This window comes from Chloroflexota bacterium, assembly GCA_026708035.1.
GTDB lineage: Bacteria > Chloroflexota > UBA11872 > UBA11872 > UBA11872 > JAJECS01.
This window is the reverse complement of record JAPOVQ010000013.1, coordinates 57,672-115,342: the sequence shown is the minus strand read 5'-3', so window position 1 is coordinate 115,342 and position 57,671 is coordinate 57,672. Positions and strand designations below refer to the sequence as shown.

General features: G+C 68.1%; 51 protein-coding genes and 1 tRNA gene (2 of these 52 cut by a window edge). 31 read left to right on the top strand and 21 right to left on the bottom strand.

Annotation, left to right across the window (positions count from 1 at the left end; all coding sequences use genetic code 11):
• A protein-coding gene (locus OXG33_05675) for a TIM barrel protein (protein ID MCY4113418.1) crosses the window boundary here: on the top strand, positions 1 to 597 show its 3' portion. 402 nt of this gene lie to the left of the window's left edge; only the last 597 of its 999 coding nucleotides appear in the window; its start codon lies off the left edge, out of view; the stop codon is at positions 595 to 597.
• Positions 598 to 618: 21 nt separating this feature from the next.
• On the opposite strand, the gene OXG33_05670 is transcribed toward OXG33_05675, so the two are convergent.
• The 5 genes from OXG33_05670 to OXG33_05650 form a co-directional block, all read right to left on the bottom strand.
• Positions 619 to 1,830, bottom strand: a complete 1,212-nt coding sequence (locus OXG33_05670; GenBank protein MCY4113417.1) for a sialidase family protein — start codon at positions 1,828 to 1,830, stop codon at positions 619 to 621.
• A gap of 34 nt (positions 1,831 to 1,864) precedes the next feature.
• A complete protein-coding gene (locus OXG33_05665; protein MCY4113416.1) occupies positions 1,865 to 3,067 on the bottom strand; it encodes a sialidase family protein in 1,203 nt (400 codons plus the stop codon).
• 34 nt (positions 3,068 to 3,101) lie between these two features.
• Positions 3,102 to 4,310: a sialidase family protein gene (locus tag OXG33_05660; GenBank protein ID MCY4113415.1), complete on the bottom strand. Its 1,209-nt coding sequence runs from the start codon at positions 4,308 to 4,310 to the stop codon at positions 3,102 to 3,104.
• Positions 4,307 to 5,512, bottom strand: a complete 1,206-nt coding sequence (locus OXG33_05655; GenBank protein MCY4113414.1) for a sialidase family protein — start codon at positions 5,510 to 5,512, stop codon at positions 4,307 to 4,309. Before OXG33_05655 ends, OXG33_05660 begins: the two co-directional genes overlap by 4 nt.
• Before the next feature lie 160 nt (positions 5,513 to 5,672).
• Complete coding sequence (locus OXG33_05650) at positions 5,673 to 7,355, bottom strand: formate--tetrahydrofolate ligase (GenBank protein ID MCY4113413.1); 1,683 nt, start codon at positions 7,353 to 7,355, stop codon at positions 5,673 to 5,675.
• Positions 7,356 to 7,594: 239 nt separating this feature from the next.
• Between OXG33_05650 and OXG33_05645 the strand changes: the two genes are divergently transcribed.
• Genes OXG33_05645 through xylB form a run of 3 tightly spaced genes read left to right on the top strand, consistent with a single transcriptional unit; the run spans position 7,595 to position 10,929 of the window.
• The gene (locus OXG33_05645; GenBank protein ID MCY4113412.1) at positions 7,595 to 8,611 is read left to right on the top strand and encodes an NAD(P)-dependent alcohol dehydrogenase; all 1,017 of its coding nucleotides are present in this window, start codon (positions 7,595 to 7,597) and stop codon (positions 8,609 to 8,611) included.
• Positions 8,611 to 9,381 (top strand): SDR family oxidoreductase, encoded by a 771-nt coding sequence (locus OXG33_05640; protein ID MCY4113411.1) that lies wholly within the window; start codon positions 8,611 to 8,613, stop codon positions 9,379 to 9,381. The genes OXG33_05645 and OXG33_05640 overlap by 1 nt, the downstream gene beginning before the upstream one ends.
• 30 nt (positions 9,382 to 9,411) lie before the next feature.
• Positions 9,412 to 10,929 carry a xylulokinase gene (gene xylB, locus OXG33_05635; GenBank protein ID MCY4113410.1) on the top strand — a complete coding sequence of 506 codons (1,518 nt, stop codon included), beginning with the start codon at positions 9,412 to 9,414 and terminating at the stop codon, positions 10,927 to 10,929.
• A gap of 100 nt (positions 10,930 to 11,029) precedes the next feature.
• Here xylB and OXG33_05630 read toward each other — a convergent pair whose 3' ends face one another.
• Together OXG33_05630 and OXG33_05625 are read right to left on the bottom strand one after the other, a co-directional pair.
• The gene (locus OXG33_05630) at positions 11,030 to 11,431 is read right to left on the bottom strand and encodes a secondary thiamine-phosphate synthase enzyme YjbQ (protein MCY4113409.1); all 402 of its coding nucleotides are present in this window, start codon (positions 11,429 to 11,431) and stop codon (positions 11,030 to 11,032) included.
• A gap of 1 nt (position 11,432) precedes the next feature.
• Positions 11,433 to 12,191, bottom strand: coding sequence for an HAD-IA family hydrolase (locus OXG33_05625; GenBank protein ID MCY4113408.1), 759 nt, complete (start codon positions 12,189 to 12,191; stop codon positions 11,433 to 11,435).
• Positions 12,192 to 12,426: 235 nt separating this feature from the next.
• Between OXG33_05625 and OXG33_05620 the strand changes: the two genes are divergently transcribed.
• A complete protein-coding gene (locus OXG33_05620; GenBank protein MCY4113407.1) occupies positions 12,427 to 13,764 on the top strand; it encodes a sialidase family protein in 1,338 nt (445 codons plus the stop codon).
• A 410-nt stretch (positions 13,765 to 14,174) separates the two neighbouring features.
• Here the strand turns inward: OXG33_05620 and OXG33_05615 are convergent, their stop codons facing one another.
• Positions 14,175 to 14,927, bottom strand: coding sequence for an HAD family hydrolase (locus OXG33_05615; GenBank protein MCY4113406.1), 753 nt, complete (start codon positions 14,925 to 14,927; stop codon positions 14,175 to 14,177).
• Between the two features lie 523 nt (positions 14,928 to 15,450).
• Between OXG33_05615 and OXG33_05610 the strand changes: the two genes are divergently transcribed.
• Both OXG33_05610 and OXG33_05605 read left to right on the top strand, forming a co-directional pair.
• Positions 15,451 to 15,762 (top strand): helix-turn-helix transcriptional regulator, encoded by a 312-nt coding sequence (locus OXG33_05610; protein ID MCY4113405.1) that lies wholly within the window; start codon positions 15,451 to 15,453, stop codon positions 15,760 to 15,762.
• A 353-nt stretch (positions 15,763 to 16,115) separates the two neighbouring features.
• The gene (locus tag OXG33_05605; GenBank protein MCY4113404.1) at positions 16,116 to 16,631 is read left to right on the top strand and encodes a hypothetical protein; all 516 of its coding nucleotides are present in this window, start codon (positions 16,116 to 16,118) and stop codon (positions 16,629 to 16,631) included.
• A gap of 140 nt (positions 16,632 to 16,771) precedes the next feature.
• Here OXG33_05605 and OXG33_05600 read toward each other — a convergent pair whose 3' ends face one another.
• The 3 genes from OXG33_05600 to OXG33_05590 form a co-directional block, all read right to left on the bottom strand.
• On the bottom strand, positions 16,772 to 20,947 hold the full coding sequence (locus OXG33_05600) for an Eco57I restriction-modification methylase domain-containing protein (protein MCY4113403.1): 4,176 nt from the start codon (positions 20,945 to 20,947) through the stop codon (positions 16,772 to 16,774).
• A 110-nt stretch (positions 20,948 to 21,057) separates the two neighbouring features.
• On the bottom strand, positions 21,058 to 21,441 hold the full coding sequence (locus OXG33_05595) for a HEPN domain-containing protein (protein ID MCY4113402.1): 384 nt from the start codon (positions 21,439 to 21,441) through the stop codon (positions 21,058 to 21,060).
• Positions 21,422 to 21,766, bottom strand: coding sequence for a nucleotidyltransferase domain-containing protein (locus OXG33_05590; GenBank protein ID MCY4113401.1), 345 nt, complete (start codon positions 21,764 to 21,766; stop codon positions 21,422 to 21,424). Before OXG33_05590 ends, OXG33_05595 begins: the two co-directional genes overlap by 20 nt.
• Before the next feature lie 695 nt (positions 21,767 to 22,461).
• On the opposite strand from OXG33_05590, the gene hisC reads away from it, so the two are divergent.
• The 10 genes from hisC to OXG33_05540 all read left to right on the top strand — a co-directional run bounded on the left by hisC (position 22,462) and on the right by OXG33_05540 (position 34,465).
• The gene (gene hisC, locus OXG33_05585) at positions 22,462 to 23,547 is read left to right on the top strand and encodes a histidinol-phosphate transaminase (protein MCY4113400.1); all 1,086 of its coding nucleotides are present in this window, start codon (positions 22,462 to 22,464) and stop codon (positions 23,545 to 23,547) included.
• A gap of 40 nt (positions 23,548 to 23,587) precedes the next feature.
• Positions 23,588 to 25,795: a sodium-translocating pyrophosphatase gene (locus tag OXG33_05580; GenBank protein ID MCY4113399.1), complete on the top strand. Its 2,208-nt coding sequence runs from the start codon at positions 23,588 to 23,590 to the stop codon at positions 25,793 to 25,795.
• Between the two features lie 30 nt (positions 25,796 to 25,825).
• Positions 25,826 to 26,611 carry an undecaprenyl-diphosphate phosphatase gene (locus tag OXG33_05575; GenBank protein ID MCY4113398.1) on the top strand — a complete coding sequence of 262 codons (786 nt, stop codon included), beginning with the start codon at positions 25,826 to 25,828 and terminating at the stop codon, positions 26,609 to 26,611.
• Positions 26,612 to 26,783: 172 nt separating this feature from the next.
• Positions 26,784 to 27,812: an N-acetyl-gamma-glutamyl-phosphate reductase gene (gene argC, locus OXG33_05570; GenBank protein ID MCY4113397.1), complete on the top strand. Its 1,029-nt coding sequence runs from the start codon at positions 26,784 to 26,786 to the stop codon at positions 27,810 to 27,812.
• Positions 27,813 to 29,036 (top strand): bifunctional glutamate N-acetyltransferase/amino-acid acetyltransferase ArgJ, encoded by a 1,224-nt coding sequence (gene argJ / locus OXG33_05565; GenBank protein ID MCY4113396.1) that lies wholly within the window; start codon positions 27,813 to 27,815, stop codon positions 29,034 to 29,036.
• A 3-nt stretch (positions 29,037 to 29,039) separates the two neighbouring features.
• Positions 29,040 to 29,840 (top strand): acetylglutamate kinase, encoded by an 801-nt coding sequence (gene argB / locus OXG33_05560; protein MCY4113395.1) that lies wholly within the window; start codon positions 29,040 to 29,042, stop codon positions 29,838 to 29,840.
• A 58-nt stretch (positions 29,841 to 29,898) separates the two neighbouring features.
• Positions 29,899 to 31,092: an aspartate aminotransferase family protein gene (locus tag OXG33_05555; GenBank protein MCY4113394.1), complete on the top strand. Its 1,194-nt coding sequence runs from the start codon at positions 29,899 to 29,901 to the stop codon at positions 31,090 to 31,092.
• A 41-nt stretch (positions 31,093 to 31,133) separates the two neighbouring features.
• Positions 31,134 to 32,558, top strand: coding sequence for an argininosuccinate lyase (argH, locus tag OXG33_05550; GenBank protein ID MCY4113393.1), 1,425 nt, complete (start codon positions 31,134 to 31,136; stop codon positions 32,556 to 32,558).
• A 63-nt stretch (positions 32,559 to 32,621) separates the two neighbouring features.
• Entirely contained in the window at positions 32,622 to 33,854 is a 1,233-nt protein-coding gene (locus OXG33_05545; GenBank protein MCY4113392.1) for an aspartate kinase, read from the top strand.
• 101 nt (positions 33,855 to 33,955) lie between these two features.
• A complete protein-coding gene (locus tag OXG33_05540) occupies positions 33,956 to 34,465 on the top strand; it encodes a bifunctional nuclease family protein (GenBank protein MCY4113391.1) in 510 nt (169 codons plus the stop codon).
• A 94-nt stretch (positions 34,466 to 34,559) separates the two neighbouring features.
• On the opposite strand, the gene OXG33_05535 is transcribed toward OXG33_05540, so the two are convergent.
• The 4 genes from OXG33_05535 to OXG33_05520 form a co-directional block, all read right to left on the bottom strand.
• Entirely contained in the window at positions 34,560 to 34,862 is a 303-nt protein-coding gene (locus OXG33_05535; protein MCY4113390.1) for a hypothetical protein, read from the bottom strand.
• Positions 34,863 to 34,927: 65 nt separating this feature from the next.
• Positions 34,928 to 35,725 carry a class I SAM-dependent methyltransferase gene (locus OXG33_05530; protein ID MCY4113389.1) on the bottom strand — a complete coding sequence of 266 codons (798 nt, stop codon included), beginning with the start codon at positions 35,723 to 35,725 and terminating at the stop codon, positions 34,928 to 34,930.
• Positions 35,722 to 36,429, bottom strand: coding sequence for an endonuclease V (locus tag OXG33_05525; protein ID MCY4113388.1), 708 nt, complete (start codon positions 36,427 to 36,429; stop codon positions 35,722 to 35,724). The genes OXG33_05530 and OXG33_05525 overlap by 4 nt, the downstream gene beginning before the upstream one ends.
• Complete coding sequence (locus OXG33_05520; GenBank protein MCY4113387.1) at positions 36,392 to 37,144, bottom strand: nucleotidyltransferase family protein; 753 nt, start codon at positions 37,142 to 37,144, stop codon at positions 36,392 to 36,394. Before OXG33_05520 ends, OXG33_05525 begins: the two co-directional genes overlap by 38 nt.
• A gap of 322 nt (positions 37,145 to 37,466) precedes the next feature.
• Here OXG33_05520 and OXG33_05515 point away from each other — a divergent pair, with 322 nt between their 5' ends.
• From OXG33_05515 to OXG33_05505, 3 genes are all read left to right on the top strand, one after another.
• On the top strand, positions 37,467 to 38,072 hold the full coding sequence (locus OXG33_05515) for an ATP cone domain-containing protein (protein MCY4113386.1): 606 nt from the start codon (positions 37,467 to 37,469) through the stop codon (positions 38,070 to 38,072).
• Positions 38,073 to 38,092: 20 nt separating this feature from the next.
• Positions 38,093 to 39,247: a hypothetical protein gene (locus tag OXG33_05510; protein ID MCY4113385.1), complete on the top strand. Its 1,155-nt coding sequence runs from the start codon at positions 38,093 to 38,095 to the stop codon at positions 39,245 to 39,247.
• A gap of 107 nt (positions 39,248 to 39,354) precedes the next feature.
• A complete protein-coding gene (locus OXG33_05505) occupies positions 39,355 to 40,458 on the top strand; it encodes an FAD-dependent oxidoreductase (GenBank protein ID MCY4113384.1) in 1,104 nt (367 codons plus the stop codon).
• A 159-nt stretch (positions 40,459 to 40,617) separates the two neighbouring features.
• On the opposite strand, the gene polX is transcribed toward OXG33_05505, so the two are convergent.
• Positions 40,618 to 42,363, bottom strand: coding sequence for a DNA polymerase/3'-5' exonuclease PolX (polX, locus tag OXG33_05500; protein ID MCY4113383.1), 1,746 nt, complete (start codon positions 42,361 to 42,363; stop codon positions 40,618 to 40,620).
• Positions 42,364 to 42,557: 194 nt separating this feature from the next.
• On the opposite strand from polX, the gene OXG33_05495 reads away from it, so the two are divergent.
• The 4 genes from OXG33_05495 (at position 42,558) to OXG33_05480 (ending at position 47,316) form a co-directional block, all read left to right on the top strand.
• Positions 42,558 to 44,522 (top strand): trypsin-like peptidase domain-containing protein, encoded by a 1,965-nt coding sequence (locus tag OXG33_05495; protein ID MCY4113382.1) that lies wholly within the window; start codon positions 42,558 to 42,560, stop codon positions 44,520 to 44,522.
• Between the two features lie 69 nt (positions 44,523 to 44,591).
• On the top strand, positions 44,592 to 45,440 hold the full coding sequence (locus tag OXG33_05490) for a sugar phosphate isomerase/epimerase (protein ID MCY4113381.1): 849 nt from the start codon (positions 44,592 to 44,594) through the stop codon (positions 45,438 to 45,440).
• A gap of 82 nt (positions 45,441 to 45,522) precedes the next feature.
• Complete coding sequence (locus OXG33_05485) at positions 45,523 to 46,476, top strand: 3-hydroxyacyl-CoA dehydrogenase family protein (protein MCY4113380.1); 954 nt, start codon at positions 45,523 to 45,525, stop codon at positions 46,474 to 46,476.
• Between the two features lie 72 nt (positions 46,477 to 46,548).
• Positions 46,549 to 47,316, top strand: a complete 768-nt coding sequence (locus OXG33_05480; protein MCY4113379.1) for a fumarylacetoacetate hydrolase family protein — start codon at positions 46,549 to 46,551, stop codon at positions 47,314 to 47,316.
• Positions 47,317 to 47,334: 18 nt separating this feature from the next.
• On the opposite strand, the gene OXG33_05475 is transcribed toward OXG33_05480, so the two are convergent.
• From OXG33_05475 to rfbB, 5 genes are all read right to left on the bottom strand, one after another.
• Positions 47,335 to 48,306: an aldo/keto reductase gene (locus OXG33_05475; GenBank protein MCY4113378.1), complete on the bottom strand. Its 972-nt coding sequence runs from the start codon at positions 48,304 to 48,306 to the stop codon at positions 47,335 to 47,337.
• Positions 48,303 to 48,575, bottom strand: coding sequence for a type II toxin-antitoxin system prevent-host-death family antitoxin (locus tag OXG33_05470; protein ID MCY4113377.1), 273 nt, complete (start codon positions 48,573 to 48,575; stop codon positions 48,303 to 48,305). The genes OXG33_05475 and OXG33_05470 overlap by 4 nt, the downstream gene beginning before the upstream one ends.
• Positions 48,576 to 48,680: 105 nt before the next feature.
• Positions 48,681 to 48,754 (bottom strand) — tRNA-Arg (locus tag OXG33_05465).
• Complete coding sequence (locus OXG33_05460; protein MCY4113376.1) at positions 48,745 to 49,401, bottom strand: CPBP family intramembrane metalloprotease; 657 nt, start codon at positions 49,399 to 49,401, stop codon at positions 48,745 to 48,747. The genes OXG33_05465 and OXG33_05460 overlap by 10 nt, the downstream gene beginning before the upstream one ends.
• Before the next feature lie 90 nt (positions 49,402 to 49,491).
• Positions 49,492 to 50,517 (bottom strand): dTDP-glucose 4,6-dehydratase, encoded by a 1,026-nt coding sequence (gene rfbB, locus OXG33_05455; protein MCY4113375.1) that lies wholly within the window; start codon positions 50,515 to 50,517, stop codon positions 49,492 to 49,494.
• A gap of 100 nt (positions 50,518 to 50,617) precedes the next feature.
• On the opposite strand from rfbB, the gene OXG33_05450 reads away from it, so the two are divergent.
• From OXG33_05450 to OXG33_05420, 7 genes are all read left to right on the top strand, one after another.
• Positions 50,618 to 51,415, top strand: a complete 798-nt coding sequence (locus tag OXG33_05450) for a nucleoside phosphorylase (protein ID MCY4113374.1) — start codon at positions 50,618 to 50,620, stop codon at positions 51,413 to 51,415.
• A 40-nt stretch (positions 51,416 to 51,455) separates the two neighbouring features.
• Positions 51,456 to 52,346 carry an aldolase/citrate lyase family protein gene (locus OXG33_05445; protein MCY4113373.1) on the top strand — a complete coding sequence of 297 codons (891 nt, stop codon included), beginning with the start codon at positions 51,456 to 51,458 and terminating at the stop codon, positions 52,344 to 52,346.
• A 136-nt stretch (positions 52,347 to 52,482) separates the two neighbouring features.
• Positions 52,483 to 53,058 carry an NAD(P)H-dependent oxidoreductase gene (locus OXG33_05440; protein MCY4113372.1) on the top strand — a complete coding sequence of 192 codons (576 nt, stop codon included), beginning with the start codon at positions 52,483 to 52,485 and terminating at the stop codon, positions 53,056 to 53,058.
• Positions 53,059 to 53,135: 77 nt separating this feature from the next.
• Complete coding sequence (locus OXG33_05435; GenBank protein MCY4113371.1) at positions 53,136 to 54,587, top strand: NADP-dependent isocitrate dehydrogenase; 1,452 nt, start codon at positions 53,136 to 53,138, stop codon at positions 54,585 to 54,587.
• A gap of 7 nt (positions 54,588 to 54,594) precedes the next feature.
• The gene (gene purE / locus OXG33_05430) at positions 54,595 to 55,092 is read left to right on the top strand and encodes a 5-(carboxyamino)imidazole ribonucleotide mutase (GenBank protein ID MCY4113370.1); all 498 of its coding nucleotides are present in this window, start codon (positions 54,595 to 54,597) and stop codon (positions 55,090 to 55,092) included.
• Positions 55,093 to 55,123: 31 nt separating this feature from the next.
• A complete protein-coding gene (locus OXG33_05425; protein MCY4113369.1) occupies positions 55,124 to 55,864 on the top strand; it encodes a phytanoyl-CoA dioxygenase family protein in 741 nt (246 codons plus the stop codon).
• A gap of 419 nt (positions 55,865 to 56,283) precedes the next feature.
• On the top strand, positions 56,284 to 57,671 hold the 5' portion of the coding sequence (locus tag OXG33_05420; protein ID MCY4113368.1) for a CehA/McbA family metallohydrolase. It continues 1,123 nt past the right edge of the window; 1,388 of the gene's 2,511 nt are visible here — the first part of the coding sequence; it begins with the start codon at positions 56,284 to 56,286; the stop codon falls past the right edge of the window.

Sequence of the window (57,671 nt, the reverse complement as noted above, 5' to 3'; positions counted from 1 at the left end):
CCGGGGCCGCCCGGCCAGCCGGTGCCCAACGGCGGATTGCGCTTCGGCCACTTCAGCCGCGAGGTGCCGATCGCCGTCCAGATCGACTGCATGATCGAGAACTTGCGCGACCTCGTCCCCGTCGCCGCCGACCTGGGGATCGTGCTGGCCTTCGAGAACCACATGGACTACCGGATCAGCGAGATCGTGCCGGTCGTTCAAGGCGTCGCGTCGCCCTGGCTGCGGATCAACTACGACTTCGCCAACAGCCTGGCGGTCGTCGAAGACCAGGTCGAAGCGGCTCGGCTTGCGGCGCCCTATCTCGCCATGGCCCACCTTCGCGACATGCGCGTGCAGTCCATCACCACTACCGGCGAGCCCAAGTTCTTTCACGCGCCCGTGGGCCACGGCAGCGTCGAGATCGCCGAGATCTTCGCGATCCTGCAAGCGGGCGCGCCCGACCCCGACGCCATTCCAGTCTGCCTGGAGCCGCCTTGCCTCCCCGACTACGACCCGCAGCTCTGGATGCGGCTCAGCATCGATTGGCTGGGAGAGCACTGCGCGCGGTATTTCCCCACCTATTTCGACGCTGCCGCTCGGACACCAGCCGACTCGTAGAGCGAGCCGGCCGATTCCCGGCTACCCCTCGCTCAGCTGCACGTCCAGCACCGCTCGCCGGATCTTCTGATTTGGCAGGGCGTGGGTGCCCATTTCGCGGGTGAAGTCGGAGTGGGAGAACATCACGTGCAGCTTGCCGTCGCGCTGCATGGTGGTGGTGTAGGAGCAGCCGGGGCCGGTGTGGAAGTAGAACGGCGCCTCCCAGTGGTTGCCCGTGCCGTCGAGGCTCAGCATCACGTGCGTCACCTGGGGTTGTCCGTAGGCGCCGCGCCCCGCCGCGCAGGCCAGGACGCCGTTTGGCAGCACTTCCAGCCGCGGCTTGACGCCCTGCCAGCCGGTCGACTCCGGCTCGCTCCAGGTGTGGCCGCCGTCGGTTGAGCGCGCCTGGAACATCGGCGCGTACGAGTCGGTACGCATCACGCAGAGGATGTCGCCGTTCGGCAGCACCGCCAGATCGGCCTCATCCAGCCCCTCGTCCACCCCGCGGTCGAATATGCCGTAGACCGGGTTGACCACCGCCGGATCGAACGTCGCGACGGACTTCCACGTCCGCCCGCGGTCGCTGGAACGCACGATGAAGGTTCCGAAGCGGAACTTGCGCACCCGCCCGCTCCCATCGATGTGCTGTTCGGATTCGGAGAGCAGGTCCACCCACTCCAGCGCCACCAGGATGTCGCCGTCGTCCAGCTCCAGGATGCGGGAATAGCACTGATACGACGCCCGTTCGCGCGGCAACTCGGGGACCTTGAACGTCCAGTGCTCCAGCTTCGAGCCGTCGCGGGCGTAGCGATGCCAGCGGAATTCCGGGTCCTCCTGCTGGAAGCGCTCGTGCATGTGCCCCTGCGAGCGGTCGTGGCCCAGCGTGTGCTGCTTGTGCGTGTTGTGGTCGACGCGCGCGATCGAGCCGTCGCGCAGGAATCCCCACGCGCCCGAGTCCCAGTTCTCGGTCATCCAACCGGTGCGGGGGTCGCGGGTGACCATGGGGAAGTCTCGCGGGGCTTGGGACCACGTCTCGCCAGCGTCATCGGAAAGGTAAGCGCGGGTGGGATCGCCAAACTTGCCCTCGTCACCGTGGCGCGACCAGTGAATCGTCATGAACAGCCGGTCGCCGTCGAGCGGGACGACGCCGGGGAAGTTGATGACCGTTTGGTCCTCTTCGAGCCACGTGTCGATGCGCTCGAGGGTGATGGTGGCGGTGCGGGCGCCGTCGCTGTAGATGGCCTGGTTGATCATGGGTTCTCCCTGCTTGGGGCTGAGTGAGCGGTGCTCACGCGGCGTCGGTCGAGATGTCGATGATGGCGCGGCGAATGCGTTGCACGGGAATCCCGTGCGTCCCCATGTCGCGCGTGAAGTCGGAGTCCGAAAAGATCACGTGCAGCTTGCCGTCACGCTGCATGGTGGTGGTGTAGGAGCAGCCGGGGCCGGTGTGGAAGTAGAAGGGCGCTTCCCAGCGATGCCCGGTGCCGTCGATGCTGATCATCACGTGCGTCACCTGCGGATGGCCGTAGGCCCCGCGCCCGGAGGAGCACGCCAGCACGCCGTTCGGCAGCACCTGCAATTGCGGCTTCACCGCCTGCCACCCGGTCGACTCGGGCGCGTCCCAGGTCCGACCGCCGTCCCGCGACCGCGCTTGCCACAGGGGCGAATACGAGCCGGTCCGGAGCATGCAGAGAATGTCGCCGTTGGGCAGCCTGGCCAGGTGGGCTTCGTCGAAGCCCTCGTCGACGGTCCGATCGCTGATCCCGTAGACCGGCTTGACCTCGTCGGGATCGAACTGGGTCACGTACTCCCAGGTGTGCCCGCCGTCGCCGGAGCGCACGATGAAGACGCCGAAGAGGTATTTCCAGATGCGGCCGTGAGCCTCATGGCGCCACCGCTCCTCCGGCAGCATCTTGACCCACTCCATGGCCGCCAGCAGATCGCCGTCGTCCAGTTCAACGATGGGCGAGTAGACCTGGTAGGACCTGCGCCCCCACGACATGCCGGGCACTTTGAACTTGATCTCTTCGATCAGCCGGCCGTCGCCCGACGCCCGCTGAAAGCGGAAGGTGGGATCGTCCTGCTGGAACCGGTCGTGCATGCGGGACCCGTCGTAGCCCACGTCGTGCTGCAGCTGCGTGTTGTGGCCGATGTGCACGATGGTTCCGTCGCGGAGATAGCCGATGGACCCGCCGAATGCGTCGATCTGGCGGCCCGTCATCGGATCCTTAAACGAGAGCGGAAAGTCGTCCGGGGCGGGTTGCCAGGTCTCGCCGTCGTCATAGGACTCCAGGATGCGGTTCGGGTCCTCGGTTGCGGTGTGCTCGGCGCCGTGGCGCGAGCGCGCGTGGTACAGCACCAGCCGGTCGTTCAGCTCCAGGACTCCCGGAAAGTTCACGATGCTCTCGGTGTCTTGGACCCAGGTGTTGATGCGCTCCAGGGTGACGGTGGCGCTGCGGGTCCCGTCGTTGTAGCGAGCTTGGCGGATCATGCGTGCTCCCTGCGTGGGACTTGGCGAGCCGTGCTCATGCGTCGGTCGAGATATCGATGACGGCGCGGCGAATGCGTTGCACGGGCAGCCCGTGCGTTCCCATGTCGCGCGTGAAGTCGGAGTCCGAGTAGATCACGTACAGCTTGCCGTCGCGTTGCATGGTCGTGGTGTAGGAGCAGCCCGGACCGGTGTGGAAGTTGAAGGGCGGTTCCCACTGATGCCCGGTGCCGTCGATGCTGATCATCACGTGGGTCACCTGCGGGTGGCCGTAGGACCCGCGTCCCGAGGCGCACGCGAGCACGCCGTTCGGCAGGACCTCCAGCTGCGGCTTGACCCCGGGCCACCCCATGGACTCGGGAGCGTCCCAGGTACGACCGCCGTCGCGCGATCGCGCTTGCCACAGGGGCGAATAGGCGCCGGTGCGCATCACACAGAGGATGTCGCCGTTCGGCAGCTTGGCCAAGTGGGCTTCGTCGATGCCATCGTCGGGGGGCCTGTCGGTGATGCCGTAGACCGGCTTGACCTCGTCGGGATCGAACTGGGTCACGTAGTCCCAGGTGCGACCGCCGTCGCCGGAGCGCACGATGAACGTGCCGATGAGGTACTTCCAGATGCGCCCGTGGGCCTCGTGGCGCCACCGATCCTCCGGGAGCAGCTTGACCCACTCCATCGCCGCCAGCAGATCGCCGTCGTCCATTTCGAGGATCGGCGAGTAGACCTGATATGCCCTGCGCCCCCAGGGCATGCCGGAAACCTTGAACGGAAACCGCTCGAGCAGCTGGCCGTCGCTCGAAGCCCGCTGAAAGCGGAACGTGGGGTCGTCCTGCTGGAACTGCTCGTGCATATGCCCCCGGGAGCGGTCATAGCCGTTCTCGAAGTGCATCATCGTGTTGTGGCTCATGTGGACGATCGTGCCGTCGCGAAGACGTCCGGACCCGACGACGCCGAAGTCGTCATTCTTGTGGCCGCTGAAGGGGTCGTAAGTGACGAGCGGGTCGTCGTCCGGTCTGGGCTGCCAGGTCTCCCCGTCGTCATAGGACTCCAGGATGCGATTGGGATCCTCTTTGTGAGAGTCCTCGGCGCCGTGGCGCGAGCGCGCGTGGTAGAGCACCAGCCGGTCGTCCAGCTCCAGGATTCCCGGAAAGTTCACGATGCTCTCGGTGTCTTCGACCCAGGTGTCGATGCGCTCGAGCGTGACGGTGGCGCTGCGGGTCCCGTCGCTGTAGCGGGCCTGGCGGATCATGCGTCGGTCGAGATGTCGATGACGGCGCGGCGAATGCGCTGCACGGGCAGCCCGTGCGTCCCCATGTCGCGGGTGAAATCCGAGTCCGAGCAGATCACGTGCAGCTTGCCGTCGCGTTGCATGGTGGTCGTGTAGGAGCAGCCCGGACCGGTGTGGAAGTTGAAGGGCGCTTCCCACTGATGCCCAGTGCCGTCGATGCTGATCATCACGTGCGTCACCTGGGGATGGCCGTAGGACCCGCGTCCCGAGGCGCACGCAAGCACGCCGTTCGGCAGGACCTGCAGCTGCGGCTTGGCCCCGGGCCACCCCATCGACTCCGGCGTGTCCCAGGTCCGACCGCCGTCGCGCGACCGCGTTTGCCACAGGGGCGAATAGGAGCCGGTGCGCATCACGCAGAAGATGTCGCCGTTCGGCAGCGTGGCCATGTGGGCTTCGTCGAAGCCCTCGTCGACCGGCCGGTCGCTGATCCCATAGACCGGCTTGACTTCGCCGGGATCGAACTGGGTCACGTAGTCCCAGGTGCGGCCGCCGTCGCCGGAGCGCACGATGAACACGCCAAAGAGGTATTTCCACACGCGGCCGTGGGCCTCGCGACGCCACCGCTCCTCGGGCAGCAGCTCGACCCACTCCATCGCCGCCAGCAGATCGCCGTCGTCCATTTCGAGGATCGGCGAGTAGACCTGATACGACCGGCGACCCCACGGCATGCCGGCAACCTTGAACGGAAACCGCTCGAGCAGTTGACCGTCGCTCGTAGCTCGCTGAAAGCGGAATGTGGGATCGTCCTGCTGGAACTGCTCGTGCATGTGACCCTTCGCGCGGTCATAGCCGTTGTCGAGGTGGACCACCGTGCTGTGGCTCATGTGGACGATCGTGCCGTCGCGGAGTCGCCCGCACCCACCGCCGAAGCCATCATTCTTATGGCCGCTGAGAGGGTCGTAGGTGACGAGTGGTTCGTCGTTCGGTGCGGGTTGCCAGGTCTCGCCATCGTCGAACGACTCCAGGCTGCGCCCAGGGTCCTCTTTGTGGGAGTGCTCGGCGCCGTGGCGCGAGCGGGCGAAGCTCAGGATGAGCCGGCCGTCCAGCTCGAGGATTCCCGGAAAGTTCACGATGCTCGCGGTGTCTTCGACCCAGGTGTCGATGCGCTCGACGCGGATCGTCGCGGTGCGCCCGTCGCGGGTGTAGGTGGCCTCGGTGATCATCGGCGCGCTCCCCAGTCAGCCGCCGCGCGCTTGCGCGGGCCGATCCCATTTGCGCCCTACCATGCCTCAATTCGTCGCCGCGCGCCGAATTGGGCCACGGGATATGGATCCGCTATCCGATTGAAGGAATGGCGCGGCGGTCGGCGGCGGCTGGAAACGCCTACGCCAGCCCCGAAATCGTCCCGTCCGGCGTCACGTCCATGCCCACCGCAAACGGCCGCCGCGGCAGCCCCGGCATCGTCAAGATGTCGCCCGTCAGCGGCACCACGAACCCCGCGCCCGCCGACAGCCGCACGTCGCGCACCGTGATGCGGAAGCCCTCGGGCCGACCTCGGAGCGACGCGTTATCGGACAGGGAGTACTGCGTCTTCGCCATGCAGACCGGGAACCCGCGCGCCACGCCGCGATCCATGCGCCGCAGCCGCCGTTCCACGCCCGCCGCGTAGTCCACGCCGTCCGCCCCGTAGACCTCGCGGGCGACGGTCTCGATCTTCTCGGTCAGGGTGGCTTCAGGCTCGTACAGCGGCGCGAAGTTGTCGCCGCCGGCCTCAAGCGCGCGCAGCACCTGCCGCGCCAATTCCTCGCCGCCCGCGGCGCCGTCGGCGAACACGGTTGACTCCGCCGCCGGCACGCCCATCGCGGCGGCCGCCTTCATCACCACATCCACCTCGGCGTCCGTGTCGCTGGGGAAACGATTGACCGCCACGACCACCGGTAATCCGAACTTGGCCATGTTCTCCGCGTGCGCTTCCAGGTTTGGCAGGCCCGCGCGCAGCGCCGCCAGGTCCTCGGCGTCCAGCTCACGGCGGTCGGCGCCGCCGTGCAGCTTGAGCGCGCGCACCGTGGCCACCAGCACCGCCAGCCGGGGCCGCAGCCCGCCCGCCGGGCACTTGATGTTGAGAAACTTCTCCGCGCCGAGATCGGCCCCGAACCCGGCTTCGGTCACCGCCACGTCCGCCAGCTTCAGCGCCAGCTTGGTCGCGATCAGCGTGCTGCACCCGTGCGCGATGTTGCCGAACGGCCCGCCGTGAATCAGCGCCGGGCCGCCCTCCAGGTTCTGCACCAGGTTGGGCAGCACCGCGTCGCGCAGCAGCACGGCCATGGCGCCCTGCGCCTCCAGCTCAGCGGCCGTCACGAAGGCGCCGCGCCCGCGGTCGGCTACGGCGATGCGTGCGCAGCGGTCCTTCAGGTCCTCCAGGTCGCGCGCGAGGCACAGGATGGCCATCACTTCGGAGGCCGGCGTGATATCGAATCCGGTTTCACGCGGCACGCCGCGCGTGCGCCCGCCAAGCCCAACCACGATGTCATGCAGCGCGCGGTCATTCATGTCCATCACCCGCCGCCACAGCACGCGCCGCGCGTCGATGTCGAGCGCGTTGCCCTGGTGCAGGTGGTTGTCCAGCATGGCCGCCAGCAGGTTGTGCGCCGAGGTGACCGCCGCGAAGTCGCCGGTGAAATGCAGGTTGATGTCCTCCATCGGCACCACCTGCGCGTAGCCGCCCCCCGCCGCGCCGCCCTTGACGCCGAACACCGGCCCCAGCGAGGGCTCGCGCGTGGCGCTGATGGCGCGGTGTCCGAGGCGCTGCAGGGCCTGCGTCAGCCCGATCGTCGTAGTCGTCTTGCCCTCGCCGGCCGCCGTGGGCGTGACGGCCGTGACCAGGACCAGGTCGCCGTCCGGCGCGTCCTGCCGAGCAGCCATTGCCGCCTGCGTCACCTTGGCCTTGGTGCGGCCATATGTCTCGATCTCATCGCCGGTCAGACCGACCTGCGCCGCGATCTCCTCGATGGGACGCAGCCTGGCCGCCTGCGCGATTTCGATGTCCGGCGGTTGCGAAGGGCTCATACGCTCTCCCGCGCTGGCTCGCGGCACGACACGATCGGCGCCGATTCCCATTAAACCGCAGGCTGCAGCCGCCCCCCATGCCGGTCGCCCCTTCGGCTAACTCGGGGCGGGCTCGGAGCGTGTCGAAGGGCTCACCACAAACGGAGTCGAACCACCACGAGCCGGGCCAAGTCCGCGCTTGAGCCGCCGCGCGGTATCGTGCAGGAAGTCCGGCTGGCGCAGGTGAGTGGGAACCGAGCATGAAGGCCGCGTATCTCGAAGGGACCGCCGACATCCGGGTTCGCGAGAGCGCCGTCCCTGCACCGGCGGCCCATGAGGCATTGGTTCGCGTTCGATCCGTCGGCATCTGCGCGTCCGACATTCACTACTACGAGCACGGGCGCATCGGGCGCTTCGTGGTGGAGCAGCCGCTGATCCTGGGCCACGAGCCATCCGGCGAGATCGTCGCCGTCGGCGCGGCAGTCGCACACCTCGAGCCCGGCGACCGGGTGTCCATCGAGCCCGGAGTCCCTTGCCATGCGTGCGAGCACTGCCAGGCCGGTCGCTACAACCTGTGCCCCGACGTGGTGTTCATGGCCACGCCGCCGGTGCATGGGGCGTTCGCGGAATACGTGGCGCACCCGGCCTCGCGCTGCTTCAAGATTCCCGACGGTATGAGCTACGACGCCGCGGCGCTCATCGAGCCGCTCTCGGTCGGGCTCTACGCCGTCGAGCGCGGTCGCGCCGTCCTGGGCGATCGGGCGGTCGTCCTGGGAGCCGGGCCCATCGGGCTGGTGACCCTGCTGAGCCTGAAGAGCCAGGGCATCGACGCCGTGACCGTCGTCGACGTCGTCGACTTTCGTCTCGAGAAGGCCCGCGCGCTGGGCGCCGAGCGGACCGTGGATGCCCGCGAAGTCGATGTCGACGCGGAGCTTGCCGACAGCTTCGACGTGGTCTTCGAGACTGCCGGCGCGCCGGCCACGGTGGTGCAGACGATTCGACTGGCCGCGCGCGGCGGCCGCGTGGTCCTGGTCGGGCTCAGCCCCGACGACTCCGCGCCGATCGACACCAACCACATCATCGACAAGGGGCTGGACGTGGTGGGTGTGTTCCGCTACGCCCACACCTGGCCCAAGGCCATCGAGCTGGTGGCGTCGGGGCGCGTCGACCTCGAGCCGCTCGTCTCGGCGCGCTACCCGCTCGACGACGTGCAGGACGCCATGGACTTCGCGCGATCGCGCAAGGACGCGTGCATCAAGGTCATGGTCGAGCCATGATGAGCGTCCTCGACCGCTTCCGCCTCGACGGCCGCCGCGCGCTCGTGACCGGCGGCGGCACCGGCATCGGCAAGGGCCTGGCGCAAGCGCTGGCCGAGGCCGGCGCCGACGTGGCCGTCTGCGGGCGCACCCAGGACACCCTCGAGCGCACCGTTGCCGAGGTCGAGTCGCGCGGCGCCCGCGCCAAGGCCATCCACGCCGACGTGACCAGCGCCGACGACGTTCGCGCCGCGGTGCAGTCCGTGGTCGATGAGTGGGGCAGCCTCGACATCGCGGTCAACAACGCCGGGATCACCACCTGGGTCGACGCCGTAGACATGCCCGAGGACGACTGGGACCGCGTGCTCGACACCAACCTCAAGGGCGTATTCCTGTGCTCGCAGGAGGCCGCCCGCGTGATGATTCCGCAGGGGCGCGGGGCCATCGTCAACGTGGCATCGATCTCGGCGCAGATCATCAACCGCCCGCAGCAGCAGGCCCACTACAGCGCCTCGAAGGCCGGCGTCGTCCACCTCACGCGCGCGCTGGCCGCCGAGTGGGCGGAGCACGGCGTGCGCGTCAATGCGGTGAGCCCCGGCTACACCCGCACCGAGATGGTCAACGCGCCGCACATGATTCCCGCCCGGCCGATCTGGACGCGCGACACGCCCATGGGGCGCATGGCGGAGATCGAGGAGATCCAGGGGGCGGTGGTGTTCCTGGCCAGCGACGCCGCGGCCTACGTGACCGGCCACGACCTGGTCGTCGACGGCGGCGTCACGGCCTGGTGAGCGGGTGCGGCTAAAGTGTCCGCGCTCGCCATGACCGACGACCTGCTGCTGGGCCTCGACCTCGGCACCACCAGCGCTCGGGCGGTGCTGACGGCTCGCGACGGTCACATTCTGGCCACTCACGCGGCGGAATACCCAATGCACACGCCGCATCCGGGCTGGGCCGAGCAGGATCCCGATACGTGGGAACGGGCGGCGGTGGAGGCGCTCGGTGCGTGCGTCCGGGCCGCGCCGGACCCAGCGGCCATTCGTGGGATCGGGCTCACCGGGCAGATGCACGGCGCGACGCTTCTCGACGAGCGTGACCAATCGATCCGGCCCGCCATTCTCTGGTGCGACCAGCGAACCGGCGCGCAACGCCAAGCCGTCGAGCGCGACATCGGGCTGGCCGAGGTCATCGCGCGCACCGCCAACCCGCCGCTGGAAGGATTCACCGCGCCCAAGCTCTTGTGGGTGCGCGAGCACGAGCCCGACGCCTACGCCCGGATTCGACGCGTCCTGCTGCCCAAGGACTTCATTCGCCTGCGCCTCACGGGCGAGGCCGCCGCCGACGTCGCCGACGCCTCGGGTACGGCGCTCTTTGACGTGGCCAAGCGCAAGTGGTCCGAAGCCATGGCGCGCGACCTGGAGATTCCGCTGGAGTGGCTGCCGCGCGTGGTCGAGTCACCCGAAACGGCCGGCGCACTCACCCCGGCAGCGGCGGAAGCCTTGGGCCTGCCGGCCGGCCTGCCTGTCGCCGCGGGCGCGGGTGATCAGGCCGCCGGCGGAGTGGCGGCGGGAATTGTCGCCGCGGGCGACGCGCTCGTGACCATCGGGTCGTCGGGCGTGGTGTTCGTGGCCGGCGACCGGCCGCGGATCGATCCTGCCGGTCGCGTGCACACCTTCTGTCACGCGCTGCCGGAGACGTGGCACGTGATGGGCGTGACCCAGGGCGCGGGAATCTCGCTGCGCTGGGTGCGGGACACTCTGGGCGCGTCGGACGCGAGCGGCGGCGTAGCCTACGACGCGCTGACCCGCGAGGCGGCCACATCTCCCGCCGGGAGTCGAGGATTGATCTGGCTGCCCTATCTGCAGGGCGAGCGCACGCCGCACCTCGATCCCAACGCGCGCGGCGTGCTGTTCGGCCTGACGACCGCCCACGGGCGCGGCGACGTGGTGCGATCCGTGCTCGAAGGCGTGGCGTTCAGCCTGCGCGACGGACTGGAGATCATCCAGGACCTCGGCCTGCCCGCACGCCGGGTCAAGATCGCCGGGGGCGGCGCGCGCAGCCCGCTCTGGCGGCAGATCGTGGCCGACGTGCTCGGGCTTCCGATCAGCCTCGAGCCCGAGGACCGCGGCCCGGCTTTCGGCGCGGCTTTGCTAGCCGGAGTTGCCGTCGGGGTGTACGCGTCGGTGGAGGAGGCGTGCGCAGCGACCGGGAGCCGAACCCAAGAAATAGAACCTGGCCGAGACACGCACGCTGTCTACGAGGCGACCTACCGCCTCTACCACGAGCTATACCCGGCACTGGCCGATTCGTTTGCCAGGGTGGCGTCGCTCCAGGAGTGATCCGGCCGCGATCTCAAGGACCCCAATCCGTTCGATCCCCCTTCGACAAGCTCAGCGCGAAGGGATTGGGGTGAAGCCCACCGCCTTGTTCCGACCTTGCCTAGACCAGGCGCAGCTCGACCGTGCGCGTGCGGGGACCGTCGCACTCGACAAGCAGCACGTCCTGCCACACGCCGACCTGAAGCCGTCCATCGACGATGGGCACGAGCAGCTGATGACCCAGCAGGGCGGCGCGGACGTGGGCCGCCGCGTTGTCCTCCGATCCCCGGTTGTGGGCGTAGGAACCGCGCCAGGGCACCAATTGCTCCAGCGCTTGCGCCAGGTCGTCGAGCAGGCCTGATTCAGGCTCATTGAGGGTCACGGCGCAGGTGGTGTGCGGCACGCTGACCAGCAGCAGGCCATCGCCGACCTCCTGCCGGTCAAGGGCCGCCTGGATCGGCCGTCCGATAGGGTGCACGGACGTTCGCGCGGAGGTGGCGACGCGCAGCGTGACCGGACGCATGTCAGGCGTTCGCCGATGGCGGCGTGTGCCCGCTGAGGGACAATTCGCGCCACCCGGGCCCCAACGCGAGATGCACGGCGTCCACCAGGTTCCGGGCCACGGCCACGCCCGGCGGCGCGTCCGATCCATCCCGCGCCAGCCAGACCACGGGCATGCCGCAACGCTGCGCGCCGCCGACGTCGTTCTTGAAGTCGTCGCCGATGAGCACGCAGTCGCCAAGGTCGGCATCGACCGCGGCGGCTGCCGCGGCGAAGATGCGCGGGTCGGGCTTCTCGGCGCCGACGGCCGCCGAGAAGACGATTGGGTCCAGCCCATCGCCAAGTCCGACCTCGTCGAGGACCAGCGGTAGCAGGTAGCTGAAGTTGCTGAGAACGGCGGTGCGCACGCCCGACGTTCGCACAAGGTCGATGGCCGCATGCGCGTCGGGAAGCACGCGGCTCTCGAAGGCCGCCGCCAGCTCGTCCGCAACGAGATTCAAGTCCAGCGGCACGGCCCCGGTGTCGCCCAGCGCCTCCAGGTAGACACGGGCGTCCTCGATGCGGAGCCGTTCGAGGTCGTCGGCCGTGCGCACCGAGGCGTAGTGCGCCTTGTAGTAGCGCATCTCCGCGTGCAGGGCGTCGTCGAGGTGGGGGCGCGGCAGGTCAACCCTCTCCCGCTGCAGGACGTCGGCCATGTAGTCGAAGGGCGAGGGATCGTCCGGAAAGTGGATCAGCGTGCCGTAGGCGTCGAAAAACACGGCCGCCGGGTGCGAGGTGGTCACCGCGGAACCTACCACCAGCGACGAAGACCCATGCAAAGCCCCTCTAGTCGGGTGCGGGGAGCGAATCCGGCCCCCTCTCCCTTGACGGGAGAGGGCAAGGGTGAGGGTGATCCGGGACTTAGGCGTGGTCTCGGCCAGGGTGGGATGATGGGGGCGCTTTCGTCGGGATGGCGTTGGCCGTGACCGGTCCACCGGCGCTGCCGGCCGCGGCGTCCCGCCTTTGAGGGTGCTCTCCATGCCTCCGAAATCCACCGCCGCCGCCCGCTGGCGCGACGCCCTCCGCACGAATCCCGACTACGTCGTCTACGTGCCGGCCGACGACGACACGCCGGAACACGACACCGGGCCGCGGCCGGACGGGCCGTGGGACAACGGCAATACCCACTTCATCGTCACGGTCACGACCACGGGGGCCTTCCTGGCCACCTGGACGCAGGCCGGGGACCACTTCCACGGGGTGAATGTGCGGATAGTGACGGCCCGCAGCGAGGACCGTGGGCGCACCTGGAGCCGTCCGACCGTGATCGAGGCGCCGCCCGACGACTCCGGCAAGACGCCGGTGTGGTCGGTGCCGGTGGTCGTGCCGCACAGCGGCCGCGTCTGGCTCTTCTATCACCGCAACACCGGCCCGGTGGACTTCGACCGCGGGATGACGGGCGTGCTGTCCTGGCGCGTCTCGGACGACGACGGCGTCACCTGGGGCGAGCGGCACGACGCGGTGATCGGGCGTGGGGCCATCGACGATCCCGACCCCGCCATGCTCAGCAGCTGGGTGCCGACCGGCTGGCAGGCGCCCATCGTGAACCGCCGCGGCCAGGTGATCTGCCCGATGACGCGCTGGGCCTCCAACCACTATCAGCGCCAATTCGAGACGGTGACGTCCGAGATCGGATTCAACGCCCGCCATCACGAGGGCTGGTTCCTGCGCTTCGACAACGTGATGACGGTCGACGACCCGGCGGACCTCGTGGTGACGACGTGGCCGGACGCCGATCACGGCATCCAGGTGGAGCATCCGCGCGACCCGCGCATCAGCTGCGCCATGGAGCCGTCCATCCAGAACCTCTCGGACGGCCGCATCCTGGCCGTCATGCGCACTATGACCGGCTGGGTCTGGTATTCGGTTTCGGAGGACTACGGCGAGTCGTGGACGGAGGCGGCCCCGCTGCGGTTTCAGCCCGGCGGACCGCCCATCCCGCATCCCTCGTCGCCCTGCCCGCTACACAAGCTGCGCGACGGTCGGTTTCTGCTCTTCTTCCACAACAACGACGGCACCGCGCATGGGGCCGACGGACCCGGCGACGGCAAGGCGCGCCGGCCGGTGTGCGTCAGCGTCGGTCGCGAGATCGACAACCCCGGCGGCCAGCCGCTGGTGTTTGGGCGCCCGCACGTGCTGGCCGACAACAAATACGCCGTCCACTCCGTGACCGGACGCGGCGGCGGCATGCCCATCTACGGCAGCTTCACCGACTACGCGGGCGAGCAGGTGCTCTGGTATCCCGACAACACGACCTATCTGCTCGGCAAGCGGCTCACGGACGAAGTCCTCGACGACGCCTGGCTGCCGCGCTAGGACGCGGAGGTCGGAGCGGCCCGGTGCCGCAGGGAGCGTCCCACATTCGTCATTCCCGCGAAGACGGGAATCTAAGGTCTCGACCCGATGGCCCAGGCACCGGGCCGCCTGGGAGATTCATCCGCGGCCTATCCCACGCTGCGCGCAGCGCGGGCTACCGGACACGGGCGCCCACGAGGGACGCCCCTACGTGGGTCCACCGAAGGCGGAAACCCACGATCCCGCACGCGCTGAGAAGGAAGGGTTCTGCCCCCCTCCACCTGAAAGGGGGAGGGATGGGGAGGGGGTCTTCCGGCACTTGCCACCGTGAGCGCCGTTTTCCTGTCATTCCGAGCGCAGCGAGGAATCTAAGGGGCAGGCAGATTGGCACAACGCCTGTCGCCTCCTCGCGGAAGTCAGCTCTCAGCCCTTCAAGACGGCGCCTCGGCGGCGTCCAACTCCGCGATGGCCGGGATCAGGCCCCCCAGGTCGTTGATGATTGCGTCCGGCGTGACTGATGCGGGGCCGGATGGGGCGTCGCGGCGCAGCCAGATGGCCCGCAGACCGAGCGCCTGCGGCGCGCGCACGTCGACTTCCAGGTCGTCGCCCACCATGACCGCGTCTGCAGCCGGGACGTCGAGACGGCGCAGCGCCTCGCGGTAGGCCACGGGATGCGGCTTCATCCAGCCGGATTCGGTGCTCAGCACCAGCGCGTCCACCAGCCGCAGCAAATCGAACGCGCGCAGGCGCTCGACCAGCAGCTCTTCGCCATGGATCAGGTTGCCCACGATGGCCGTGCGCACGTCGGCCCGGCGCAGCAGCTCGAGCGTGCGGACCGCGAGCGGATCGACGGTCATCCGCGCGTAGTGCGGCCCGAAATACATCGGCAGCAGCAGGTCGATGAGCTCGGACGGCGGCTCCAGGTCGAAGCGATCGAGGACCTCCAGGAACGCCCGCCGCGCATCCGGGACGGCGCACTCGCCCTGATAGGACTCGATCAGCGCCTCTTGCAGGGTTTCTCCCAGCGGGTCGGTGAGCTGCTCCGCCGTCGGCGCGACCTCCGTCAGCTGTCCCAACGCCTCGGCAACCTGCGCCGCGCCCTGCCGGTTGCTGGGAGACCCGACCAAGGCCTCCTGCGTGACCAACGTATCGCCCAGATCGAACAGCACACCCCGAATCGCCATGCCGCGAGTCTAACGAGCGGCGCTGGCCTCAACCGCCGGGCGCGCCTCTGATCCCTTCTCCCTGGGGGAGAAGGTGAGGATGAGGGGATTCCGGTCCGACGCGTCGGGCCACGTTGGAACCCCCACGCGGCGTGCCGCCTGGGCCACCGGACACCCTCACCCCAGCCCTCTCCCCCAGGGAGAGGGGGCCGGACCGGCACCGCACGAAGGGGGCTGGATTCCGGCTCAAGGACGGTATGACGGGTGTCTCAGCAGCCTGCGGAGGGTGCGCGCGACGCGGTCCCGAACCTGGAGGCCTGGAGTTTTTTGGCGTGTTCGGGGTTTAACTTCGACGACGAAATAAAGAGCCACGCCGAATGACCACCAAGCAATCCACACCACACTCGGCGCAACCTCCAATCCGCTGTAGGGGCGTCCGTAGTGGGCGCCCGAGTCCGGTGGCCCGCGCTGCGTGCAGCGTTGGGCCGGCCAAGAGCGTGGGGCGCACTTGCAGATAGTCCAGTTATTGGTATATAGTGGAGGCATGAAGGACTTGTTGCCGACGATTCAGGCCTTGATTCTCGACTACTTGGTTAGTCGCGGACCTTCCCACGGCTACGCCATCCTGTGCGATCTGCGTGACGCAATTGGCAAGTCGAGCGTGTATGACGCGCTGTACCGACTGGAGTCCAAGGGCTTCGTGCGCAGCAGCCGCGACACGACCGTCAGTGGGCCTCGCGCCCGCCGAACCTTCGAGGTGACCGGCCTGGGCGCTACGGCGCTTGAGCGTCACCGGTCGGCGATGTTCGGCACGTCGGGCGCAACCCTAGGGCGGCCAGCCCAAGAGGGTGCGTAGTGGGTTTTCCCCAATTCCTTATTCCGGTCGCTGGAATAGTCGTCGCAGGCATAGCGCTGTGGATGCTCGCCGCGTCGTTACCGGAGAGCGTGACTTGGCTCATTGGCCGCTGGATTGGTCTTTGGTCGTGCATATGTGGTCGGGCAAATCGACAGAGAGTGCGTGACCGGACTTATGAAATTGAAGAGTGATTTCGGGATCGCTATAGATCTGAACGCGACGATGGATCGGATGCGACTCGGGCCACATTGCGAGCTATTTGGCTCGTACGTTGGGAAATACTAAAGGCTCCCAAGGCTGCGGCTTCAGCGGCCGCTGCGGTCGAAGCCGAGAATTGCCGAAGATTCCCACAGTTGCAAATCTTGCCGGGGCGCATGCAGCTAATAGCTAAAGTTGCCAAGAAACAGGTTACGGTTGGTCGAATTGCATTCCTCCTCGCGAACTGTCCCGGAATTGTTTACAGCGCTTTAATCTTCGCAGGAGTAGCGGATAGAAGTTCACTGCATCTTGTGTTTGCCATTTTGATCTTCACCATTCTTGCATTTCGCAGACGGGATTCGTTTACTAGCAAGTTGTCAAAGTCGCTTCCTAGACATAGCTTCTTGCTCCTACTTTACTACTTTGTTGTCTGGACCGGGTTGATTGCTCAAGGCATTAGCTCCAAGCCAGATTTTCCTGCCGGATTTGCGATTGGGGCAGCGATCGTTTCTCTCGGTGCTATGCTGCCGATCTTGTTCAAGATATTCCGAGCCTTGATGGACGCTGAAAAGATTAGAATTGTTACCGATCATCTATTATCAATTGCCATAGACGATGATGATCGAAAAGACATATTGAGCATAAGAGAAGAAGTCAAGCGATATCCTTAGAGTGGCGAATGCCGCGGTGATCCGTTGGTGCAACTGCCGAAGAGAGCAATTTGCTCCGGCGCGAATCGCTTCGTGGTGAGCCGCGTCTAGGCTTGAATGGCGTTCGCACTCAGAGCGTCTTCAATGGTGCGCGTGGACGTTTACACCGCCACCACAGTTTCGGTATCCCCCGCCGCCAGGGCGTTCATGTAGGCGAGGATGAGGTCTTTGGTGCGGTATTGGCCGTTGAACTGGGTTTGGTCTTCGCGGCGGACGATGGGGAAGGTGTCGAGGACGTAGGCGGCGTCGGCGCGGTCGAGCCCGTAGAGGTGGAAGTAGAGCGCGTCGAGGCGGGCGCGAAGGTGGCGGCGGTCTACCTGTTCCCAGATGAAGGGCGGGCCGCCGTAGCCGAGGTCGCGGGCGAAGGGCTCCATGTCGTGCGCGGTGTAGATGAGGCGCAGCACGTGGTCCCGCACCAGCTCGGCGGCGGTGACCTCGCCCAAGCGGCGTTCGTAGGCGTCGGGTGCGATGACGGGGAGCTGTTCGAGGAGGTACCAACTGAGGTTGGTTCCGTGCATCTTCTGCCGCGTCGCAAAGTCAAAAGCGTGGCTGTTTAGATTGGCTGTGAGAAGGCAGGCTTCGCGAGAGCCGAAGCCGGACTCCGGCATCAACAGAAAGACGCTGTGGCCGAATCCGGCTCGCGGCACGATCGTCGCAATCATGGTCCTGATGTCCGTTGGTCGAGCGATAGGTCGATATGCAATGGTCCAAGGCGATTTTCGAGGCATTTTCTGGCTTACTTCGAGGTCGGGTACGAAGTGCCTGACATTCGGATGGAAATGTGGATCTTCGTGCTGCGCTTCGCTCACTTCCTCGCTCAGATAGGGATTGTGCGTGCTCTCAAGGTTTACGCGGACTGAATTGGCCCGATGGTCGAAGTGCTGGATTACCCGTCCTTGGTAAAGCGGAAGGTATTGCTCTGGCCCCTTCTTCCAGATATTGCCCTGCAGCGGATAAAACCCCTCTTCCTCCAACTGAGCTGCCGTGCGGAAGAGGTGGGAGTCGGACGTCATGTTGAACAGACCTTGCAGGTACCGCACGGGCCAGGTTCGGCGCTCCTCGCGGCCGGATCGGTCCACCAGCACGGGATGGTTGGCGTAGATGCGGCGGGTGATCTCGGCGTCGCGGCGGGTGCGAAAGATGGGCGCGGTGCCGGTGTTTGGGTTCACCCGCGCGAAGTCGTCGGGGGAAAGCGCGAAGCAGCGGTCGGGGTCATTGATGGTCTCGGCGTCGTGGAGGAAGAAGCCGCACCGGGTCTCGGCGAACGTGCGCTTGGCCCCGCCGAAGACGAGGGCGCAGAACTTGAACGACGCGTGGATGTCCTTGAAGAAGATCTTCTTGTTCTCGAAGTCGAACAGGCCGCCGACGCGCCCGCTCGTGGAGACGGTCTTGAAGAACCGGGCGGCGGTCTTGTCGGCGTAGATGCCGGAAGGCGTGAGTAGGCCCACGAAACCGTCGGGCTTGACCAGGCCCATGGCGCGCTCGACGAATAGGGAGTAGAGATTGATTCGGCCGCTGCTCAGCAGCGGATATTGGCCACCTGCCCTGGCAAAGATGCGCATCGCAGTGGCCCTGTCGCGAGCTCGCGTGTACTCAAGAGCCAACTCATCATCTGCGTCCAATCGCTTCGCGATCAGGGCCTTGCGCGCAGCTCCAGTACTCGCGAGCGCCACCTCATTGTCGCGTAGGGCAAACCACTCAACTTCCTTCTGTTCGATCTGGTCCCAGGGCGGATTGCCGATTACGGCGTCGAAGCCGCCCACCGGCTCGCGGCTCTGCCAGTTGCGCCACACCCCGGGGAAGGCGACCTCCCAGTGCAGAAACCCCTCGCGGTCGGCGACGGACCGCGACTGAGTCCAGCGGTCCGCAAAGCTCTCCCAAGCGAGGTCCCGGCTGATGGTCTCATCGGCGGCCTCCGGGCCTCGGGCGAGCAGGTCGAAGGCGATGCTCGACTCGCGTCCCAGCGTCTCGGCGAGAAGACGGTTTACGTCAGCTTGCGCGCCCTTCTTGAGGCCGGCAGTTTGCCAACGCAGGCCGGAGAGGAAGTCCAGCACACCGCGCAGGTCCGCCGTGGCTTGCTCGACGTCCTGGAACAACCCGGCCGATTCCTTCACCTCGGCTACGTCGGCATCGGAGAGCCGCTCGATGCGCTGCATGCCCTCCGTGGCGTTTTCGGCCCCGGCGATGAGGGTGCTGGCGCTGAGACCGCCCAATCGCTGGAAGTCCTGGCGCGCGTCCAGCACCCGCAGGCCCAGCAGCGAGTCGCCGCAGCGCAGGTGGTGGTCCAGGAACGACAGCGGCGCGCCAACGGTGAAGCTGTGCAGCCACAGCGACACCTTGGCCAGCTCCACGGTCAGCGGGTTCTTGTCCACGCCGTAAATGCAGCGCTTGAGCACCATGCGGCGAATAATGTTCTGGTCGCTCAGCTGCGCCTCGTCCATGACCCACTTGGGGTTCCGCGCACGCTGCAACAAGTCGTCCCGAATTCGCGCCACGCGCTCCAGCAGCGGCGACTCGTAGGCGTCGTCGCCGTCCAACCAATCCGGCACCGCCGGGACGTACTCGATCAGGTCCGCGACGTAGTCGGCCAGGTAGTCGACGGCGGTGACGAGGAAGTGACCGCTGCCCATGGCCGGGTCCAGCACTTTCAGGTCGAGCACCGCCTCGGCGGGATCCAGACGTCGCAGCTCCGCTTTACGATCGGACTTGCGCCGACGGTCGCCCTTGAGTTGCATCGCCTTTTCCTCGAACGCCTTCAGGCGCTCTTCGACCTGCGGTTTCAGAGTCTGGTCCAGGATCAGGTCCACCAGCTCCTGCGGCGTATAGAAGCTGCCGCTGTCCTTGCGCGCGAAGGGATTGAGGCGAGTCTCGATTTCGCCGCGGCTGTTGCGAACCGGCTCCCGCTCCAGCAGGCGCTCGTAAATGGAGCCCAGCTGCTGCACCGTCATATCGCGGTAGTTGACGAACTGCCGCCGGCCCGCCGCTTCGGTGTGGCTCAGATCGTGGACGATGGGGGCGAAAGCCGCGTCGGATAGGCGCACCTTGCCCAGCAGCGGCGCGGCGCCGGCGGCGAACAGGCCGCCGTTGTATGGCGGCAGACCAATGGAGTCGTCGCCGGCGTCGATCTGGCGACTCAGCGTCATCACACGGTCGTAGTAGTTGCCGGCGTGGGAAGAGAATGTGTCTCCGGCGTGCATCCGCCGCGCGATGTCGTCGCGGACGCGCTTGCGCAGCCCATAGTCGTCGTAGCGGGTGTCGCTCACCGGCAACAGGCCGCGGTCCTCGGCGTAGAGCACGAAGAGCAGGCGATAGAGCAGCACCAGCGCCGCCTGCCGCGCGTCGGCCAGGCTCCCGCCGCCGGCATCCAGCAGCGCCTCGATGAGGTCGGGAAAGGCTCGCTCGAATACCACGCCGGACAGGTCCTCGGCGACGCGCTGCTCGTAGCGACGTCCCTCGGCCAGCGCGGATTCCACAAATGTGGTTGTCGCACCCGGCTGTTGCACGAAGGCGTCGCGTCGGAACAGAAGAAAGAAGGTGCGGAGGCCATCGGCGGCGGAGGGACCCCCCTTACCCCGACCCTCTCCCCCAGGAGAGGGAGTCCGAGCCGGATTGACGGAGGGGGCCGAGCCACTGCCAGCAATGAGCGCCGCCAGGTCGGCCTCGAAATAACCGGTGGCGCGGGGACGCGCCCGCTGGTCGTAGAGCCGCCAGACTCCGCCGTTGGTGAGAATCCCCCAGTGCAAGCGGCCATCCGTGACGGAGTCGGCCGTCCTGAGATAACGCAGCATCTGGCTGTGTGGCCCAGGATCCCGGTGTCGTGGTGGCCTCACCGCAGGGACATCGAGCATGGCGGTCTGTGTGGCGCGCACTTTGAGGATCTCCAGGCTGCCGGGAGCATCGAGCGGGCGGCCGAGTCGTTTGCTCTCGCCGACGACTAGGGCATCCAGGAAGCGGTCGTCCGAATTACTGTTCGATGCGGCCCGCATCTTGGCGTCTGCATCTGCGAACAGCAGCAAATCGGGAACATCCTCGCCGTGCCTGGTGCTCTGCTGCGGCAGGTAGTCGGCCCAGCCGAGTAGCTCAAGCAGGGGACCGATCAGATCCCGCTCGGTAGTCGCCTCGTTGGGGTCCTGGTAGTGGGCGAAGTCTTCGAGCAGGCGGCGCGCGCCGTCGCGGAACTGGTTGAAGGCGTCGGGATGGGCGCGCGTGGCACGCCAGTCCTCGGTGGACTTGATGGCGTCGGTGAGGAAGTACTGGGTGAATAGTTGGCCTTGCACGTCAGTTGGTCAGTGTGGCACGGGGTGGGCGGTGGAGGGGCGGCCTCGGTACCACCGTTCATGGTTCGACAGGCTCACCACGAACGGTGGCGGCCTGTGGCACACGAAGGCTAAAGACGGACTACCGCGGCGGCGATTCGTTCAGCGACTGCAATGGCCTTCTCGGCCGCTTCGATGTCCGGCTCTTGAGCGGCTTCCGATGGATATCGTGCCATCGCCACGTATGGGTTCAGGGTGATGGCAGCAGGTCTGAGGTTCGCGAAGGCTGGATTGATGCCAGCACATAGTCCGATGAGATAGCCAAGGTCGTGGACAAATCGGAACGGGACGTCGTGAGCGACCAGATAGCCCTTGAGGTATTTCTCCGCGCATTGCTGGGCGTGGAAGCAGGCCGCGGCCGGAATCGGCCGGTCGGGCCCGAGTGCACGGCGAGCAATCTCATAGTCCTCGTCGGCTTTGTCGAACCAAGCCTGCTCAGGCGGCGTGGCGGTCATAGAGGACTTCGGAGTCTTCCAGCATGCGGCTGATCATGGAGTTGGGGTCCTGGCGGTATTTGGCGACTACGTCGGCTGAACGGATCAGAACGTCGACCGGGAGTAGGAAGCGCTCGGCGATAGCGAGGCGGATGGCGTAGCCGTCGCGGCCCTTCTCGTCGTTGTGTCGCAGGACGACCAGGAGATCCAGATCGCTGTTTTCGTCGATATCGCCGCGGGCGCAGCTGCCGAACATGATGATTTGCTCCGGCTCGAAGCGCTCGACGATTAGCTGCGTGACGGCCTCGATAGTCTCGCGGTTGAGCGGGTCTTCAACGATGCGCATTGGCGTATGTGGGGCCGTTCGCTCGTCGGTGTTTCCGACGGCGCGGGCGTTCGTGTAGGCAAGGATAAGGTCTTTGGCGCGGTTGCGGCCCGCGATTGGGCTTAGTCGTCGCCGCGACCAGGTCGGCGGTCGCCGCTTCGGGCTTGGTACGGAAGCCTGCGGCCGTTCATGGTTCGACGGGCTTACCACGAACGGGAGGGCGGGGGCATCGCGAACGCGGCCGGGCCTGGGTATTTGAGACTCCTCGCTGCGCTCGGAGTGACAGAGGTGCCCGGGCTGGCGCCAGACGGCGAGGGGCGGGAAGGTGACGGAGGGGTAGATTCCCGCCTTCGCGGGAGTGACGGAGGGGCGACGGCCGGGAAGAGTTGACAGGCGCGGTGGTCAATGGCCTCCGCATTAGACTCCTTGCTGCGCTCGGAGTGACAGGGTGGGTGGTTCGGGTGCGAGCCGCGGGCCTGGATTCCGGCTCAAGGCCGGGGTGACGGGTTGGGCGGGTCGGGCGCCCACTAGGGGCGCCCCTACACCGAATACCTCCGGGCGTGCCGGACGTGGTCGCGGATGACCCCCTCCCCAGCCCTCCCCCTTCCAGGTGGAGGGAGCAAGAGGCGCTCCCGTGGTGGGGGGCGTGGCGAATGGGTAGCATGGGCGTTCGGGGCCCGTGTCTGCGGCCTGATTTCATTCTCGGTGAGCGACTGGTGCGGCTGCGACGCGATATGGCGGCGATACATGGATACGTGCCGGGCTTGCAGCCCGGCGACGGCGGGTGGATCAAGCTCAATACCAATGAGAGCCCCGAGGCCTCCCCGGCGGCCGTCGCCGCCCTGCGCGAGGCCGCCGGCGCGTCGATCCGGCTTTACCCCGATCCGATCAGCCGCGAGTTGCGGGAAGTGGCGGCCCGCCGCCATGGCCTTCAGCCCGAGCAGGTCGTCTTCGGCAACGGATCGGACGATCTGCTTAACCTGCTGATTCGCGTGGCGTGCGATCCGGGCGACCGGGTCGTTGCGGCAACGCCGAGCTACTCGCTCTATCCGGTGCTGGCCGCGATCGGCGGCTGCGACATCCGCGAAGTGCCGCTGGGTGACGACTTCGCGCTGCCGGTGCGCCAGCTGGCCGCGGCGCGCGGCAAGATCACCTTCGTCGCCAGTCCCAACAACCCGGCGGGCACGCACTACGGGGGCGACGACCTGCGCTGGCTGGCGTCGCGCGTGAATCTGCTGGTCATCGACGAGGCGTACGTCGAGTTCGCCGACCGCGACAACGTCGATCTGCTGCGGGAGTGCGACAACGTGTGCGTGACGCGCTCGTTCTCCAAGAGCTTCGGCCTGGCGGGATTGCGGCTTGGCTATGCGCTGGCAAGCCCCGAGCTTGCCGACGCGCTGCTGCGGGTGAAGGACTCCTACAACGTCAGCCGCCTGGCGCAGGCCGCCGGGCTGGCGGCCCTGGGCGACCTGGAGTGGGCCGATCGCCACTGGACGGCGATTCGTCGCCGTCGGGACGCGCTGGCCGCGACGTTACAGGAGCGATTCGGGCTCAAAGTCCATCCATCGGAGGCAAACTTCGTATTTGTCGAACTTGACGGGTACGATGCCGCGGATGTTCAGCGCCAGCTTGAAGATCGCCGCATTGTGGTCCGGCGTTTTGCCGGCGATCCGCGCATCGCGAATGCGCTCCGGATCTCGATTGGCTCGGCGGAAGACATGCAGTCGTTCATGGCCGCGTTCGGCGACGTGCTCGGGCACGAGGTCGGCGCGGCGCAATCTTGTGACACCGATCCAAGGTGACATGGCCCACCGCCGGTGGGCGTCGAGGGGGGATTAGGTCTTGGAAGGTCTAGTGTGGGTCGTCCCGGCGGCCATCGTGGTTTCCGTCGCCGTGGTCGGGTACCTGGTTCGTGATGTCCTGACGCGGCCGGTCGACCGGAGCGGCCGCAGCGCCGAATTGATTCCGGCGGTCCAGGGGTTGGACGACGCGGAGCGGAACAGGCTGTTCGCGTCCATGCAACTCAACGGTGACCGCATCTACGAAGGCGCCACGGCCTTCCTGCGGCGGCAGTACCGCACCATCGCGTTTCTCGCGTTGTTCGCGGCGGCCGGCTTGTCGGTGCTGCTGTTCTTCTTCGGCGCCAACGAGGCCAAGGGCATCGAGGCGGGCGACATTGCCTGGCGCACCGGGGTTTCGTTCCTGGTGGGCGCCGCCGCCTCCGCGCTCTCCGGCATCATCGGCATGATCGTGGCGGTCAAGTCCAACGTGCGCACCGCCAGCGCGGCCACCAAGTCACTGGGCGACGCGCTGACGGTGGCCCTGCGGGGCGGGGCGGTTTCGGGCATCTTGATCGTCGGGCTGAGCCTGCTGGGCGTGTTCGTGCTCTTCGCCCTGTTCGATGGCTTCGGCAATCCCACGCGCGCCCCTGAGTTGATCGTCGGCTTCGGGTTCGGCGCCAGCTTCGTGGCGCTGTTCGCGCAGCTGGGCGGCGGCATCTACACCAAGGCCGCCGACGTGGGCGCGGACCTGGTGGGCAAGGTCGAGGCCGGCCTGCCCGAGGACGACCCGCGAAATCCCGCGGTGGTGGCCGACCTGGTCGGCGACAACGTGGGCGACTGCGCCGGACGTGGCGCGGACCTTTTCGAATCGACCGCCGCCGAGAGCATCGGCGCGATGATCCTGGGTGTGGCCGTGTTCAAGGCCATCGAGGCCGCGGCTCCCGGCACAGCGGGCGTCGAGTGGATCCTGTTCCCGCTGGTGGTGCGGTCGTTCGGCACCATCGCGTCGGTCATTGGCCTGCTCGTGATCCGGCCCGAGAAGGTGCGCGACGCGCAGAAAGCGCTCGACATCGGCTATTGGACCACCGCGCTGTTTTCGGTTGTTGGAATGGCGATTGCGGTGTTCGTGATGCTGGAATCCGCCTGGTTCTTCCTCTCCGGAGTAATCGGCATTCTCACGAGCGTCGCCTTCGTCTACATCACGCAGTACTACACCGCGGGCTCGTGGCGTCCGGTGCGTGAGATCGCCGAGGCGTCTCGCACCGGTCCCGCCACCAACATCATCTCGGGAATGGCGCTCGGCCTGGAGAACACTGCCGCGCCGATCATCGTGATTTCGATTGCCCTGTGGACCTCGTTCCACACCGGCGTCGAGGGCTTCGCCGCGCTTGGCATCCCGATCGGCATGTTCGAGGCCGGCGTCTTCGGCACCGCCGTCGCCACGATGGGCATGCTCATGAGCGCCGCCTACATCCTGGCCATGGATACGTTTGGTCCGATCTCGGACAACGCGGGCGGCATCACCGAGATGGCCGAGGCGCCCGAGGACGTGCGCGAAATCACCGATGGGCTCGATGCAGTCGGCAACACGACCAAGGCGCTGACCAAGGGCTACGCCATCGCCTCGGCGGCGTTGGCCGCGTTCCTGCTGTTCAGCGCCTACTTGGAAACGGCCGACCTCCACAGCGTCGACCTGGCCAAGGTCGAGGTCTTCATCGGCGCCATGCTGGGCGCCATGCTGGTGTTCCTGTTCAGCTCGCTGGCCATCCGCGCCGTCGGTCGCGCCGCGAGCACGATGATCCAGGAGGTTCGGCGGCAGTGGCGCGAGAATCCGGGCATCCTCGAAGGCACCGTCGAGCCCAGCTACAGCCAGGCGGTTGACATCAGCACGCGCTCGGCGCTGCGAGAGATGATCCTGCCGGGCCTGCTGGCCGTTCTTATGCCGGTGGTCGTGGGCCTGGTGCTTCGCGCCGAGGCCGAAGCCGCCTTCCTGATGGTGGGCACCATCGCGGGCGTGCTGCTGGCCACGGTGATGAACAACGGCGGCGGCGCCTGGGACAACGCCAAGAAATTCATCGAGGCGGGGAACCTCAAGGACGAAGACGGCAACCCGATCGGCAAGGGCACGCCGGAGCATGCGGCGTCAGTGGTCGGCGACACCGTTGGCGACCCGTTCAAGGACACGGCGGGTCCTTCGCTGCACGTGCTGGTGAAGCTGCTCAGCACGATCACCTTGGTTCTGGCGCCGGTCTTTGTCGTGACCGCGTAAACCGGGGCAGTGCTGGTCGAGGCGGCTCTGTTGGGCGCCGTGCAGGCGCTCACGGAGTTTCTGCCTGTGAGCAGCTCGGCCCACCTGCTGCTGACGCCCGAGTTCGCGGGGTGGACCGACCCGTTTCTGTCGGGCCTGCTGCTCAGCGTGGCTTTGCATCTGGGCACCGCGCTGGCGCTGGCCGTGGCGCTGTGGCGCGACTGGTGGCGGCTGGCGCTCGGTGTCGTGGGACGAGGAGCGGATGTGGCCGTGTCGCGCCGCGTGGCGGCGGCCATCGTGGGGTCGACGGTGCTCGTGGGCGCCGTGGCGTTCCCGCTGCGTGACGTGCTGACGGAGACGCGGACGCTGATGGTCGCCTCGATCACGCTGATCGCGTTCGGTCTGCTGCTCGCCGCGGCCGATCGCTGGGCGCCCACCCGCACCACCTACGACAGCACGCGGCTGCCTGTGTGGCTCCTCGTGGGTCTGAGTCAGCTTGTGGCGCTGATCCCGGGCGTGTCGCGCTCCGGAATCACCATGACCGTGGCGCGCCTTCTTGGCGTCGAGCGCCACGCCGGGGCGCGATTCTCGCTGCTGCTGCTGACGCCGATCGTGTTGGCGATCGGCATCGTGGAACTCGCCTCCGTCACCGGCACGGACGCCTTCGAGTCGGTGGTGGGCGCGCTGGTCATCGGTGCGTTGACGGCGGGAGTGGTCGGAGTCGCCGTCATTCGCGTCTTGCTCTGGTTCGTAGCCGCCCACAGCCTGCTCGTCTTCGGCGCCTACCGGGTGGCGCTTGGCGCCGCGGCGCTCGTGGTGCTTGCCCTTCAGCCCTGATGGCGCCCCCCATGTCATTTCGTGCGGAGCGAGAATTCTAAGGGTTGCTCCACGGCACGGGGCCGCTGGCAGGCCCTACTCCGCCGGAGTCCGGCCGCTCTGATCGTCCACGACTGCGGCGGCGCCCCAATGCGCCCGTATAATCGCGTTTAGCCACCTGAGGCACCGCTTGATGCGCCTGGGCCTTCTCAACGCCACCGGCTACACCGGCGGCGAGATGATCCGCTATCTGGCCGGCCACCCCGACCTGGAATTGACGAGCCTTACGGCCCGCAGTCAGGCCGGCTGCACCGTCGGCGAGGTGCTGCCCTGGGTCCGGGCCACGGCGCGGCCCGATTACGCGGACCTGCGGCTGACGCCGGAACTTGACGGGTCGGTGGACGCCGTCGTGTCGTGCCTGCCGCACAACGCGTCCGCGGCGCAGTTGGCGCCGCTGCTCGACGACGGCGTGCCGGTGGTGGACGTGAGCGCCGACTTCCGGCTGCACGACCTGGAGGTCTATCGGCAGTGGTATGGCGAGCACCCGGCGTCGGAGTGGATCGCCGACGCGGTCTACGGCCTCACCGAGTTCCGGAGGGACGACCTGCGGCGCACCAACCTGGTTGCCAATCCCGGTTGTCATGCCATCGCCGCGGAGCTGGCCATCGGACCCGCCCTGGCGGCGGGGCTTGTCGAGCCGGCGGTGATCGTGGACTCGAAGACCGGCGTCTCGGGCGCCGGGCGGCGCGCCGAGTCGGCCTTCACCTACTCCGAAATCAACGAGAGCGCAGCGCCCTACAACGTCGCCGCCCACCGCCACGGCCCCGAGATCGCGCAGGAGCTGACCATGCTCGCGGGGTCCCCAGTGCAGGTCACGTTCGTTCCCCACCTGGTGCCCATGACGCGCGGCATCCTCTCGACGACCTACGCGCGGATTCGGGACGGCATTGCGAGCACGGATGTCGACGCGGCGTACGACGACCGCTACGGCGGCGAGCCGTTCGTGCACCTGGCCGACGAGCCGCCTCGCACCAAGTGGACTACCGGCACCAACCACTGCTTCGTGCAGGCGGTGGCCGACGAGGCCACCGGTACCCTGATCGCCATGAGCGCCATTGACAACCTCGGCAAGGGCGCGGCGGGCGCCGCGCTGCAGAACGCCAACTTGATGCTGGGCCTCGACGAGCAGGCGGGGCTCGGCATTCCGGCGGGCTATCCGTAGATGGGCGCCCTTCCCGAAACGCTTGACGGATTCGCGGTGATTCCCGGCGGCGTGGTGGCGTCGCGCGGGTTCAAGGCCGGGTCGATCGCCGCCGGCATCAAGGCCAGCGGCGCTCTTGACCTTGGGGGCATCTTCAGCACCGTCGCCGCATGCACGGTGGCTGCGACGTTCACCACCAACCGCGTGAAGGCCTCGAATGTGGAGATCAACCGCGCGCGGGTCGCGGATGGCCAGGCGCGCGGCGTGGTCTTCAACAGCGGCAACGCCAACACGTACACGGGACCCGAAGGGCGCGCCGATGCCCGGCGCATGGCGGAGCTGTTTGCCGAGGGACAAGGCGTCGCGCCCGAGGAAATCCTGATGGCGTCCACCGGCGTGATCGGGTTTCGGCTGCCCATGGATCGCGTGGCCGACGGCATCCGGCGGCTCGAGTTGAACTCGGTCGACGGGATCGATGTCGCCACCGCCATGATGACCACCGACGCCTATCCCAAGACGATTGCGGTCGAAGTGCCGCTGTCGACCGGGACGGTGCGGATCGGCGGCGCCGCCAAGGGCGCCGGCATGATCCACCCCAACATGGCCACCATGCACTCGTTCATTACGACCGACGCCGCCATGGACGCGTCGGTTGCCCGCGACGCCCTGCGCGCGGCGGTCAACGACTCATTCAACGTGATTTCCATCGACGGCGATCAGTCCACCAGCGACACGGTGCTGCTTTTTGCCAACGGCGCAAGCCGAACACCGCCATTGGAAGGCCGGGATGCGGAGCGGTTCGTTCACGCGCTCGGCGCCGTGTGCCGGCATCTCGCGCGGGAAATCGTGCGGAACGGCGAGGGCGTGACCAAGCTGGTCACGATCGAGGTTCGGGGCGCGGTGGACGCGGCCGATGCCCGGCGCGCCGGACGCGGCATCTCCACGTCGCTGCTGGTCAAGACGGCGGTATTCGGCGGCGACCCCAATTGGGGACGCGTGGTGTGCGCGCTCGGGAACAGCGGGGCCGAGTTCGATCCCGAGGCCCTGGACATCTGGATCGGGGACACCTGCACCGTCGAAGGCGGGCGCATCCAGGACTACCACGAGCCGGACGTTGCCGCGCACTTGCGCCAGTCGGAGTGCCGCATCGCGGTCGATCTGCATGCGGGGCCGGCCAGGGCCACAGCCTGGACCGGCGACCTCTCGCACGACTACGTCACCATCAACGCGGAGTACATGACCTAGCTCGTGGCCGCATCGCCGAGCTCAGGATTCGACCACTTCCGGGGACGCTATGTCGTGCTCAAGGTCGGCGGCACGGCGGATGTCGAGCGCGGGCGGATCGGCGCCGACGTGCGGGACCTGGTCGCGGCCGGCGCCCGGGTCGTCATTGCCCATGGCGGCGGCGACGCGCTCAGCGACTATCTGGCGCAGCGAGGAGAAACTCCGACCTGGATCGACGGGCTGCGGGTAACGTCCGCGGCCACTCGCGACGCCGCCGTAACGGTCTTTCGCGGCATGGTGGCTCCGGCGCTGATCGGCGAGCTTGTGGCCAACGGCGTCTCGGCGGTCGGCATCGCCGGAAATGACGGTGGTGTGATCCGGGTCGAGCAGCAGTCGCCGGCGTTGGGATACGTGGGTCGCGTGCGCGAGGTGCGGCGCGGGTTGTTGAACGACCTCACCGAACGCGGCCACGTGCCGACCATCGCCCCGCTGGGCCTGGGAGCCGACGGCGAGCTTTACAACGTCAACGGCGACGAGGTCGCCGGGGCCGTGGCGCGCGCGGTCCGCGCGGATGCCCTGCTCTTCCTCACCGACGTGCCGGCGGTTCTCGATGGCGACGGACAACCGATTCGCGACCTGCCGGCTGGACGCGCCGCCGATCTGATCGCCGAGGGCGTGATCCGCGACGGCATGGTGCCCAAGGTCCGTGCGGCGATGGACTTGCTGGACGCGGTCGCCGCCGTTTGGATCACCGACGGCCGGCAAGCTCACGCCATCCGGCAAACTCTGGTCGGGGGCGTCGTGGGCACGCGTATCGTTGCCTGACGCGCGCGGTTGGGATCGCCATATAATCCCTGCCAACCCGCACGGCTAGAGTTCATCCATGACCCAATCAGCGACGGACTGGCAGGCACGCGAAGCTCAGGTCTATCACCAGACGTTTGCCCGCGCTCCGGTCACCCTGGTTCGGGGCAGCGGCATGCGGGTGTGGGACGACGCCGGCAACGAATACCTGGACTTCGCCGCGGGCATCGCGGTGAACGCCGTCGGCCACGCAAATCCCGACATCGCCGATGCCGTGGCCGAGCAGGCGCGCACCCTGGTCCAGGTGTCCAACCTCTTCTACACCACGCCCCAGGTCGAGCTGGGCGAGCGGTTGACCGGTCACTCGGCGCTGGACCGGGTGTTTTTCGTCAACAGCGGCGGCGAGGCCACCGAGACCTGCGTCAAGATCGCGCGCAAGTGGGGCCGGCAAAACCGCGACCGCGCGACGGGTGTGATCACAACGCTGCGCGGCTTTCACGGGCGCTCGCTGGCCATGACGGCGGCCACCGGCACGCCGGCCTATCACGAGCCCTTCGAGCCGATGCCGGCCGGATTCACCCACGTGCCCTACAACGACCTGAACGCGGTGCGCGACGCCATCGACGACTCCACCGCCGCAGTGATGCTGGAGCTCATCCAGGCCGAGGGCGGCGTGTGGGTGGCCGACGCGGACTACGTAACCGGACTCCGTGAACTCTGCGACGAGCACGGCATCCTGCTGATTCTGGACGAGGTGCAGACCGGCATCGGGCGCACCGGCAAGCTGTTTGCCTACGAGCACTTTGGCGTCACGCCCGACCTGATGGCCCTGGCCAAGGGGCTTGGCGGCGGGCTGCCCATCGGGGCCGCGCTCAGCACCGAGCGGTGCAGTGTGCTGCGGCCAGGCGACCACGGATCGACATTTAGCGGCAACCCGCTCGTCTGCGCCGGCGCCCGCGTGGTCTTCGATCACGTCACGGCTCCGGGATTCTTGGCGGACGTGGCGCGCAAGGGCGACCACGCTGCCGCCGAGTTGCGGCGCCTGGGCCGCGAGACCGGTGAGATCACGGACGTGCGCGGGCTTGGGCTGCTGGTGGGTTTCGATCTCACGGGCCCCGAGCGCGCCGATCACGTGATTGCGTACGCGCGGGATCACGGCGTGCTGTTGATCAAGGCCGCCGCGGCGACGATTCGCCTGGTGCCGGCGCTGAACATCAGCGATGCCGAGTTGGACACGGGCCTTGAAGTCATTGGCGCGGCGCTGCGCGCCTAGCGCGGGGCGCCGGACCCCGCGCACGGGCTGAGATCGCCGGCATGTGGGGCGGGCGCTTCGAGTCGGAGCCCGCCGACGCGGCGCGGGCCTTCACCCGCTCGTTTCCCTGGGACCGGCGGCTCTATCGCGAAGATATCGTCGCCAGCCAGGCGCACGCCGCCATGCTCGGCGCGCAGGGCATCATCGACGCGTCCGACGCCGAGGCGCTGACTGAGGGGCTCGACCGGCTGCTGCAAGAGCTCGACGACTCCGGCGGTCCCGTTGACGCCGGCGACGAGGACATTCACAGCTACGTGGAGCGCGTCCTGATCGAGCGGCTCGGGGATCCCGGGCGCCGCTTGCACACCGCGCGCAGCCGCAACGACCAGGTTGCCACCGACATGCGGCTCTACGTGAAGGGCTTGACGCTTCGGATCGGGCGCGCGCTGGCGGACCTGATGGCCGCGCTCGTGGACCGCGCCGAGCCGGACACGGTCGCGCCGGGATTCACTCATCTTCAATCGGGTCAGCCGGTCACCCTGGGGCACTGCCTGCTGGCGATTCACGAAATGCTCAGCCGCGACCTCGACGGCTGCTACCAGGTGTTCGCCCTGGCCGACGTATGTCCGCTCGGGAGCGGCGCTCTGGCGGGCGTGCCCTATGACATCGATCGCGAGCACGCAGCGCATGCCCTGCACTTCAGCCAAATCACCCGCAACAGCATGGACGCCGTGGCCGACCGGGACTACCTGCTGGGGTTACTCAATCTCGGCGTGGGCATCCTGCTGCACCTGTCGCGGTGGGCCGAGGACCTGGTGGTGTGGGTCTCGCCGGGATACGCGCTGGTCGAGTTCGACGATGCCTACGCCACCGGCAGCAGCATCATGCCGCAGAAGAAGAATCCGGATATCGCCGAGCTGGTGCGCGGGCGCGCGGGCACGGCCATTGGCATCGCGTCGGGCATGGCCGCTACCGTCAAGGGAGTACCGCTCACGTATGGCCTGGACCTCCAGGAAGACAAGCAGGCCTTGTTTCGCATGGAGGACGTGGTGCTTCCCACGCTGGAGATCATGCGCGAGGCCATCGCCACGCTGCGGTTCAATCGCGAGCGCATGGCGCAGATGGCGACGGCGGGTTACGCCACGGCGACCGAAGTCGCCGACTATCTGGTCGAGCAGGGCGCGCCGTTTCGCGAGGCCCACGAGATTGCGGGCCGCGTCGTCTCCGCGGCGATCGCCGCCGGCGTCGAACTCGTGGCGCTCACCGACCACCAGCTGCAAGCCATCGATGGCCGTCTTTGTCCCGAGCTCCGGGAACGACTCACCGCGGAAAGCTCGGTGGCGCGACGGGACGTGCCGGGCGGCACCGCGCCGCGCCGGGTGAGCCTGGCCATCGCCGACGCGCAGGGGCGCATCGAACTGGAACGCGGCCGCCTGCGGGAACTCGCCACGAGCGGGCTTCCCGCCGCGCTGACCCCCTGGAGATAGGCCGGGCCGCGCGGTGACTCTCGCTGCTACTCTTGCCTGCCTATCGCGCGTGGGGGTCGGCTAGTGGCCACTGTGGTCTGTAAGTTCGGCGGCACGTCCGTGGCGACGCGTGAGCGCATCGCCGCGGTGGCGGAGCGCGTGGCCGACGCCGCGGCGGGCGGGGACCGCCTGGCTGTTGTCGTCTCGGCACGCGGCGACGCCACCGATCGACTCATCGAGGAGGCCGAGCACACCGTCCCGCGGCCTCGCGCGCGCGAGTTGGACATGCTGATGTCCACCGGTGAAACGGCCTCCGCCGCCCTGGTGGCGATGGCGCTCAGCGCGCACGGTCCGGAGGCCGTGGCGCTGAGCGGGATACAAGCCGGAGTCGTCACCGACGGGGTGTATGGACGCGGCCGCATCGAGCGAGTGGACCCGGCGCGCGTGCGGCGAGAGTTGGATGCGGGTCGGATTCCAATCGTCGCCGGGTTTCAGGGACTCGGGCCGGACGGCGACATGGTCACGCTGGGTCGCGGCGCGTCGGACACGACGGCGGTGTCGCTGGCCGCGGCGCTGCGCGCCGACCGCTGCGAGATCTACACCGACGTCGAGGGCGTCTACACCGCCGACCCTCGCTGCGTGCCACAGGCGCACAAGCTGGACGCCATCGGCTACGGGGAGATGCTGGAGATGGCGCAGCTTGGCGCCAAGGTCATGCAGCACCGCTCGGTCGGCATTGCCCAGCGCTTCCGGCTGCCGGTCGTGGTACGTTCCAGTTTCGTCGATTCACCGGGGACGTCAATGATGGCGGCTGAAGCAGTCGAGATCGAAAGCGTCGCGCTGGTCCGCGGCGTGGCCCATGACACCGACGTGGCGCGCATCACCGTGCGAGCGGTTCGCGACCGACCGGGCTTGGCGCACGGCATCTTTCAACCCTTGGCCGATCACGGCATCAACATCGACGTCATCGTCCAGAACGTGTCCGACGCCGGGGCGACGGACATTTCATTCACCGTCAGCAAGGCCGACATGGCCCCGGCGGTTGACCTGGTGCGGCCGATTGCCGCGGAGATCGGGGCGGGCGAAGTTTCAGCCGACGCCAGCCTGGGCAAGGTCGGGATCGTTGGAGTGGGGATTCAAAGCACGCCCGGCATCGCGGCCCGCGCGTTCGGCGCCCTCGCCGACGCCGGCATCAACATCCTGGGCATCACGACCAGCGAGATCCGCATCACCTGCCTCGTCGCCGAAGCCGAGGTCGAGCACGCGGCGCGGACCCTCCACACGGCGTTTGGGCTGGATTCGGACGCGGCGCAGTGAGGCGTGAGCTACACAGCCACCGCGGAGGTCATTGGTAAACTCGGGCCGACTCGCACGGGAGGCGGCGCGGTCGCTTACGGGACAGGCGCGACATGGTCGAAATGATGGTTGACAGCGTGCGCGTCAACCTGGTCAGTCCGAGCCGGGTAGTCGTCCTCAAGGAATGCGACGGCGCTCGCTACCTGGCCATCATGATCGGCACCGCCGAGGCGGACGCCATTGCCGTCAAGCTGCAGGATCGGCAAGTCCAGCGCCCGCTCACTCACGATCTGCTGCGCTCGCTGGTCGACACGGTTGGCGCCGGAGTACAGCACGTCTCGATCACCAAGATGGTCGACCAGATCTACTACGCCAACATCGCCATGACCTTCAACGGCCGGCAACTGGAGGTCGATTGCCGGCCCAGCGACGCAATCGCGCTCGCGGTGCGCGTGAGCGTGCCGATCCTCGTCGACGAGGAAGTTCTCGGGCAGGCCGGGTTCGAGCCAGACCAGGCGCAGGAGGACGCCGAGTCCACGGACGGGGACGCGGAACCGGTGTCGGAGGAGAAGCTCGAAGTCTTCCGCAAGTTCATCGACCAACTCGACCTGGACGACTTCGGCCGGTCCTAGCCGCGCGCTGATAAGAGTCAACCAGACGCCGTCGCCGCCTGGAGGTCTCGCGAAAGAACCGTAGACGGGCGGTTGGCTCGGGCCTAGATCGGGTCTACGCCTCGCGGTGCAGGGGGCCGCCGGGCGCGAACTGACCGCCTTCGGGCAACGGCAGGCGCTGCACGCGCTGGCGAAAGGTGCCTTCGCCCTTGGTCAGCTCGTGCGGATCCCAGCCTTGCTTTTCCAACTCGGCCAGCACATAGGCGCGATCAAACAGCTCCCCGGTGGCCGGGTCGCGCAGCTCATGTGACCAATGCAGCATGTGCTTGGGGAATTCGAAGTACCCGTCGCTCTCGCGCCGCGGCACGCGCAGTCGCAACTCGGAGACTCGGATGTGGTGACGGGCAGAGTCAGACATGGGCGGTAATTCTCGCAGGGACCCTCGCGGCCAGTGGCAATTCTGTTGACCCGAGCGGGCGTCTGTCAACGAGCGCGACGACGCGCGCAGACGATGAGATTCGGCGAGTCGGCGGACCACGACCCGCGCCGGTAGTCGCCGTAGGTCGCCAGGTCGGCGAATCCCGCGGCGCGCACCTCGCTTACCAGCTGGTCGCGGCTCATGAGGGCGAGGCTGTATCCCAGCCGCAGCTCCTCCGGCGGTTCGCCGGCGTCCGCATGGAGACGGTAGATGAGCAGGCTTTGGCCTCGATCCGTCTCCGGTTCGTAGGTGTAGAACCGCTCGCGCGTGACGAGCCGATTCGATTCCGGGTCCCGCTCCAGAAACTGCACCGTCTCGTGGTCCGGCGTGCGGTCGATCGCATTCGCCGCGAACACGTCGACCACCAAGCTCCCGCCCGGCCGCAGGTGCTCGAACGATGCGGCCAGGCACGACGCTCGCGCCTTGGCGTCGGGCAACAGCAGGAGGGCGTTGAACGCGGCGACGATCACGTCGAACGTCGTGTCGAGCTGAAATTGCGCCATGTCGCCGTGCGTCAATGTCACGCGGGCGGCAGTCTCCGGGTCCAACATCGCGCACTTGGCCTGCGCCCGGGCCAGCATGCCGTCCGAGATGTCGAGTCCCGTGACGTCGTGACCGAGCCGCGCCAGCGCCAGCGCGACCCGTCCCGTGCCTGTGGCCAGCTCGAGGATGCGCGCCGGCGCCGGACCGGCGCCGGCCGCCAGAAACTCCAACTCGTCGCCGGTGCAGTCGGGGTATTCAAAGTCGTAGACGCGCGCGGCCTGGTCGTAGCCGGTTTCGGCGAATGGCGGCTCGGCGGTCATGCGCGGGCAAGGGCGCGCGCGGCCAGGTGCGCCTGTCGCAGCGGCTCCGGCTGGCGAAAACGTCCCGTGCAGCGCAGCACCAGAGCCGTCGCCGCTTGCAGCGAGAGCCGGTGGCCCACCGACACGAACACCGGCGAGATGTCGGCCCGCGTGCGCAGCACGGCGCCCACCACCTCGCCTCGGTGCGTCAGCGCGGCAAGCGATCCGCGCGGCCCGTCGGGCATCGGGTAGTCGCCCACGAGGCGCGTCTTGGCGCAGCCGGCGGTGGGCAGATCGAGCGTCAGGCCAAGGTGGCAGGCCAGGCCGAAGCGCCGCGGGTGCGCCAGCCCGTGCCCGTCCACGAGCACCGCCTGGGGGGGCGTGCGCAGACGCTCCACGGCGGCAAGCGCCGCCGGCAACTCGCGAAACGCCAGCAGGCCGGTGAGGTAGGGAAACCGCACCGGCTCCTCCGCCGTGGCGGTTTCGCGCAAATCCAGGGTCGGCACATGGACCAGCGCCGCCACCGCAATGGCCGTCTCGTTGCGCACGTGCACGTCGACCCCCGCCACGAGGTTGGCGTGGCTCGCCGATCCCGCCGCAACGACGCGGGACGCTAGTTGGGCCTGCAACGCGCGGGCGCCGGCGGCGTCCGACGGCCAGCCGAGCTCCGAAAGCGTCAGCGTCTGCCTAGCCCGCGCCGGTGGACCCCGACGGGTGCTCGCCAAGCTCTTGCTCGAGTCGCGCGTGGTCTTTGACGCTTTCCATGGAGCGCCACCAGGCGCGGGACGTGAACGCGCCGAGCTTCCCCCGTGCCGCAAGGTCGGGAAACGTCGAGTCCTCGTGGTCGCCGACGACCGGCAAGAGTTGCTCGATGCCGCGGCTCATCACGTAGACGCCACCGTTGATCCAATGCGGCAGCACCGGGTTGGTGGCGAATTGCCGCACGCGCCGACCCTCGATTTCCACAATGCCGAACTGGCTCACATAGGGCGTGAGCAGAATGGTGGCGGTGTTTCCGTCCTCGCGGTGCTGCGCAATCATCGGCGCCAGATCCTGGGCCGAGAGGATGTCGGCGTTCGTGGCGATAAACAGTTCCTCGGTCGCGGGGATTTGGGCGCAGCCGAGCCGCAGGCCGCCACCGCGTCCCATGGGCGTGTCTTCCACCTCGTAGGTGATCTCGACCCCCAGGGAGCTTCCGTCGCCGAAGTAGTCCTCGATGATCTCGTGCATGGCGCCGCAGGACACGACGAAGCGATCGACGCCCTGGCCGATCAACCAGTCGATCTGGCGCGCCATGATGGGTCGTCCCGCGACCTCCACCATGGGCTTCGGGCGATTCGCCGTGAGCGGCCGCAGTCGCTCGCCCTTGCCGCCGGCAATCAGCACCGCATACATGGTCGGCCCTTGCTCCTCGGCCCTTTCAGGGAATTGCGCCGTCACGGGCTCCCCTGACGGGATGTTTACAGAAACCTGTAGGGGCGTCACTTGCGGGCGCCCATTCCGCCGGTGACGAGGGCAGCCACAAGGGCTGCCCCTACCCCCGGATTGGGTTTCCTGTAGGGGCGTCTCTTGTGGGCGCCCGTTCCGCCGGATGCCGAGGGCAGCCACAAGAGCTGCCCCAACGGCGAGTGACGGATAGGCACAGCCGCATTCTAGGCCGCCGGGGAGCCGCGTGATCGGCAACTTTGCTAGGTTCGGGCGCCGTTGGGGCGCTGGGAGACAGCCGCTGCGCTGCCCGGAATGTGGAACGGACCGCCTGCAGGTGGTCGACTCGCGCGAAGCGCCGGATGCCGTGCGCCGGCGTCGCGAGTGCAGCGAGGGCCATCGGTTCACGACCTACGAGCGGTGCGAGGTCTTCGGCTGCCCACGCTGCTCCTCCACCGAGACGCGCGTCGAGGGCACCGACGTCGGCGCGCGCGGCGTGGCGCGCACGCGCCGCTGCGGTCGCTGCGGTCTGATCTTCGGCACCATCGAAGGTTTGGTGCGCCCCGACATCTCCGTGATCAAGGCCGACGGACGGCGCGAACCGTTCAGCGGCGGCAAGCTCTTCGGCGCGGTGCGCGCGGCGTGCTCCAAGCGGCCGGTGGCGACCGAGGACGTGCTGACGCTGGCCGACGACATTGAGTCCGAGCTGCGGGACACGGGGCAGACGGAGGTGCGCTCGGCCCTGCTGGCTGAAATGGTCCTCGAGCGGCTCCAACCGCTCGACGAGGTTGCCTCGGTGCGCTACGCCTCCAGCTACGTCGAGCCCGGCGGGGTGGAAGAGATGCTGACGGTCATTCGCCAGACGCTTGATCGCCGCGAGCTGCAATCGATTCGCGAGACGAACCTGCCACTCGTCGCGGACGAGACGGAGTCGTCCGCCTGAATCCGGCGCCGGCGCGGACGGTGCTCCCCGTCGGCGGGTTCGTGGCGCTTGGCATCGCGCTTGCGCTGGTCGGCCTGGTGGTTGGCCTCCGCGACGAGCTGCGCCTGGCCGTGAACGTTGGCAACTCGTTGGCATCGCTGATTCCCAGCGAGGACCAGTCGGAGACTGCCGAACCCAACGCGCGGAGCGTCAGCTACACGAGCAGCGCGGGCGATGAAGTCCCCGCCGATCTCTACGTGCCGCCGTCCGACGGCCCCGGCCCGGCGCTGATCCTGGTGAACGGCGTCGAAGTCACCGGGCGACGGCATCCGGTCCTGGTCGCTTTTGCGGAGTCGCTGGCGCGTGCCGGATTCGTGGTGCTCGCACCCGAGCAGCTCGGAAATGCGGCCTACCGGCTGGTGGACCGCGACCCGGACGCCCTGGTGGCGGGCTTCGAGTTTCTGGCACGGCAACCAAGTGTCGATCCCCAGCGGATCGCGTTCGTGGGCGTGTCCACCGGCGGATCGCTGTCGCTCGTGGCCGCCGCCGACCCGCGCATCGCCGACGACGTCGCGTTCGTTGCCACCGTCGGCTCCTACTACAGCCTGGCGACGCTCCTTCAGGCCGCTACGACCGGGACCATTCTCGAAGACGGCAGTCTTCGACCATTCAGCCCGCACCGCTACGTGTGGGGCGTCGCGCGCAACACCCTGGTCAGCCATCTGCCGGACGCGAACGATCAGCGGATGCTCTACGACCTCTTTCCCGCCGCTTCGCCCGAGCCGGACCGCGACGCGCTGGCGCGCACGGACCTCGATGACTTCACGGCGGCGGGGCGGGCCGTGTTCGATCTCTTCGTCAACCGCGATCCGACGCAGGCCACGTATCGCATTCGGCGGATGGAGGCCCACCTGCCGCTCAATCTCGACGCGCTGTCGCCAATTGGAGCCGCGGACGGGATCCGGACACAGGTGCGCATGCTCCACGATCTCGGCGATACCTACATTCCGAGCAGTGAATCCGAGCGCTTGCTGCGTCGGCTGGGCCCCCAGCAGGCACAGCTTGTTCAAACCGACGTGCTGGAGCACGCGCTCCTGGATGAGGTGCAGCTGTCGCCCGACTTCCTCCTGGGGACCTTCGCGCCCGGCATGTTAAGCCTGTTTGGGTTCACCTTCGCCGCGCTGCACGGTCTGTGATTGAGGCGCCGCGCGGTTGTCCTTTATGAGACAAAGGCCCTACCTTCTGTGGCCATGACGAGGTCGATGGGATCGCGTCGGTCAATCCCGCCGGGAGGCTGCGCGGCATGAGCAACGACTTGCGGAATGTGGATGTCGCGATCGTGGGCGGCGGAATCGTGGGCTGCGCCGTGGCGCTGGCCGCGCGTCGCGCCGGGCTCACGGCGGCCATCCTGGAGCGCGGACGCATCTGCGGCGAGGCGTCGTCCGTGGCGGCGGGGCTTATCTGCGGGCAGTACGACGCCGACGGAGACGCGCCACTGGTCCGGCTGCGATTGGCGGGACGCGACGGATTTCCCGAATTCGCGGAGCTATTGGAAGCGCTCGGCGGCGCTCCGGTCGGCTATCTCCGGGGCCCCACCATGGGCGTCGCCCTGACGGACGACGAGCGCGAGCGACTCCTGGCGCGCGTGGCCGCGCAGCGGGAGGCTGGCTTCGACGTCGAGTTCCTCGAACCGGACGAAGCTCGCCGTCGCGAACCCGTGCTGGCGCCCAACGTCACCGGCGCCGCCATCTACCCGGACGGCCAGGTCGACACGCACCGGTGGGCGCCGATCGTGCATCGCGCCGTCCTGGCCGCGGGCGTGGACGTGCACCAGGGCGCGGAGGTCGTCGCGATTTCGGGCAGCGCCGGCGCGTCGGTTCGGACCGTACGCGGCACCGTCAGTTCCGACCACGTCGTGCTGGCCACGGGTCCCTGGGCGCGCGAGCTGCTGCCCTGGGTCCCGGTCGTCCCGTCCAAGGGCCACATCATCACCTTCGAGGCGCCCAATATCCGCACCCGCCACGTCATCCACCGGCCCGCCGGCACGCTGAGCCAGCGATCCGATGGGCGCCTCATCTTTGGAGCCACCAAGGAGCGCGTGGGATTTGACCGGCGATTGCAGGCAGGCGCCATCGAATCGCTGCTCGGCGCGGCATTCGCCGGGGTGCCGGGGCTGACGGGCGCGTCGATCACCGGGTTATTGACCGGTTTCCGCCCGGAACCCGATGACGGCCTGCCGTTGATCGGGCGCGACTCCCGCACCGGCGTGATGCTGGCCACCGGGCATCACACCCACGGCGTCACGATGAGCTGGCTGACGGGACAGATCGTGGCTCGCCTGCTTTGCGGCCAGGATCCTGAATACCCGATCGAGCCGTTCAGCCCCGATCGGTTGAGCGATCGTTAGATTCCTGGCTTCGGACACCTTTGAACAACTCGCCGAGGCCCCACAGCCGAGCCCTGAATCACCCTCACCCTAACCCTCTCCCATCAAGGGAGAGGGGACCGGACCTGTTCTTCAGTCGCCACCGGAGGGGTGGCGCAAGGGCTTCCCGTTAGGCCTTTCCTAGCGATGCGGCGACCAGCGCCGCGGCTTGGGTTGGCTCAGCCACTCCGTCAGCGCCTCCGGCGTCATGGTGTTGAGCACGTCGCCGGCGGTGAGCCAGGCGCGGCGCGCGGTGGCCACGCCGTAGCGGATATAGGCCAGGCTCTCGGGACGGTGGGCGTCGGAGTTGATGGCCATTGGCACTCCCAGCTCCTTGGCGCGCCGGGCCATCACGTCGTCCAAGTCCAGGCGCTCCGGCGAGGCGTTGATTTCCATGGCCGTGCCGGTTTCGGCGGCCGCCGTGAGCACCGCGTCGAGGTCGAACTCGTAGCCGTCGCGGTAGCCGAGCATGCGCCCCGTGGGATGGCCGATCACATCCACGTGCGGATTGCGAATCGCCGCGACCAGCCGCGCCGTCATGGTTTCGCGCGGTTGGTTGAAGTTGCTGTGAATCGACGCCACCACGACGTCGAGCTCGGCCAAGAGGGCGTCGTCGTAGTCCAAAGCGCCGTCGCTCAGAATCTCAACCTCGCTGCCGTGCAGCACCCGAATGTCGGAAACATCGGCCCTCGCCTGCTCGATTTCGTCCCGCTGCGCCCTGACCCGCTCCGGTGACAGGCCGTTGGCGACCTGCAAGCTGCCCGAGTGGTCCGTGATGCCAATGAAGCCGTATCCGGCCGCCTGCGCCGCCTGGACCATGTCGGCGACCGACGCCGCACCGTCGCTCCAGAGCGAATGTCCGTGAAATTCACCGCGGATGTCGGACAGCTCAATGAGTTCGGGCAGCGCGCCGTCCGCCGCCGCGGCAATTTCGCCCCGGCTCTCGCGAAGCTCGGGCGGAATCACCGGCAGTCCCAGGGCCGCGTAGACGTCGGCCTCGCCGGGCGCTGGTCGGCGCACCTGCGTCTCGACCTCATCCAGCCCCCACTCGTTGAGCGACAAGCCCATTGCGAGCGCCCGGTGCCGCAACTCGATGTTGTGCTCCTTCGAGCCGGTGAAATAGACCAGCGCCGCTCCGTAGCTGGCGGGCGGCACGACGAGCAGATCGACCTGGAGGTTGTTGGCCACCAGCACGCGTGATTTGGTCGAGCCCGATGCGAGCACCTCGTCAATGGCCTCGTGGTCGAGGAAGTGCCGCACCACCGGATCCGGGTCGTCGGCGGCGGCCAGGATGTCCAGGTCGCCGATGGTCTCCCGCATCCGGCGCAGGCTGCCGGCGTAGGTCGCCTCGGACACACCAGGCGCCGCGCGAACGTGGGCCGCGAGATGCTCCGCCAGCGGCAGCACGTCGCCCAGCAAATGGCGCGCCGTGCGTTCGCGGAAGCGCTGCAGCTCGCGCAGCAGACGTTCCTGCCGCTTGGCGCCAATGCTACGCACCTGCGCCAGCTCGTTCGCTCGCGCCGCCGCTTCCAACTCGTCGATGCTGGTGATCTCCAGCTTCGAATAGAGCGTCGCCGCGGTCTTCGGGCCGAGGCCGGGCACTCGCAGCATCTCGAAGACGCCGGGCGGAATCTCCGCTCGCAACTCCTCGTATTCCGCGACACGTCCCGTGGTGACGAGTTCGCGCAGGAATCCCGCGATTCCCTTACCGATGCCCGGCACGGACTCCAGCGAGTCGCTCGCGACCAGCTCGCCCAGGTCGACGGTCAGCCCGTCCACCCGGCGCGAGGCCGTGCGAAACGCTCGCACGCGAAACTGATTGGCGCCGCGGAGCTCCAGCACGTCCGCGAACGCTTCCAGCAGATCGGCCGCGTCCTTGTTCGTCATGGTCGTTCGCGCATCCCGTCCACCGATCTCGGCCGGTTTCGACGATTGCCGTGGCCACGCATTCTCACCGAATCGCGGCCAGCGCGCGCAACCGGACGCGGCAGCAAGCCGCTCGACATCGTTAGCGCACCACGCCATGCTAGGCGGCGACTTCGCGCGCCCTGGGGAACTGCGCCATTCCACGTCCGGTCGAGATGTCGCGGGCGGTCACTGGAAAGGCGCTGGCGCGGGAGCTTGCGATTGTCATCGCCGTCGCGATCCTCGTCGCACCGTCGCCGGTCTTCGCGGCTGAATCGGGATTTGCCACCGCGCAGGTTTCTGCCGCCAGGTACTTCCCGGAACTCGAGCACAACGTGGCTGACATCTCCGGCACCTTCGCGGACGGCCATGGCTACACGGCGAGCTTCCTACAGCACTTCGAGCGAACCGGCGGCCTGGATCGCTGGGGGTTCCCGACCTCGGCCATCGTCGAGGAGACGCCCGGAACACTGACGCAGTACTACCAGCGCGGCGTGGTGGACTGGCGGCCGCCGCCCGGCGGGGGCGCCCACACGTTCCTCCGCCGCCTCGCGTGGGACTACCTGGGCGGCGGGCTGGGCGGATCGGAGGATCAGGGCGTCGAGCCGGACCTCACCAATCCCAACCCCGGCGAGGCGCTCGGTCCCTGGGGGCACAAGGCCTCAAACGTCTCGGTCGAAGGTGAGAGCACCGGCTTCGCCGACTTCTTCTACCGGCTCGGCGGCGTCGAGTCATTCGGCTTCCCCAAGACCGACGCTCGGCGCGACGATCACTCGCAGGCTGTGCTGCACGACCCCACGCGGCCGGTCGATAACCGCATTCGCCAGTACTTCCAGGCGGCGGTGCTCGAATACCACCCGGAGTCGCCGGGATCGCCCGTTAAGCTGCGCTTGCTCGGGGACACCGTGCGCGACAGCCGATATCCCTTCGGCGCTTGGCGGCAATACCTGGCGTTTGCCCCCGAAGCGCCGCTGGCGGCCGGCGATCCGCTCGAACTCGGACTCGAAAGTCGCCGCGGGCCTCGCGGCCCAACCGTGGCCGACGCGGCGGAGTTCCTTCAGCTGTCCCTGCTGCGCGTGCAGACCGATAAGGGTTGCGGGTCGGCCTTCTTCGTCACCGCCGACGGCTATGCCGTCACGAACTGGCACGTCGTGCAAGACGCCGACGGCATCGTCGTGTCGAGTCCAGGGGGCTTCATCGCTGAGGCGGAGATCGTGGCGGGTGACGCCGATCGCGACATTGCCCTGCTGAAGGTCCCGGACAAGGGCCACGTCCCGGTGATCTGGGGCGACTCCGACGCCGTGCAGGTCGGCGACGAGCTGGTGGCGCTCGGCTACAGCGTGACGCTGGTCCAGCGCGGCTCCAACTGTCCACCGTTGCCGACGGTGACGACCGGTGTATTGTCCAATCGCGTCGTCAATGAAGGGGTCGGCTATCTCCAGACCGACGCCGCGTTGAACCCCGGGAGCAGCGGCGGTGCCGTCGCCACGACGTCGGGCGAAGTCATCGGCGTAACCGTGGCCGGGTTTGCCGACCTCCAGAACACGAACTTCGTCATTCCCGGTTCCGAAGTGCGCGCATTGATCGATGCCTGGCGCGAAGACATCCGCGTCGGCGAAGCGCCGCCGGAAATCCCGCCGCCGGGACAACCCGAGCTGTTGCAACGGAGCGAGCGGGTCCGCTGCGACGGCTTCGGGGGATCCAATCTCGAGTCTGCGAGCATCAACTTCGCCTTGGGAACGACGATCGAAACGTTTGGCGCCGCCGCGGCGGTGATCACCTTCAACGATGCGTTCGACACCGGGTTCCAGAACCGCGACACGCTGTATCTGGGGCCCCACATTTGGAACGGTGAGCGGTCGCTGTTCACGTGGGTTCGCATGACCGACGGCCACCTCGAGGTCGTGGCATCCGACGAGAATGTGGCGATCCCCGCGGATTCAACGTCGTACACGCTGATACTTGTATATGACGCCGGATCGGTTCAGCTGTTGATCGACGACGAGGAACGCTACGTCGAAGATGGCTTGGCATACGAATACCCGAAGCTTTCGGTGGGTTGCACGGGATTGGTCGATCCGGGTCGCGACTACGTCGTGTTTTCGGGCGTACGGATCGTCGGCGTACCACTTCCCGGATGAGCAAACCGCCGCAGTGCCCGCCGGACGGCCCGACGCGGGCAACGTTCCACCAAGAGAGGCGATGACCCGATGATGAAACTCTGTCTGCTCTCGCTCTCGTTCAAGCGCGCATTCGCGGCGGGCGCGATGGACGTCTGGTCGTTCCTCGACGTGGCCAGGGACCTCGGATTCGACGGTGTGGACCTGCACGCGCTTGGGCTTCCGTCGGACGACCACCGCGTGCTCGACGAAGTCGCGCGCGCGTGTCTCCACCGCGGACTCTCGATCCCGTGCGTCTCGATCGGCAACACGTACGCCAGTCCGGCCGCCGATTTGCACGAGCAAATCGCCATGACCCACCGTTGGATTCGCGCGGCGGCGCGGCTGAAGGCGCCGCAGGTGCGGGTCTTCGCCGGCACGGCGGAGCCCGGCGACGAGTCTGCCGCGTGGACGCGCTGCGTCGCGGCGCTGCGGCAGTCGGCCGCGCTTGGCGCTGAGCTGGGCGTGCGGGTCAGTTTGCAAAACCACAATCACCTGCAGATCGCGCGCACGGGGGAAGACGTGCAGCGCCTGCTGCAGGACGTGGCCCATCGAAACATGGGACACGTGCTCGACTGCGGGCAATACGCCGGATCGCCCGGCGCCAGCGGATATGCCGCGGACCCTGATCGCGGCGCTTACGACTATCTCGCCAGCATCGAGCAGACCGCGCCCTTGGCCACGCACGTGCGCGCCAAGATCTACGAGATGCGCGACGGCCGCGAGACCAGCCTGGACTATGAGCGCATATTCCGCGCGCTGCGCGGCGTGTCCTACAACGGCTGGGTGAGCCTGGTGTACGAGGGCCAGGGCGACGAGCGCGCCGACATCGCCGCCGCCATTCCCATGCTGCGGCGGTTCATCGCCGAGTACTCGACGCCTGCCGCGACCGGCGAGTGAGTCGTTCCGGCGGAACTCAGGCCGCTCAAGTGCGCCGCTCTAGTAGCATGGCGCGCGCAATCGCAGCGAGCGGACTTGCCGAATGAGCGCGGAAACGATTGGCGTCCTGGGTGCGGGCCTCATGGGCCACGGCATTGCCCAGGTCTTCGCTGCGGCGGGCCACCCGGTGGTGATGGTCGACACCGACCCCACGGCCTTCGATCGCGCCCGCGCGAAGATCCGCCAAAACCTCGACCTGCTCGTGGAGTACGAGTGGCTCGACGCTGACGCGGCCGACGCCGTCCTGCCGCGCATCGACACCTCCACCGATCTCGCCGCCCTGGCGCCGGCCAAGCTCATCATCGAGGCCGTCGCCGAAGACGCCGAGATCAAGCGCGAGGTCTACGGCAACCTGGCGCCGCACCTGCGTCCCGAGACGATTCTGGCGACCAACACCTCGAGCATTCCGATTCGCGTCCTCGCCGACGCCACCGACCGTCCCGACCGCTTCACCACCACCCATTTCTTCCGCCCGGCCTACATCATCCCCATGGTCGAGGTCACCAAGGGCGAGCAGACCTCCGAGGCCACCGTCACGCGGGTGCTCGCGCTCCTGCGCGGGGCCGGCCTGCGCCCCGTGCGCATCAACGTGGACCTGCCGGGGCAGGTGGCCAATCGCCTGCGCCAGGCGCTGTTCCGCGAGGCGCTGGACCTGGTGGAGCGCGGCGTGATCTCCGCCGAGGACATCGACGAGCTTGCCGGCTTCTCGTTCGGTCCGCGCATGCCGCTCATGGGCGTGATCCGCGACCGCGATCTCGTTGGACTTGACATCACGACAAGAGGCGCCGAGCGCGTCTGGCCGGACCTTTCCAACGCCTCGGAGCCGCACGCCTCGCTCCGCGACCTGGCGGCCGAAGGACATCTGGGGCTCAAGACCGGGCGCGGCTTCTGCGACTGGTCGGACGTTGATTTCGCGGCCTATTGGACGAAGCTGGAGCGCCAGCAGCTCGAAGTATTCGGCGCCCTGCGCCGCGCGGACGCCCTGCCGCGCGACTGACCCGCCGACAAGGCCGGGCGGCGAGCGCGTATCCTGCGCGGGACGCAACGCCATCTGCGAAAGGCACGGCTCATGGACCTCGTTCGCTACGAATATCAGGGTGAGATTCGCCACGGCATCCGCGAGGGCGACAACGTCGCCGAGATCGAGGGCGATTTCTTCGGCGACCTGCAGCGCACCGGCGCTGTCGCCGCGCTCAGCGACGTGAAGCTCAAGTCGCCGACGATGCCGAGCAAGATCCTGAACATTGCCGGAAACTTCTACAGCCACCTGGGCGACAGCCCGCCGTTCACGCGGCCGCAGCCCTTCCTGGCCCCGCCGTCGTCGGTGATCGACCCGGGGGACGACATTGTGATTCCGGCCGGCAGCGTCAACGTCGACTACGAGGGCGAGATCGCCGTCATCATCGGCAAGCGGGCGCACAAGGTCTCGGTTGACGACGCTCCGAACCACATCCTCGGCATTTGCCCCGCCAACGACGTCAGCGAGCGCGATTGGCAAAACGGCGACGACAAGGACGTGCAGTGGTGGCGCGCCAAGGGCGGCGACACCTTCTCACCGTTCGGGCCGTGGATCACCACCGGATTGAACTATCGCGACATCAACCTGAAGACCCTGGTCAACGGCGAAGTGGTTCAGTCGACCAACACCAAGGACGACATGGTGCACGACATCGACACGACCTTGAGTTTCATCTCGCAGCACATGACGCTCGAGCCGGGCGACGTCATCTTCTCCGGCACTCCGCAGTCGACGACCGCGCTCAAGCCCGGCGACGTGGTCGAGGTGCACGTGGACGGGTGCGGCGTGTTGTCGAACCCGGTGGCGGCAGAGGAGTAGCCACCGCCGGGACGGCGTTTATCCCATAAAAGGTCGGGCAAGCAGGGACCCGTACTTGAACTTCTCGGTCTTGACGTCGAGCTCGCGCTCGTCCTCGGGCGTGAGCGTGATCTCCAGGGCGCCGGCGTTGGTGCGGGCCTGCTCCGCGTATTTGGCGCCGGGAATGACCACGACGCCCGGGCGCCGCAGCAGCCAGGCCAGCGCCACCTGCGCCGGGGAGCAATCGTGCCGTTCGGCCACCTTGGTCAGCGTGTCGACCACCGGGCCCGCGGCTTCGTAGCCCTTGTCGCGAAACCGCGGCGACCAGCGCCGGCCGTCGCCCGGACGACTGTTGAAGTGGTAGTTGCCCCCGAGCATGCCCTGGGCAAGCGGGCTGTACGCAAGAAGCGTCACATTCAACTCCTGGCACGCCTTGAGCACGCCGTTGGTCTCGGGCGCGCGCCGCAGCAGGCTGTACTCCACCTGGTTCGATGCCAGGGGCACGCCGAGGTCGGCCAGGCGCACGTGCATCCGCCGCATGGCGCGGGCAGTGAAGTTGCTCACGCCCACCGCGCGGACGCGTCGGTCGCGCACGGCGCGCGCCAGGGCCTCGGCAAGCCTTCGCTGTGGAATCAGGCTCATCGGCCAGTGGATCTGATAGAGGTCGATGGCATCAAGACCAAGACGCGCCAGGCTGCGATCGATCGCGTCATCGACCGAGGTGGACCGCAACCGCCGCGGTGACGGCCAATACTTGGTGGCCACCACCGTTCCGCGCGACGCGCGGGCCAGCGGCCCGAGAATCCGCTCCGACTCGCCACGCCCGTAGATTTCGGCAGTGTCGAACAGGTTGCATTCGGCGTCTCGCGCGGCGGCAAAGGCGGCCTCCACGTCCTCGCGCCCGTGCACCCGCCCATACTTCCAGTACTTCGTGTCGCCCCATTGCCAGGTGCCCACGCCAACCCGCCCGACGGTGATGCCGGTGCCGCCCAGGCGGCACGTGTCGCTCATGACCGATGGTCCCGCGATTCAAGCTCGAGAACCCGGCGGCTGAACGCCGCATCATCGAAATCCGGCGGCCATTCGTTCGCATTCTCGTCGATGCCGAGCCGCTTGCGCGCCGCGTTCAGCCTGTCGAAGTCGATGCCACCGGCCTTGCGGCAGCGAACAAGCTCAGCCGCGGGTTCGCCATCTTTGGAAATGACCACGCGCTCGCCGCGCTGCGCGGCGGTGACAAGCTCAGAGAGGCGTGCTTTCGCCTCGGCTAGTGCAATTTCCACCGAGCAGCCTCCGATGGCTTGGGATTCGGGCAGGGCGTGATACCGACTTCCAAGTGCCACTGCGGCCGCACCGTTGGCACAGCCGTTAACGCCGGAAATCGCGGGCGACCCCGAGAGGACTCGAACCTCCGACCTTGTGGTCCGCAACCACACGCTCTATCCAACTGAGCTACGGGGTCGGCATGGCAAGTCTATCAATCGGGGGTGGCTCGACCCCTGGCTGAGGGTCGTTGGCCCACGCCCGAGCAGCCATGGGTCCTGCGACAACGAACACCGCAAGATCGGCGGCTGCATGAATGACGATGGCCGGGATGATGGTCCAAAAGTACGCGGTGATGATCCCGAAGAGCGCCCCGCCGAGAGTCCCTAGGACAAGGAACGAGACCGGAAATCGCGCCAGCGCGTGATGCACGCCGAACACGACGGAGGTGATCGCGATGGCCCAGGGCATGCCCACCAGATTGGCCAGGCCGAACAGCGCGGCGCCGCGGAAGAACAGCTCCTCGGCGAATGGATTCAGCACCGCGAAGAAGGGCAACTCGAGCGCGAGCGCGGATCGGTCGGGGGCGGCGCGAGGCCGCCACAGCCAACGACGGTAGGCCAGCGATACGAGGGCGGCGCCGAGAGCCAGGGCGGCGGTCAGCAGCCAATCGCGCAGGTTGAGGCTTAGCCGCAATCCAATTGCGGACGGGTCGATGCCAGCCACGGCGATCCAGATCAACGGTGCGGCGATCAGCAGCACGATGCGCGTGGGAACGTCCCAGCGCATCCAGGCCCAGGCGTCGCGCCAGCCGCGCCGCGCGATGAGGGGACCGCTCGACTCCATCAGCGCCCTTCCTTTGTCAGACCAGTACATCTTGCCAGCGGGACGATGCATGAGCGCCGGGACCCTGGGACGATCCGGCGCGCCGGACTTCTAGGGCCGATAGGCCTCGGAAGTGGCGAGACGCCGGCCGTACAGACGGTCGTAGTAGTCCTGGAACTCGCCGGCCACGATCGGCTCCCACCAGTCGCGGTGCGCGACGTACCAATCCACCGTGAGGCTCAGCGCCGACTCAAAGTCGTGCTCAGGCTGCCAGCCGAGGGCGGCCAGCCGCGAGGCGTCCATGATGTAGTCCCAGTCGTGGCCGGGCCGGTCCTCGACGAACCGGATCAGCGATTCGGGCCGGTCCAGCCGCTCAAGAACTGCCTTGGCGACGGTGAGGTTGTCCCGGTTGTTGCCGGCGGCCACGTTGTACACCGTCCCTACCTCGCCTCGTTCCAGGACGGTGAGGACGGCGCGCGAGTGGTCGTCCACGTGCAGCCGGTCCCGGCGCTGCTCGCCCCGGCCGTAGAGGGGCAGCGGCTTGTTGAGCAAGGCGTTGATGGTGAACAGCGGCACGGCCTTCTCGGGGTGCTGCCAGCCGCCGATGGTGTTGGCCCCGCGCGTGATGCACACGGGCAGGCCGTATGTGGCGTGGAGCGCCAGCACCTGCAAGTCGCCGCCGGCCTTGCTGGCGGAATAGGGACTGCGCGGCCGCAGCAAATCGTCCTCGTGAAACGATTCGCCGTGGCTCTCGCCGTACACCTCGTCGGTGCTGATGTGCACGATGCGCTCGACGCCCGCCTCGCTGGCCGCGCTCATGAGCACGAAGGTTCCGGTGACGTTGGTGCGCAGGAAGGCCTGGGCGTCCTGGAGCGACCGGTCCACGTGCGTTTCGGCGGCGAAGTTCACCAGCCAGCGCGCGTCCGCCAGGACCGATGCTGCAGCCTGCGGGTCGGCAATGTCGCCCGCGATGAAGTCGGCGTCAATGCCCGCCAGGCGCGCCCGGTCGCCCGCATAGGTGAGCTTGTCCAGCACGCGCAGCTGCCACTCCGGGCGGGCGGCGGCGACATAGCGCGCGAAGTTCGCGCCGATGAATCCCGCACCCCCGGCAATGACCAGGATCGGACCGTCTGCCATGCGGCATTCTAGCGGCGGCGGCTCGCAGGCCCGCTGCGCAAGGGCGCCGGCCGCGGGCTGCTAGGCTCGTTTTTCGCCCACTCATCTCCACCGACTCCGCATGCCGCCAACCGCACCCTTCGACTGGCTCGACGCGTTCGGCGACGACGCGCCGGTCATCGATCCCGGCCGCCATATGTGCGAGATGGCCGAGCGCGCCGGCGAGGCCCAGAGCACCGCGAGCGCCCCACTGGTGCTTGCCTCGTTCATGCCGCCGACCGTTGAAGTCATCGCAGACACGATTGGGGGCCAGCCCACGTGGCGCTCCGGCGTGCGCGTCGGCGAGCTCGATGGGATGCCTGCGGCGGTCGCCAAGCTGTCGGCCGGGGCATCGTGGACGGTCATGACGCTCGAAGAGCTGATCGCGGGCGGAGCGCGCACCATCCTCATCGGCGGCGCCATTGGCAGCCTGCAGCCGCACATTCACATTGGCCACAACGTCGTGCCCACCGACGCGCGGCGCGAGGAGGGCACGTCATTTCACTACGCCGGGCCCGAGCATGCGGCCGCCGCTTCAGGCCCCGCCACGCACGCGCTGCTGGAGGCCGCGCACGAGGGCCCGCGTCCCGCTCACGAGGGCCGTGTCTGGACCACCGACGCCCCGTACCGCGAGTTTCGCGGCAAGGTCGTGCGCTACGCCGCCGAGGGTGACCTGGGCGTCGAGATGGAGACCTCGGCGGTGTTGACGCTGGCCGCCGTGCGGGGCGTCGACATCGGGATGGTCCTCACCGTCAGCGACCATGTGTTCGACCCCGGGTGGGGCAACATCTTCGGCACGGACGAATATCGCGCCAATTGCGCCGACCTCGCGCGGGTCATGCTGGCGGCGGCCCGCAAGCTCGTCGCCGCCAAAGCGTAGGATGGCGGCGCGAGAGTTCGCTTTAGCGAGAGGACCGCGTGTGGCCCGCGTCAACCGTTGCATTGAGCTGCTCGAGTCCGGCCAGCCGATCTACATGGACGGCGTGCCCGAGCTGAGCTACGAGGCCGGCCGCGAGCAGTCCGGCACCTGGGCGGACTACCTCACCGTCGAGTTCGAGCACTTTCCGCTCGACGTGGTCGGGCTGGCCGCCTTCATGCGCGGACTGCGCGATGCGGGGCCGACGCGGAGCGGCCATCCCACGCCGACGGTGATTTGCACGCTCCCGGCCCACGGCGCGTCCCCGGCCGAGATCCACGCCAACGCGTGGCAGATCCGGCACATCCTCACCGCGGGCGTTCATGGGCTGCTGCTGTGCCACGCGCGCGACCCGGCGGCGGTGCGCGCCTTCGTGGAGGCCTGCCGCTATCCGTTTCAGACCATCGGCGTCGGGTCGGGCCTGGGCGAGGGCACGCGCGGCGCCGGCGGGCAGGCCGCCGCGGCCGAGATATGGGGGCTCGATTCCGAGGCATACCTGCGCGTCGCCGATCCATGGCCGCTCAACCCGCATGGGGAGCTGCTGCTGGGTCTCAAGATCGAGGACCGGCACGCCGTACAACGCGCCCGTGAGACGACCGCCGTGCCCGGGATCGGCTTCGCCGAGTGGGGTCCGGGCGACATGGGCATGTCATTCGGCCATGCCTCGCGGCACGACCCGCCCTACCCACCCGAGATGGACGCCGCCCGCACGGCCGTCCGCGCCGCCTGCGGCGCGGCGGGCCTCCCGTTCCTGTGCAGCTGGGCGGACCCGGCCATGACCGGCGAGGAGCAGGTGCGGCATCTGATCGACGAGATCGGCGCCCTGATCATCGGCGGCGGCGAGGCCCACGCCGCATTCGGACGGAGCTACACCAAGCGCGACATGCCGGTCTAGATCGGCGTTGAACGCGGCTGGGGCGTCCGCCGCGGCAGTGGAGCCCAGGAATCCTCTTGGCCGCGCGCCGCCACCCGCTGATCATGGTGGGGAAGACAAGTCGCCGGACCCATGGCGCCGAGGAACAGGTTGCACGATGGCCGAAGAGATTGTGCTGGCGGGAATCGCCGGGAGCCTGCGCCGCGATTCGTTCAACGCGGCGCTCTTGCGCGAAGCCCAGGCTCTCGCGCCCGCCGATACGCGCATCGACATCGTTGACCTGGCGCCGCTTCCGCTTTACAACCGCGACCTCGAGGACGACGGCCTTCCCGCGCCGGTCGAGGAGTTTCGCCAGGCCCTTGCAGCCGCCGACGGCCTGGTGGTAGCGACGCCGGAGTACAACTACTCCATCCCCGGCGTGCTCAAGAACGCCATCGACTGGGCCTCGCGGGGGCCCGACTCGCCGCTGGACGGCAAGCCCATGGCCATCATGGGCGCGGGCGGGCGCTTCGGCACGGTGCGAGCGCAGATGCATCTACGGGAGATCGCGCTGCACAACAGCATGCGCGTGATGATCGACCCGGAGGTGTTCGTGGCCGGGGCCTGGCGCGCATTTGACGATCACGGTCGGCTCACCGACGAGCGCCTGCGCGAGCGGGTGCGCCAGCTCATGGCGGCACTTCGCGAGTTCGTCCGCTACGTCCCCGGCGATCCCACGCTGCGTTGGGCGTGAGCGCGGTGACCCGAACCGGAGACGCCGGGTGACGGCGGCGATATGCTAGGCGCCGTTGCCTCGCGCAGGAGTCCTGAATGACCGAAAAGACCCCGATCACCGTGGCCTATGGCGACGGCATCGGCCCCGAAATCATGCCGGCCGTCATGCACGTGCTCGAAACCGCCGGGGCGCGCATCGAGCCTGAAGTCATCGAGATTGGTGAGCAGGTCTACCGGCGCGGCATCACCACCGGCATCGACGACGCCGCTTGGGAGTCCATCCGGCGCACTCGGGTCTTTCTCAAGGCGCCCATCACCACGCCGCAGGGCGGTGGCTTCAAGAGCCTCAACGTCACCACGCGCGTCGCGCTCGGCCTCTTTGCCAACGTGCGCCCCGCCGCCACGTTTCACCCCTGCATCCAGACCAAGCACCACCCGGACATGAACGTCGTACTGATCCGCGAGAACGAAGAAGACCTCTACGCCGGGATCGAATACCGCCAGTCCGCCGACGTGATGCAGTCGCTCAAGCTCATCAGCCGTCCCGGCAGCGAGCGCATCATTCGCTACGCCTTCGAGTACGCGCGGCATCACGGTCGGTCCAAGGTCACCGCCTTCGCCAAGGACAACATCATGAAGCTGTCGGACGGCCTCTTTCACGAGGTCTTCGACGAGCTTGCGGCGGAGTATCCGGACATCGAAGCCGAGTACTGGATCGTGGACATCGGCGCGGCCAAGCTGGCCGACACGCCGGAGATGTTCGACGTGGTGGTGCTGCCGAACCTCTACGGCGACATCCTGTCCGACGTGGCGGCGCAGATCGCCGGCTCGGTGGGACTCGCCGGGGCCGCCAATATCGGCGAGAACGCGGCGATGTTCGAGGCCATCCACGGGTCCGCGCCGCGACGCGCGGGACAGAACCTGGCCAATCCGTCAGGCCTGCTCAACGCCGCGGTGCTGATGCTGGACCACATCGGCCAGGCCGACGTGGCCGGGCGCGTGCAAAACGCTTGGCTGCGAACGCTCGAGGACGGCATTCACACCTACGACATCCACACGCCGGAGTACAGCAAGGCCAAGGTCGGCACGCGGGAATTCGGACAGGCCGTGGCCGACCGCATCGGTGAGTTGCCCCGGACGCTGCCCGTCGCCGTATACGGAGTTGGCGGCCGAACCCCGGTGCACCCGGCGTCGGTCCCGAGCACCACACCAGCCAAGCTGACCGTCGGCGTCGATGTCTTTCTGGATTGGAGCGGCGGAGAGCCCGAGGACCTGGCACGGCAGCTGCACGAAGCTGACGGTGCCGACCTCTCCCTACAGATGATCAGCAACCGCGGCGCCCAGGTCTGGCCCGTCAACGTGGCCGACGGCCTATTGGTGGACCAGTGGCGGGCCCGGTTCACGGGCGACGACGGCGCGGCCGTGGATCACGCCCAAATCGTCGCCCTTCTGGGGCGCATTGTCGCGACGGGTCTGGACTTCACCAAAACCGAGCACTTGTGTACGTTTGACGGCGAGCGCGCATATTCCCTGGCGCAAGGCGAGTGACGAATCTATGAGCAACGAATCCTCCGACCCGAAAGTCGGCATCTTGATGGGCAGCGCCTCCGACTGGGGCACGATGAAATCTGCTGCCGACACCCTGGAAGAGCTGGGCATCGCGCACGAGGCGCGGGTGCTCTCGGCTCATCGCACGCCCGCCGAAACGGCGGAATACGCCAGCACGGCGGAGGCGCGCGGGCTGGGCGTGATCATCGCCGCCGCCGGCGGCGCGGCGCACCTGGCCGGCGTCGTGGCCGCGCACACCATGCTGCCCGTGATCGGCGTGCCGATGCAGGCCTGGTCGCTTGACGGCCTCGACTCGCTGCTGTCGACGGTGCAGATGCCGCGCGGAATCCCCGTGGCCACGGTCGCCATCGGCAAGGCCGGCGCGGTGAACGCCGGGATCCTGGCCACGCAGATTCTCGCCACGGCCGATCCGGCGCTGCGCGAGACGCTGCGGCAGCGGCGTGAGGCGCAGGCGGCGGAAATCCTCGAGGAAACGCTAGAGTAAGGGCAATTCGTCCTGCTTGGAAGTTGAGCCGATGCCGCTGACCGACGCTCAAGTCGCCCAATTCCGCGCCGATGGCTACCTCGTCGTGGAAAACGTCGTGCCTCCGGCCCAGGTGGAAGAAATGCGCCGGCGCATCGACGCCGTGACGTCGCCCGCCGGCAGCGCCGACGCCGAGCGCATGGGAGTGCAGCTCGAGCCCGACGCTCCCGCCGACGGCGCGTTGCCCCGCAAGCTGAACGAACTGGCGCCGCACGACGCCGTCTTTCTCCGGCACGCCGAGTCGCCAGGGTTGCTGGAGATGGTGGGCCAGCTCATTGGCGAGCCGCTGCGGCTGTACTCCGATCAGGCGTTTCTCAAGCCGCCACGGCAGGGCAGCGCCAAGCCCCCGCACCAGGACAACGCCCACTTCGGCATCGACCCTGCCGATTGGGGCGTGACGGTGTGGTGCGCGCTGGACGACGCCACGGTGGCCAACGGCTGCATGCAGTACTTCGCCGGCTCGCATCTTGAGGGCGCCGTGCAGCACGTGTGGGAGGGCGGCACGACGCATCTGATACCGGAGCGTCTGGACTTGCCCGCGCCGGTGCACGCGCCGGTGCGCGCGGGCGGCGTGATCTTCCATCACCTGCTGACGTTCCACATGTCCGCGCCCAACACCAGCGACGCCTGGCGGCGGGCCTATGCCTGCCACTACATCCGCACGGATGCGAGTCACGTGGACGAGGAGCCGATCCAGGCCTTGCTCGACGAGGACCACCCGCTCAAGGTCTGACGGGCGCAGGGGGCGTTCGGTGGCCCGCGCTGCGCGCAGCGTTGGAGCGGCCGTCCCCTCACCCTGTCCCTCTCCCCGCGGGAGAGGGGACCGGACTCGCTGCGTGTGAGTCTCCCAGGCTGCACGCAGCGCGGGAGCGGCCGTCCCCTCACCCTGTCCCTCTCCCCGCGGGAGAGGGGACCGGACCGGCTGCGTGTGAGTCTCCCAGGCTGCACGCAGCGTGGGCCACCGGGCGCGCAGCCTGGGCCTCCGGGCAGGGCAGCCACTAGGGCTGCCCCTACACCGAAGGGGCCGTTCCTGCAGGGGCGGCCCTAGTGGCCGCCCCGACCGGCCGCGGATCCCTCGCTGCCGGGCGCGTTGACGCCCGAGCGCCGGACCGCCACCATCGCGGCACGCCGGCCGGCCGCGCGAGGTTTCTCATGTCCGACTACGAGGCGCTGACGATTGCTCCCCTGTGCAATGCCGATGCCGGCTTGATCGGCGACGAAGGCCGTGAGTGGCTCGGGCGGCGGGACGTGCGCGGTTTGCCCTTTGATATCGGTGACGCGGAAGCCTCGCAGGTGGCGCTATTCGGTCCTGACGGCCACTCCGAGCCGCGGCGCATCGAGATCGGGCGCGCGGCGCTTACCGTCACCTTCGCGCACTCGCTGGCGTCATCGCGCCTGCCCGAGGGCGATCTGCCGGGCGACACAGTCGCCGTCTACCGGGTGCACTTCGCCGACGGTGAGACGCACGACATTCCGATTCGCGAGCGCTTCGAGATCGGCGTGACCGCGCACTCCACCGACATGTTCCGCGTCGGCGCCCCGTTCCTGGCGCTTCCCCAAGCCGACCCGCCCGCGGCCCCGCGCGATGTGGTCGAGCGCGACGGAATGGGGCGCGTGCTGACGGATGTCGGCACGCCGCCGCTGCCCGCGTTCTCGCTGTTCCCCTGGCGCAATCCCCACCCCGACGTTGAGATCGCGTCGGTCGAAGTGCGTCCCACTGAACGCGACGTTGTCCTCTGCGGAATCTGCGTGGGCACGGTCGACGAGGACCCGCTGCGCGCCGACGCTCGCCGGGCGGTGGTGGTCGAGCTGCCGCAGCCGGAGGACGCGGAGCGACCGTTCGCGGTGGAGGTTGCCGTCGACCGCGGCACCGCGACGCACGCCCACCCGCTGCCCCGCGACCCGGACGCATTCTTGGCCTCGGACACCGCCGGCTGGGGCGAGCCCAAGAACCCGGGCAGCAGCCCGGCCTACAGCGAAATCGCGGCCACGCCGTCGGCCACCGTGCGCGTGGAGTTGGAGGGCGAGGAGCTGGGACGGGTGCGCTTTGGCGAGCTCACGGCCAAGGGCGAGCTGACGCCGTCCGATCGGCTCACCGTGCGCGCATCGGAGTCCGGACGCGCCTGGGTGCACACGCGCGTCGTCGACGCGGCCACCGGACGCCCCGTGCCCTGCCGCATTCACTTCCGCTCGCCGGAGGGCGTGCCATATCAGCCCCACGGACACCACTCCCACCTGAACGCCGAGCACGACACCTGGCACGTGGACGTGGGGGGCGACCTGCGAATGGACCAGGCCACCTACGCCTACATCGACGGCCGCTGCCAGGGGTGGCTGCCCACGGGTCGGGTGCTGGTGGACGTGGCCCGCGGGTTCGAGTACGAGCCGTTGCGCGCCGCGATCGACATCAATCCCGGCCAGCGCGAGCTCGAGCTGCGCCTCGACCGTTGGACCGATATGAACGCCCAGGGCTGGTACAGCGGCGACACGCACGTCCACTTCCTCTCGGGCGACGGCGCCAACGTCGAGGCCGCGGGCGA

Coding starts and splice junctions, on each gene's coding strand:
- OXG33_05670 (MCY4113417.1), bottom strand. CDS start 1,830: ATGATCAACCAGGCCATCTACAGCGACGGCGCCCGCACCGCCACCATC.
- OXG33_05665 (MCY4113416.1), bottom strand. CDS start 3,067: ATGATCCGCCAAGCTCGCTACAACGACGGGACCCGCAGCGCCACCGTC.
- OXG33_05660 (MCY4113415.1), bottom strand. CDS start 4,310: ATGATCCGCCAGGCCCGCTACAGCGACGGGACCCGCAGCGCCACCGTC.
- OXG33_05655 (MCY4113414.1), bottom strand. CDS start 5,512: ATGATCACCGAGGCCACCTACACCCGCGACGGGCGCACCGCGACGATC.
- OXG33_05650 (MCY4113413.1), bottom strand. CDS start 7,355: ATGAGCCCTTCGCAACCGCCGGACATCGAAATCGCGCAGGCGGCCAGG.
- OXG33_05645 (MCY4113412.1), top strand. CDS start 7,595: ATGAAGGCCGCGTATCTCGAAGGGACCGCCGACATCCGGGTTCGCGAG.
- OXG33_05640 (MCY4113411.1), top strand. CDS start 8,611: ATGAGCGTCCTCGACCGCTTCCGCCTCGACGGCCGCCGCGCGCTCGTG.
- xylB (MCY4113410.1), top strand. CDS start 9,412: ATGACCGACGACCTGCTGCTGGGCCTCGACCTCGGCACCACCAGCGCT.
- OXG33_05630 (MCY4113409.1), bottom strand. CDS start 11,431: ATGCGTCCGGTCACGCTGCGCGTCGCCACCTCCGCGCGAACGTCCGTG.
- OXG33_05620 (MCY4113407.1), top strand. CDS start 12,427: ATGCCTCCGAAATCCACCGCCGCCGCCCGCTGGCGCGACGCCCTCCGC.
- OXG33_05615 (MCY4113406.1), bottom strand. CDS start 14,927: ATGGCGATTCGGGGTGTGCTGTTCGATCTGGGCGATACGTTGGTCACG.
- OXG33_05610 (MCY4113405.1), top strand. CDS start 15,451: ATGAAGGACTTGTTGCCGACGATTCAGGCCTTGATTCTCGACTACTTG.
- OXG33_05595 (MCY4113402.1), bottom strand. CDS start 21,441: ATGACCGCCACGCCGCCTGAGCAGGCTTGGTTCGACAAAGCCGACGAG.
- OXG33_05590 (MCY4113401.1), bottom strand. CDS start 21,766: ATGCGCATCGTTGAAGACCCGCTCAACCGCGAGACTATCGAGGCCGTC.
- argC (MCY4113397.1), top strand. CDS start 26,784: ATGCGCCTGGGCCTTCTCAACGCCACCGGCTACACCGGCGGCGAGATG.
- argJ (MCY4113396.1), top strand. CDS start 27,813: ATGGGCGCCCTTCCCGAAACGCTTGACGGATTCGCGGTGATTCCCGGC.
- OXG33_05555 (MCY4113394.1), top strand. CDS start 29,899: ATGACCCAATCAGCGACGGACTGGCAGGCACGCGAAGCTCAGGTCTAT.
- argH (MCY4113393.1), top strand. CDS start 31,134: ATGTGGGGCGGGCGCTTCGAGTCGGAGCCCGCCGACGCGGCGCGGGCC.
- OXG33_05540 (MCY4113391.1), top strand. CDS start 33,956: ATGATGGTTGACAGCGTGCGCGTCAACCTGGTCAGTCCGAGCCGGGTA.
- OXG33_05535 (MCY4113390.1), bottom strand. CDS start 34,862: ATGTCTGACTCTGCCCGTCACCACATCCGAGTCTCCGAGTTGCGACTG.
- OXG33_05530 (MCY4113389.1), bottom strand. CDS start 35,725: ATGACCGCCGAGCCGCCATTCGCCGAAACCGGCTACGACCAGGCCGCG.
- OXG33_05505 (MCY4113384.1), top strand. CDS start 39,355: ATGAGCAACGACTTGCGGAATGTGGATGTCGCGATCGTGGGCGGCGGA.
- polX (MCY4113383.1), bottom strand. CDS start 42,363: ATGACGAACAAGGACGCGGCCGATCTGCTGGAAGCGTTCGCGGACGTG.
- OXG33_05495 (MCY4113382.1), top strand. CDS start 42,558: ATGTCGCGGGCGGTCACTGGAAAGGCGCTGGCGCGGGAGCTTGCGATT.
- OXG33_05490 (MCY4113381.1), top strand. CDS start 44,592: ATGATGAAACTCTGTCTGCTCTCGCTCTCGTTCAAGCGCGCATTCGCG.
- OXG33_05485 (MCY4113380.1), top strand. CDS start 45,523: ATGAGCGCGGAAACGATTGGCGTCCTGGGTGCGGGCCTCATGGGCCAC.
- OXG33_05480 (MCY4113379.1), top strand. CDS start 46,549: ATGGACCTCGTTCGCTACGAATATCAGGGTGAGATTCGCCACGGCATC.
- OXG33_05475 (MCY4113378.1), bottom strand. CDS start 48,306: ATGAGCGACACGTGCCGCCTGGGCGGCACCGGCATCACCGTCGGGCGG.
- OXG33_05460 (MCY4113376.1), bottom strand. CDS start 49,401: ATGGAGTCGAGCGGTCCCCTCATCGCGCGGCGCGGCTGGCGCGACGCC.
- rfbB (MCY4113375.1), bottom strand. CDS start 50,517: ATGGCAGACGGTCCGATCCTGGTCATTGCCGGGGGTGCGGGATTCATC.
- OXG33_05450 (MCY4113374.1), top strand. CDS start 50,618: ATGCCGCCAACCGCACCCTTCGACTGGCTCGACGCGTTCGGCGACGAC.
- OXG33_05440 (MCY4113372.1), top strand. CDS start 52,483: ATGGCCGAAGAGATTGTGCTGGCGGGAATCGCCGGGAGCCTGCGCCGC.
- OXG33_05435 (MCY4113371.1), top strand. CDS start 53,136: ATGACCGAAAAGACCCCGATCACCGTGGCCTATGGCGACGGCATCGGC.
- purE (MCY4113370.1), top strand. CDS start 54,595: ATGAGCAACGAATCCTCCGACCCGAAAGTCGGCATCTTGATGGGCAGC.
- OXG33_05425 (MCY4113369.1), top strand. CDS start 55,124: ATGCCGCTGACCGACGCTCAAGTCGCCCAATTCCGCGCCGATGGCTAC.